General features: G+C 65.9%; 46 protein-coding genes and 1 other RNA gene (1 of these 47 only partly in view). 32 read left to right on the top strand and 15 right to left on the bottom strand.

From position 1 onward, the window contains the following. Nucleotides 1–190 precede the first annotated feature (190 nt). Complete coding sequence (locus ABIE56_RS13700) at nucleotides 191–445, bottom strand: CsbD family protein (RefSeq protein ID WP_429244338.1); 255 nt, start codon at nucleotides 443–445, stop codon at nucleotides 191–193. A 150-nt stretch (nucleotides 446–595) separates the two neighbouring features. On the opposite strand from ABIE56_RS13700, the gene ABIE56_RS13695 reads away from it, so the two are divergent. The 5 genes from ABIE56_RS13695 to ABIE56_RS13675 all read left to right on the top strand — a co-directional run bounded on the left by ABIE56_RS13695 (nucleotide 596) and on the right by ABIE56_RS13675 (nucleotide 7,041). Further along, complete coding sequence (locus ABIE56_RS13695) at nucleotides 596–3,196, top strand: TIM-barrel domain-containing protein (RefSeq protein WP_429244337.1); 2,601 nt, start codon at nucleotides 596–598, stop codon at nucleotides 3,194–3,196. Between the two features lie 133 nt (nucleotides 3,197–3,329). Next, nucleotides 3,330–4,190 carry a glycine betaine ABC transporter substrate-binding protein gene (locus tag ABIE56_RS13690; protein WP_429244336.1) on the top strand — a complete coding sequence of 287 codons (861 nt, stop codon included), beginning with the start codon at nucleotides 3,330–3,332 and terminating at the stop codon, nucleotides 4,188–4,190. A 145-nt stretch (nucleotides 4,191–4,335) separates the two neighbouring features. After that, complete coding sequence (locus ABIE56_RS13685; RefSeq protein ID WP_429244335.1) at nucleotides 4,336–5,397, top strand: ABC transporter permease; 1,062 nt, start codon at nucleotides 4,336–4,338, stop codon at nucleotides 5,395–5,397. Further along, entirely contained in the window at nucleotides 5,394–6,311 is a 918-nt protein-coding gene (locus ABIE56_RS13680) for an ABC transporter ATP-binding protein (RefSeq protein WP_429244334.1), read from the top strand. Before ABIE56_RS13685 ends, ABIE56_RS13680 begins: the two co-directional genes overlap by 4 nt. 13 nt (nucleotides 6,312–6,324) lie before the next feature. Further along, the gene (locus ABIE56_RS13675) at nucleotides 6,325–7,041 is read left to right on the top strand and encodes an ABC transporter permease (protein WP_429244333.1); all 717 of its coding nucleotides are present in this window, start codon (nucleotides 6,325–6,327) and stop codon (nucleotides 7,039–7,041) included. Between the two features lie 39 nt (nucleotides 7,042–7,080). On the opposite strand, the gene ABIE56_RS13670 is transcribed toward ABIE56_RS13675, so the two are convergent. Further along, nucleotides 7,081–9,129, bottom strand: a complete 2,049-nt coding sequence (locus ABIE56_RS13670) for a M13 family metallopeptidase (RefSeq protein WP_429244332.1) — start codon at nucleotides 9,127–9,129, stop codon at nucleotides 7,081–7,083. A gap of 367 nt (nucleotides 9,130–9,496) precedes the next feature. Here ABIE56_RS13670 and ABIE56_RS13665 point away from each other — a divergent pair, with 367 nt between their 5' ends. From ABIE56_RS13665 to ABIE56_RS13655, 3 genes are all read left to right on the top strand, one after another. Further along, entirely contained in the window at nucleotides 9,497–10,273 is a 777-nt protein-coding gene (locus ABIE56_RS13665; protein WP_429244331.1) for a TenA family transcriptional regulator, read from the top strand. Nucleotides 10,274–10,332: 59 nt separating this feature from the next. Further along, nucleotides 10,333–13,077, top strand: coding sequence for a putative bifunctional diguanylate cyclase/phosphodiesterase (locus ABIE56_RS13660; RefSeq protein ID WP_429244330.1), 2,745 nt, complete (start codon nucleotides 10,333–10,335; stop codon nucleotides 13,075–13,077). 97 nt (nucleotides 13,078–13,174) lie between these two features. Beyond that, nucleotides 13,175–13,849, top strand: coding sequence for an HAD family hydrolase (locus ABIE56_RS13655; protein WP_429244329.1), 675 nt, complete (start codon nucleotides 13,175–13,177; stop codon nucleotides 13,847–13,849). Between the two features lie 127 nt (nucleotides 13,850–13,976). On the opposite strand, the gene ABIE56_RS13650 is transcribed toward ABIE56_RS13655, so the two are convergent. The 3 genes from ABIE56_RS13650 to rsmI form a co-directional block, all read right to left on the bottom strand. Continuing rightward, nucleotides 13,977–14,348 (bottom strand): YraN family protein, encoded by a 372-nt coding sequence (locus ABIE56_RS13650; protein WP_429244328.1) that lies wholly within the window; start codon nucleotides 14,346–14,348, stop codon nucleotides 13,977–13,979. Between the two features lie 36 nt (nucleotides 14,349–14,384). Then, entirely contained in the window at nucleotides 14,385–16,199 is a 1,815-nt protein-coding gene (locus tag ABIE56_RS13645) for a penicillin-binding protein activator (RefSeq protein ID WP_429244327.1), read from the bottom strand. 85 nt (nucleotides 16,200–16,284) lie between these two features. Then, complete coding sequence (rsmI, locus tag ABIE56_RS13640) at nucleotides 16,285–17,112, bottom strand: 16S rRNA (cytidine(1402)-2'-O)-methyltransferase (protein ID WP_429244326.1); 828 nt, start codon at nucleotides 17,110–17,112, stop codon at nucleotides 16,285–16,287. Between the two features lie 73 nt (nucleotides 17,113–17,185). Here rsmI and rnpB point away from each other — a divergent pair. The 16 genes from rnpB to lpxC all read left to right on the top strand — a co-directional run bounded on the left by rnpB (nucleotide 17,186) and on the right by lpxC (nucleotide 34,743). Continuing rightward, an RNA gene (gene rnpB, locus ABIE56_RS13635) (RNase P RNA component class A) lies at nucleotides 17,186–17,551 on the top strand. Nucleotides 17,552–17,971: 420 nt separating this feature from the next. Next, nucleotides 17,972–18,418, top strand: coding sequence for a division/cell wall cluster transcriptional repressor MraZ (mraZ, locus tag ABIE56_RS13630; RefSeq protein WP_247429566.1), 447 nt, complete (start codon nucleotides 17,972–17,974; stop codon nucleotides 18,416–18,418). Between the two features lie 50 nt (nucleotides 18,419–18,468). Further along, nucleotides 18,469–19,395, top strand: a complete 927-nt coding sequence (gene rsmH / locus ABIE56_RS13625; RefSeq protein ID WP_429244342.1) for a 16S rRNA (cytosine(1402)-N(4))-methyltransferase RsmH — start codon at nucleotides 18,469–18,471, stop codon at nucleotides 19,393–19,395. Then, nucleotides 19,392–19,664, top strand: a complete 273-nt coding sequence (gene ftsL / locus ABIE56_RS13620) for a cell division protein FtsL (protein WP_429244325.1) — start codon at nucleotides 19,392–19,394, stop codon at nucleotides 19,662–19,664. The genes rsmH and ftsL overlap by 4 nt, the downstream gene beginning before the upstream one ends. Then, the gene (locus ABIE56_RS13615; protein ID WP_429244324.1) at nucleotides 19,661–21,466 is read left to right on the top strand and encodes a peptidoglycan D,D-transpeptidase FtsI family protein; all 1,806 of its coding nucleotides are present in this window, start codon (nucleotides 19,661–19,663) and stop codon (nucleotides 21,464–21,466) included. Before ftsL ends, ABIE56_RS13615 begins: the two co-directional genes overlap by 4 nt. After that, nucleotides 21,463–22,962, top strand: coding sequence for a UDP-N-acetylmuramoyl-L-alanyl-D-glutamate--2,6-diaminopimelate ligase (locus ABIE56_RS13610; protein WP_429244323.1), 1,500 nt, complete (start codon nucleotides 21,463–21,465; stop codon nucleotides 22,960–22,962). Before ABIE56_RS13615 ends, ABIE56_RS13610 begins: the two co-directional genes overlap by 4 nt. Then, nucleotides 22,959–24,326 carry a UDP-N-acetylmuramoyl-tripeptide--D-alanyl-D-alanine ligase gene (locus tag ABIE56_RS13605; RefSeq protein ID WP_429244322.1) on the top strand — a complete coding sequence of 456 codons (1,368 nt, stop codon included), beginning with the start codon at nucleotides 22,959–22,961 and terminating at the stop codon, nucleotides 24,324–24,326. Before ABIE56_RS13610 ends, ABIE56_RS13605 begins: the two co-directional genes overlap by 4 nt. Further along, a complete protein-coding gene (mraY, locus tag ABIE56_RS13600; protein ID WP_429244321.1) occupies nucleotides 24,316–25,398 on the top strand; it encodes a phospho-N-acetylmuramoyl-pentapeptide-transferase in 1,083 nt (360 codons plus the stop codon). The genes ABIE56_RS13605 and mraY overlap by 11 nt, the downstream gene beginning before the upstream one ends. 6 nt (nucleotides 25,399–25,404) lie before the next feature. Beyond that, a complete protein-coding gene (ftsW, locus tag ABIE56_RS13595; RefSeq protein WP_429244320.1) occupies nucleotides 25,405–26,625 on the top strand; it encodes a putative lipid II flippase FtsW in 1,221 nt (406 codons plus the stop codon). Then, nucleotides 26,622–27,704, top strand: a complete 1,083-nt coding sequence (gene murG / locus ABIE56_RS13590; protein WP_429244319.1) for an undecaprenyldiphospho-muramoylpentapeptide beta-N-acetylglucosaminyltransferase — start codon at nucleotides 26,622–26,624, stop codon at nucleotides 27,702–27,704. The genes ftsW and murG overlap by 4 nt, the downstream gene beginning before the upstream one ends. After that, nucleotides 27,701–29,140, top strand: a complete 1,440-nt coding sequence (gene murC, locus ABIE56_RS13585) for a UDP-N-acetylmuramate--L-alanine ligase (protein WP_429244318.1) — start codon at nucleotides 27,701–27,703, stop codon at nucleotides 29,138–29,140. Before murG ends, murC begins: the two co-directional genes overlap by 4 nt. Continuing rightward, nucleotides 29,140–30,111 (top strand): D-alanine--D-alanine ligase, encoded by a 972-nt coding sequence (locus tag ABIE56_RS13580; RefSeq protein ID WP_429244317.1) that lies wholly within the window; start codon nucleotides 29,140–29,142, stop codon nucleotides 30,109–30,111. Before murC ends, ABIE56_RS13580 begins: the two co-directional genes overlap by 1 nt. Beyond that, nucleotides 30,111–30,851: a cell division protein FtsQ/DivIB gene (locus ABIE56_RS13575; RefSeq protein WP_429244316.1), complete on the top strand. Its 741-nt coding sequence runs from the start codon at nucleotides 30,111–30,113 to the stop codon at nucleotides 30,849–30,851. The genes ABIE56_RS13580 and ABIE56_RS13575 overlap by 1 nt, the downstream gene beginning before the upstream one ends. Before the next feature lie 8 nt (nucleotides 30,852–30,859). Next, a complete protein-coding gene (ftsA, locus tag ABIE56_RS13570) occupies nucleotides 30,860–32,095 on the top strand; it encodes a cell division protein FtsA (RefSeq protein WP_429244315.1) in 1,236 nt (411 codons plus the stop codon). A 139-nt stretch (nucleotides 32,096–32,234) separates the two neighbouring features. After that, nucleotides 32,235–33,422 carry a cell division protein FtsZ gene (gene ftsZ, locus ABIE56_RS13565; RefSeq protein WP_429244314.1) on the top strand — a complete coding sequence of 396 codons (1,188 nt, stop codon included), beginning with the start codon at nucleotides 32,235–32,237 and terminating at the stop codon, nucleotides 33,420–33,422. Nucleotides 33,423–33,831: 409 nt separating this feature from the next. Further along, a complete protein-coding gene (gene lpxC, locus ABIE56_RS13560) occupies nucleotides 33,832–34,743 on the top strand; it encodes a UDP-3-O-acyl-N-acetylglucosamine deacetylase (RefSeq protein ID WP_429244313.1) in 912 nt (303 codons plus the stop codon). Nucleotides 34,744–34,812: 69 nt separating this feature from the next. On the opposite strand, the gene ABIE56_RS13555 is transcribed toward lpxC, so the two are convergent. After that, complete coding sequence (locus tag ABIE56_RS13555) at nucleotides 34,813–35,418, bottom strand: hypothetical protein (protein WP_429244312.1); 606 nt, start codon at nucleotides 35,416–35,418, stop codon at nucleotides 34,813–34,815. Between the two features lie 290 nt (nucleotides 35,419–35,708). On the opposite strand from ABIE56_RS13555, the gene ABIE56_RS13550 reads away from it, so the two are divergent. Then, nucleotides 35,709–36,500, top strand: a complete 792-nt coding sequence (locus ABIE56_RS13550) for an aspartyl protease family protein (RefSeq protein ID WP_429244311.1) — start codon at nucleotides 35,709–35,711, stop codon at nucleotides 36,498–36,500. A gap of 415 nt (nucleotides 36,501–36,915) precedes the next feature. Here ABIE56_RS13550 and ABIE56_RS13545 read toward each other — a convergent pair whose 3' ends face one another. Then, nucleotides 36,916–37,374 (bottom strand): DciA family protein, encoded by a 459-nt coding sequence (locus ABIE56_RS13545; protein WP_429244310.1) that lies wholly within the window; start codon nucleotides 37,372–37,374, stop codon nucleotides 36,916–36,918. A 31-nt stretch (nucleotides 37,375–37,405) separates the two neighbouring features. On the opposite strand from ABIE56_RS13545, the gene ABIE56_RS13540 reads away from it, so the two are divergent. Beyond that, the gene (locus ABIE56_RS13540) at nucleotides 37,406–38,320 is read left to right on the top strand and encodes a M23 family metallopeptidase (RefSeq protein ID WP_429244309.1); all 915 of its coding nucleotides are present in this window, start codon (nucleotides 37,406–37,408) and stop codon (nucleotides 38,318–38,320) included. 132 nt (nucleotides 38,321–38,452) lie between these two features. Continuing rightward, nucleotides 38,453–41,158 carry a preprotein translocase subunit SecA gene (gene secA, locus ABIE56_RS13535; RefSeq protein WP_429244308.1) on the top strand — a complete coding sequence of 902 codons (2,706 nt, stop codon included), beginning with the start codon at nucleotides 38,453–38,455 and terminating at the stop codon, nucleotides 41,156–41,158. Between the two features lie 788 nt (nucleotides 41,159–41,946). Here secA and ABIE56_RS13530 read toward each other — a convergent pair. The 7 genes from ABIE56_RS13530 to ABIE56_RS13500 all read right to left on the bottom strand — a co-directional run bounded on the left by ABIE56_RS13530 (nucleotide 41,947) and on the right by ABIE56_RS13500 (nucleotide 49,703). After that, on the bottom strand, nucleotides 41,947–42,798 hold the full coding sequence (locus tag ABIE56_RS13530) for a symmetrical bis(5'-nucleosyl)-tetraphosphatase (protein WP_429244307.1): 852 nt from the start codon (nucleotides 42,796–42,798) through the stop codon (nucleotides 41,947–41,949). A gap of 56 nt (nucleotides 42,799–42,854) precedes the next feature. After that, nucleotides 42,855–43,238, bottom strand: coding sequence for a Co2+/Mg2+ efflux protein ApaG (gene apaG, locus ABIE56_RS13525; RefSeq protein ID WP_429244306.1), 384 nt, complete (start codon nucleotides 43,236–43,238; stop codon nucleotides 42,855–42,857). 52 nt (nucleotides 43,239–43,290) lie between these two features. Then, on the bottom strand, nucleotides 43,291–44,070 hold the full coding sequence (gene rsmA / locus ABIE56_RS13520) for a 16S rRNA (adenine(1518)-N(6)/adenine(1519)-N(6))-dimethyltransferase RsmA (RefSeq protein ID WP_429244305.1): 780 nt from the start codon (nucleotides 44,068–44,070) through the stop codon (nucleotides 43,291–43,293). Continuing rightward, nucleotides 44,067–45,062 (bottom strand): 4-hydroxythreonine-4-phosphate dehydrogenase PdxA, encoded by a 996-nt coding sequence (pdxA, locus tag ABIE56_RS13515; protein ID WP_429244304.1) that lies wholly within the window; start codon nucleotides 45,060–45,062, stop codon nucleotides 44,067–44,069. The genes rsmA and pdxA overlap by 4 nt, the downstream gene beginning before the upstream one ends. A gap of 6 nt (nucleotides 45,063–45,068) precedes the next feature. Beyond that, nucleotides 45,069–46,445: a peptidylprolyl isomerase gene (locus tag ABIE56_RS13510; RefSeq protein ID WP_429244303.1), complete on the bottom strand. Its 1,377-nt coding sequence runs from the start codon at nucleotides 46,443–46,445 to the stop codon at nucleotides 45,069–45,071. A gap of 30 nt (nucleotides 46,446–46,475) precedes the next feature. Further along, the gene (locus ABIE56_RS13505; RefSeq protein WP_429244302.1) at nucleotides 46,476–48,995 is read right to left on the bottom strand and encodes an LPS-assembly protein LptD; all 2,520 of its coding nucleotides are present in this window, start codon (nucleotides 48,993–48,995) and stop codon (nucleotides 46,476–46,478) included. A 147-nt stretch (nucleotides 48,996–49,142) separates the two neighbouring features. Then, nucleotides 49,143–49,703, bottom strand: a complete 561-nt coding sequence (locus ABIE56_RS13500) for a cob(I)yrinic acid a,c-diamide adenosyltransferase (RefSeq protein WP_429244301.1) — start codon at nucleotides 49,701–49,703, stop codon at nucleotides 49,143–49,145. 70 nt (nucleotides 49,704–49,773) lie between these two features. On the opposite strand from ABIE56_RS13500, the gene ubiH reads away from it, so the two are divergent. The 3 genes from ubiH to ABIE56_RS13485 all read left to right on the top strand — a co-directional run bounded on the left by ubiH (nucleotide 49,774) and on the right by ABIE56_RS13485 (nucleotide 53,138). Then, nucleotides 49,774–50,982, top strand: a complete 1,209-nt coding sequence (ubiH, locus tag ABIE56_RS13495) for a 2-octaprenyl-6-methoxyphenyl hydroxylase (protein ID WP_429244300.1) — start codon at nucleotides 49,774–49,776, stop codon at nucleotides 50,980–50,982. Continuing rightward, nucleotides 50,979–52,190: an FAD-dependent oxidoreductase gene (locus ABIE56_RS13490; protein ID WP_429244299.1), complete on the top strand. Its 1,212-nt coding sequence runs from the start codon at nucleotides 50,979–50,981 to the stop codon at nucleotides 52,188–52,190. Before ubiH ends, ABIE56_RS13490 begins: the two co-directional genes overlap by 4 nt. A gap of 153 nt (nucleotides 52,191–52,343) precedes the next feature. Next, nucleotides 52,344–53,138: a dienelactone hydrolase family protein gene (locus tag ABIE56_RS13485; protein WP_429244298.1), complete on the top strand. Its 795-nt coding sequence runs from the start codon at nucleotides 52,344–52,346 to the stop codon at nucleotides 53,136–53,138. 135 nt (nucleotides 53,139–53,273) lie between these two features. Here the strand turns inward: ABIE56_RS13485 and ABIE56_RS13480 are convergent, their stop codons facing one another. Further along, on the bottom strand, nucleotides 53,274–54,272 hold the full coding sequence (locus ABIE56_RS13480) for a polyprenyl synthetase family protein (protein ID WP_429244297.1): 999 nt from the start codon (nucleotides 54,270–54,272) through the stop codon (nucleotides 53,274–53,276). Between the two features lie 132 nt (nucleotides 54,273–54,404). Here ABIE56_RS13480 and ABIE56_RS13475 point away from each other — a divergent pair, with 132 nt between their 5' ends. After that, complete coding sequence (locus ABIE56_RS13475) at nucleotides 54,405–55,619, top strand: MFS transporter (RefSeq protein WP_429244296.1); 1,215 nt, start codon at nucleotides 54,405–54,407, stop codon at nucleotides 55,617–55,619. A 233-nt stretch (nucleotides 55,620–55,852) separates the two neighbouring features. Further along, nucleotides 55,853–56,191: the 5' portion of a single-stranded DNA-binding protein gene (gene ssb / locus ABIE56_RS13470; RefSeq protein ID WP_429244295.1), read on the top strand. 294 nt of this gene lie beyond the right edge of the window; 339 of the gene's 633 nt are visible here — the first part of the coding sequence; its start codon is at nucleotides 55,853–55,855; the stop codon falls past the right edge of the window.

Below are 56,191 nucleotides of genomic sequence, written 5' to 3'. Positions count from 1 at the left end.
GGGGGGGGGGGGCCCCCCCCCCGCGCGCGCGCCCCCCCCCCCCCCCCCCCCCGTTTGGCTATTCCTCTTCTTAATATACTGCGGCCGGCGGGCGGGGCCGCCCCGCGGGGGCGCCCCCCCCCCCCCCCCCCCCCCCCCCCCCCCCCCGCTCCTACATATTGGGTCCGGCGTACCGGACGGCCGCGCCGGATTAGTCGCGGCGGGCCAGCAGCATGCCCACAAGGATGCCGACGCCGAAGCCGCTGAGGATGGCGCCGAGCGGGCGGTGGGCGACGGCATCGCGCACGGTCTCTACCGCATCACCCGCCTTCTGCTGCACGCGGCCGGCAACTTCGCGGACCGCACCTTCGCCTTCGAGGTCGTGGTCACCGGTGAGGGCGCCGGCGGCGCGCTGCACACGGCCACCGATGGTATTGGCGGCGCCGCGGATCTGGTCTTCGTTCATGGGCTCTCTCCCTCGTGCATGGATACAGGGGGTGACCATGCCCGGCCGTTAGTGCACGAATCGCCAAATCGACGTCAAGCCTTCACCGGCACTCCATGCGGCGACGCGTCATAATGGTCCACCTCTGGTCATGAAGGGGTGCGCCCGCCCATGGAAGCCACGCAAGACCTCCCGTCCCAGGCTGGCGCTGCCGCCTGGCCCGAGGCCACGATTGAGCGGGGACCGGTGCGCTTTACCGTGCTGACGCCCCGGCTGATACGGCTGGAATGGAGTGAGGACGGCCAGTTCCGCGATCGCCGCACCCAGGTTGTCGTGCACCGGGCGCTGGAGGTGCCGCCTTTTCATATCGACGAGGACGAGGCCACCCTGCAGGTGGATACCGGCCTGCTGCGCCTGCGCTACATCAAGGATTCGGGCCGCTTCACGCCCGATAACCTCTCCATGCTCGTCCGCGGCCCGGGCCATGAGGCCAGCTGGCACCCGGGGAATGTGCAGAAGCAGAACCTGGGTGGCACCTACCGCACCCTGGACCGCTATGAAGGCGATACCTGGACCGATGGCAGCAAGCTGCCGCTGGAAGAGGGCCTGATCGCGCGCGATGGCTGGCACGTGGTCGACGATACCGCCAGCTTCGGTATCGATGAGGCGGGATGGGTGGTGGCGCGGCCGGAAGGTGAGCGCCAGGACTGGTACTTCTTCGGCTACGGCCACGATTTCCGCGCCGCCCTGGCCGATTTTGCCGCGATCGCCGGGCCGCAGCCGATTCCGCCGCGCTTCGTGTTCGGCTACTGGTGGTCGCGTTACTGGAACTATTCCGACGAGGAACTGCGCACGCTGGGCGCGCGGTTCGAGAAGGAGCGCATTCCGCTGGATGTGCTGGTGCTGGACATGGATTGGCACACCACGCCGGGGCTCTCGCTGCGCCCGGGCCATGAACACCACGATGTGTTTGGTGAGCAATCCGGCTGGACCGGCTACACCTTCAACCGCAGCCTGTTCCCCGATCCCAGGGCATTCATGCGCTGGGCGCACGGCGAAAACCTGCGCATCACGCTCAACCTGCACCCGGCATCGGGCGTGATGCCGCACGAGGAAAAATACGAAGCGATGGCGAAGGCGCTGTCGTGGGATACCTCGACCCAGGCGCCTGTACCGTTTGAAGGCGCCTCGCAGCCGTACATGCGCGCTTTGTTCGACACCATCCTCATTCCGCTGGAAAAGCAGGGTGTGGATTTCTGGTGGCTGGACTGGCAGCAGTGGAAGGAATCGAAGGCGTTCCCGGGGTTATCGAACACCTGGTGGCTCAACCATGTGTTCTTCACCGAGATGCAGCGCGAGAGCGACCAGCGTGGCCTGATCTACCACCGCTGGGGCGGCCTGGGTAACCACCGTTATCCGATCGGCTTCTCCGGCGATAGCGTGATCAGCTGGATCTCGCTGGCGTACCAGCCGCATTTCACCGCCATGGCCTCCAATGTGTTGTACGGCTACTGGAGCCACGATATCGGCGGGCATACCTTCGACAAGGCGATACCGCGGCCGGAGCGCCATCTGGATCCGGAGCTGTATGCGCGGTGGATGCAGCTGGGCGTGTTCTCGCCCGTGCTGCGCACGCACTCGGCGAAGGAAGCCAGCCTGCACAAGGAGCCGTGGCACTTCGGGCCGCCGTATGGCGATGCGGTGTTCGCAGCGATCCGCCTGCGTTACCAGCTGGCGCCGTATATCTACGGTGCCGCGCGCGATGCGTACGATACGGGCCTGTCGATCGTGCGGCCCATGTACTACCACTGGCCGGAACACGAAGAGGCGTACACCAACCCCGGGCAGTACATGTTCGGCAACGACATCATGGTGGCGCCGGTGACGACCCAGGTGGGGCCCGATGGCACCGTGCCGTTTCCGGTATGGCTACCGCCGGGGCTGTGGTACTCGCGCGATGGCGCGGAGTCGTACGAGGGTGGTGGCATCCTGGCCCGGTCGTACAACCTCGAGGAGATCCCGATCTTCGTGCGCCCGGGCAGCGTGGTGCCGTTGTATCCCGAGGGTATGCGCAACCTGGCCACGGTGCCGGATACGCTGATCCTGCAGGTATTTCCTGGCGACGAAGGCGCCACGTCGCTGTACGACGACGATGGCAGCACGCAGGGCTACCAGCGCGGTGAATTCGCACGCACGCATGTACGCAGCCGCCGTGGCGACCGTGCGCATCATGTTCGTATTGATGCGATGGATGGCGACTACACCGGGCGGCCGACGACGCGGCGCTATGTGGTGGAGTTGCTCGACGCCGGTATACCCGAGAGCGTGGAGGTCAACGGCGAAGTGTTGCCATACAGCGATGAACCGCAACCGCGCACCTGGTTGTTCGATCCTGCATGGCTGTGCATCCGTGTTGACCTTGGTCCGCGCCTGGTGAGCCGGCCGCAGGATATCGTCGCGCGGTTCGCGCCAGAGCATTCCATGCCGAGTGGCTTGCTGCACCGCATGCGCCGCGCGCGCGATGCGGTGTTGTACCTGAAGCAGGTGTGGGGCGATATTTCCGCGCTGCCCGATGACGTGGACCTGGCGGGGCAGGCCGCGCGCGTGCTCGCCTATGCCATGGAGAACGGCGATGGCGAAGGCCGCGCCGAACGTTTCAGCCAGGCCGTGGCCGAATTCGAGGAGCGCTTCAGGAACCTGCCCGCCAGCGTCAACGCCACGCCGATCGACGATGCGTTCAAACGCACCTTCGCCGACTTGCTGGGCCGATGACCATAGCCCGCCTATGCTGACCTGTAGGAGCGTGCTCGCACGCGATGGGTGCTCGCCCCACCTCGGGCCATCGCGACCTGGGATCGCGCGCAAGCGCGCTCCTACACGGGTCTTCGCGATCGTCTGCCTGCTGGTGGCGTGGTGCGCCCACGCCCAGACGCCCATCCGCGTCGGCTCCAAAGCCGACAACGAAGGCGCTTTCCTCGGCCAGGTGATCCTGCAGGTGCTGAAGCACGAAGGCATCCCGGTGGTGGACCACACCCAGCTCGGCCCCACCTCGATCGTGCGCCGTGCGTTGCTTGGCGGCGACCTGGATGTGTACCCGGAGTACACCGGCAATGCGGCGTTCTTCTTCCACCGCGAGCACGATGCGGCGTTTCGCGATGCCGCGCAGGCGTATGCGCTCGCGGCATCGCTCGACCGGGTGAACCACGTGACGTGGCTGAAGCCGGCACCGGCGGATAATCACTGGGCGATCGGTGTGCGCAAGGATGTGGCCGAGGCGAACCAGCTGCAGTCGTTGCTGGATTTTGCGCGCTGGGCGAACCCCAACGTTCTGCTCGCGGGCTCGGCGGAATTCGTGGAGAGTGATGCAGCGTTGCCGGCGTTCCAGAAAGCGTATGGCTTCACCTTGCACGGCGAGCAGCTGCTCGTGCTTGCGGGCGGCGATACCTCCGCGACGATCAAAGCCGCGGCGGAGGGCATCTCGGGTGTGAATGCCAGCATGGTGTACTCCACCGATGGCGCGATCGCCGTGACCGGCCTGGTGGTATTGGAGGATCCGAAGCACGTGGAGATGGTGTACCAGCCTGCGCCCGTGGTGCGCGACGAGGTGCTGAAGCAGTACCCCGCCATGCGTGGCGCACTGGAGGCCGCGTTTGCGCCGTTGACCGTCGAGCGCCTGCGCGAACTGAATGCCCGCACCCAGATCAACGGCGAAGATGCCTCGAAGGTCGCCGCGGACTACCTGCGCGAACAAGGCCTGACCCGATGAGCCATCCTCCCGTAGGAGCGCGCTTGCGCGCGATAAGCCCATGCAGCGGTGATTCGGTATGACGGCTATGGCGCAGCCATCGCGCGCGAGCGCGCTCCTACACGAGCGGGGGCGGCTTCCGGTCGTTGTGCTTGGTGCCGTGGGCTTGTTCGCATCGCTGGCCATGGCCTTCCTGCACGTCGCACCTAACCGGCTGTTGAGCGGCCACCCCGCCAGCCCGCACATCGCGTTGCTTGCCGCTGCATGGATCGTCACGGTCGCGGCGGGGTTCTGGCGCGGCGGTGCGCTGTTCGCACTCCTGCTCACGCTCGGCTTGCCGTTCCTGGCGGGCCACGACGCGGCACGGTTGTTGCTGCACGCGCCGCCCACCACGCGTATCCAGCTCGGTGCCGGCTTCTGGACCATGTGGCTGGCTGCCGCCTTGCTCCTGCTGGATCGCCTTCGCCACCTGCGCCTCGCGTGGCGCGCGGCCGCGTGGCTGCTTATCGCGGTGGCGTGCGTTGCGGGCGCCATGGCTGGCGCCTTCAGCGACCTTGGGCTGGTGCGTGAGTGGCAAGCCCAGCGCGGCGCCTTCACCGATGCGCTGGCAACGCACGTCATGCTATCGCTGGTGACGCTCGGCATCGCCCTGGCGGCCGGCGCGCCGCTTGGCTATCTCGCCTGGCGTAAGCGCCGCGCCGGGGGCGCCGTGCTGGGTGTACTGGCTTTCCTGCAGACGGTGCCATCGCTTGCACTGTTCGCCCTTTTGATCGGCCCGTTCGCATGGCTTGCGCGGGCATGGCCCGCATTGGGCGCGCTTGGCTTCGGCGGCACCGGCGCGGCACCGGCGGTGTTCGCGCTGGTGCTCTACGCGCTGCTCCCGGTCGTGCGCTACACGGTGGCCGGGCTGGACGCCGTGCCCGCCGATGCGCGCGAAGCCGCGCGTGGCCTGGGCATGACCCGCGGCCAGGTGCTGCTGGGCATTCAACTTCCCCTCGGCTGGCCCGTGCTGCTCGCCGGCCTGCGCATCGTGGCCGTGCAGACGATCGGCCTGGCTGCCGTCGCCGCGCTGATCGGCGCGGGTGGCATGGGCCGCTTTGTGTTCCTGGGCATAGGGCAGGGCGCGACGGACATGGTGTTGTTGGGTACGCTGGCGATCATCGTGCTGGCGCTCGCCGCCGATCTTTTATTCCAGGGCCTGATGGCTTTTACCGGACGCCGCGCATGATCGAGTTCGACCACGTCCACAAGGCCTTCGGCGATCACGTGGTGATCGAGGACCTGTCGCTGCGGGTGGAGGACGGCGAGTTCTTCGTGCTGGTCGGGCCCTCCGGCTCCGGCAAGTCCACGTTGCTGCGCACCGTGAACCGGCTCACGCACATCGATCGTGGCCGGGTGCGGGTGGATGGAAACGACGTTGCCACGCAGCCCATTGAAACGCTGCGCCGCGGGATCGGCTATGCGATCCAGTCGGTGGGCCTCTTTCCGCACCGCACTGTCGCGGAAAACATCGCGGCGGTCCCGCACCTGCTCGGCTGGCCCCAGCAGCAGATCGACGAGCGCGTGGCCGAGTTGATCGCATGGCTGAAGCTCGACGAGCCGGGCATGGCCGGTCGCTACCCGGATACGCTTTCCGGCGGCCAGGCGCAGCGCGTCGGCGTGGCGCGCGCACTGGCAGCACGGCCAAAGATCGTGCTGATGGATGAGCCGTTCGGCGCGCTCGATCCGCTCACGCGCGAGTCATTGCAGGCCAGCGTGAAGGCGATCCAGAAAGACACCGGGACCACCATCCTGTTCGTGACCCACGATATGGATGAAGCCTTCCGCCTGGGCGATCGCGTGGCGTTGATGCTGGATGGCCGCCTGGCCCAGGTCGGCACGCCGCTTGAGCTGATCCGCTCACCGGCCGACGAGCGCGTCAATGAATTCGTGGGTGGTACGCGTGCGTACCTGCGTGAGCTGGCAGTGCGTTGCGTGCGCGATAGCATGCGCCAGGATGAACGTGCCGATGGTGACGCTATTGCACCCGAGGCCACGTTGCAGGAGGCACTGGGCCTGATGCTGGAGAAGCGCCGTGACCGGCTGGCCGTGGCTGGCGGCGGTGCGATTCTGCTGGCCGATATCGTCGCGAGGCCGCGGTGAAGCGCTCGCACTCATGAAAACCTGGCTGCCTCCGCTCATCCTGCTCGCCCTGTTGGTTGCCCTGCCGCACACCGCACCGCTCTTCCACGCGTGGCTGCCGGACCTTTCGCATCCGTTGTACTGGCGCACGTCGTTCGCCGAGCTCGCGCTTTCCCATGCCTTGCTCGTCGCCATCGCCACCGTGGTCGCTGTCGTGGTTGGCCTCTCGCTCGGTATTCTTGCCACGCGTCCGGCAGGGCGCTCATTACTGCCGACGGTGCGCGCGGTCGCGGTGATCGGGCAGACGTTTCCTCCGGTGGCGGTACTCGCGATCGCGGTGCCGTTGCTCGGTTTCGGCGCGGCGCCGACGTTGCTGGCGTTGTCGCTTTACGGCGTATTGCCGGTGCTGGGGCAGACCGTCGCCGGGCTCGACCAGGTGCCCGTCAGTGCGCTGCACGCGGCGGACGGCATGGGCTATGGGCGCTGGCGCAGGCTATGGGAAGTCGAATTGCCGTTGGCGGCGGGGCCGATCATGGCGGGCGTGCGGCTGTCGGCCACCGTGAGCGTGGGTACCGCGACGATTGGTTCGGCGGTGGGGGCGGCAACGCTCGGGGCGCCGATTGTCGAAGGGCTGGTGGGGAACAACACGGCCTACGTGGTGCAGGGGGCGTTGCTGGTCGGTGCGCTGGCGCTGACGGTGGATGGGTTGTTGGGCTTCGTCGAAAACCGCATTCGTCGGCCGCCGGGGTGAAACGAGGGGCGCGGCGTCACCACCGCGCCCCTTACGGGCTTACCAGATCTTCACTCGCTGCTTCGGGTCGAGGTACAGCTTCTGGCCCGGCTTGGGCTGGAATGCGTCGTACCACGGATCGAGGTTGCGCACGGTCTGGGCGCGGAACGTGCCCGGTGCGTGCACATCGCCGACGATCTGCTGGCGCAGGGCGGCGTCGCGGGTCTTCTCACGCCAGCTCTGGGCGAAAGCGAGGAAGAAGCGCTGATCGCCGGTGAGGCCATCGATCACCGGGGCGGGCTTGCCGCCCAGGCTGTTCTTGTAGGCCGCGTAGGCGATGGTCAGGCCCGACACATCGGCGATGTTCTCGCCCAAGGTCTGCTGGCCATTCACGTGCAGGCCGGGCAGGGCTTCGTACGCGTTGAACTGTTCGACCAGGCGCTGGCCCGCTTCCTTGAAGTGCTTCTGGTCGGCTTCGGTCCACCAGTTAGCCAGGCGGCCCTGGGCATCGAATTCGGCGCCGAGGTTATCGAAGCTGTGGCTGATCTCGTGGCCGATCACGGCGCCGATGGAGCCGTAGTTCGACGCCGGGTCGGCCTTAGGATCGAAGAACGGCGCCTCGAGGATGGCGGCCGGGAAGTTGAGCGCGTTCTGCAGCGGCAGGTTCACCGCGTTCACGGTCTGCGGGGTCATCCACCACTCGTCGCGATCCACCGGCTTGCCCAGCTTGGCCTTCTGATGGGCGTACTCGGCGAGTTCGGCGCGGATGTGGTTGCCCACCGCGTCATCCGGCTTGATCTCCAGCTTGGAGTAATCGCGCCAGGTATCCGGGTAGCCCACACCCACCTTGATGGTAGCGATCTTGGCCTTGGCCTTTTCGCGCGTGGCCGGGGTCATCCACTCCAGCTGGCCCACGCGGTCGTCGAACGCCTTCAGGATGTTCTTCACCATGTCCTGCACTTCCGCGCGCGAGGACGCCGGGAAGTACTGCTTCACATAGATCTGGCCCACGGCATCGCCCAGGTCACCGTTGACCCGGCCCACGCCACGCTTCCAGCGGTCGCGCTGCTTGGGCGTGCCGGTAAGGGTCTTGCTGTAGAAATCGAACGCCAGGTCGTCGAACTTCTTGCCGATCAGGCCGCTGGCGTTCTCGTTGATGGTGTGGAAGCGCAGCCACGCCTTCCAGGTATCCAGCGGTTCGCTGCTGACCAGGGCGCCGAATTGGGTCACCGTGTTGGGCTGCCAGACCACGAAGGTGGGCTGGTCGTTGAGGCCGGCGGCGGTGAAGTAGGCATCCCAGTCGATGCCCGGGGCCTTGGTGGCGAAGGCGGTGCGCGGCCAGGGGTTGTTGGCCTTGTGCACGTCCTCGCTATCGACGATGGATTCCTGCGCCTGGGCGATCTTGGTTTCCAGCGCCACGATGGCCTTGGCTTCGGCCGCGGCACCCTTGTCGCCGGCGGCGGCCAGGATGGCCTGCACGTAGGCGGCGTATTTGGTGCGCGCCTCGACCATGTCCTTGTCGGTCTTCAGGTAGTAATCGCGGTTGGGCATCCCCAAGCCGCCCTGCAGCAGGTAGGGCACGTTCTTCGAAGGGTCTTCCAGGCCCTGGGCCACGAACAGGCCGAGCAGGTGCTCGGTATCGAGGTGGGTGGCGTTGATCGGATCCACGTCGGCGCGTAGCTGGGCGCCCAGCGCAGTGGAAAGGTCCTTCTTGTCCTTGATGGCGGCGATCTTGTCGAGCGCAGGCTGCAGCGGTTTCAGGCCGGCCTTCTCGATCGCGGCCTCATCCATGTAGGCCTTGTAGTAATCGGCGATCAGGCGCTGGTTGGTGCCTGCCGCGGGGTTGCCTTCGCCGGCGGCCTTGATCAGGTCGGCGTTGCGCTTCTCGGCCTTCTGGAACACCACCAGGAATACGCCGGTGCTGGCGCGGTCGGCGGGGATCTGTGCCGATTTGATCCAGGTGCCGTTGGCGTATTCGTTGAAGTCATCGCCGGGCTGCACGGCCTTGTCGATGCCCTTCAGGTCGATACCGGATGGCGCTGCGGCGGCGAGGGCGCCGGTGCTGGCGAGGCCGCAGGCGATAGCCGCGGCGAGGAGGGTGGATTTCATGCGGGCTGCCCTTTTGACGAGGAACGGGACGCCACGATAAGCCCGCGCGGGCCCGGCCGCGCCCATGACGTATGGCCTAGATGCTTTCTGTCGGAGCGGGGGGGGGGGGGGGGGGGGGGGGGGGGGGGGGCCCCCCCCCCCCCCCGCCCCGGCCCCCCCCCCCCCCGCCCCCCCCCCCCCCCCCCCCCCCCCCCCCCCCCCCCCCGCTCCTACAGGGGGGCGTCCTACGAAACGGGCTTCGACAGATGTGAAGGGGCCTTATGCCCTAATGACAGTCCGGCCCCGCAACGGGCGCCGGCGGGGCGGGCCGCGGGTCGCCCGGGCCTGCCCTGACCTTTCCTTGGCAGTGATCTTTAGGGAGATCGACATGAATGCACGTTTTGAACTGACCGGCCCGCAGATGGACATCAACAGCTATCCGCTCTGGGCACAGGACATGGTGTCGTCCTGTGAGGATGCGCGGCGGGCCATCGTCAGCCACGAGATGTGGTCGCTGATGGTGGCGGCGCAACTGGACCCGGGTGCCACCCGGAACTTCATGGTGGGCGTGTGGCCGGTGATCGAGCGTTTCCCAGGCTACATGGCGCATAGCCTGCTGAAGACCCGTTTTGGCCGCAGCCCGGGTGATGACCTCGCCCGGCGCTGGCTGGTGCGCAATATCCGCGTGGAACAGAACCACGCGGAGTACTGGCTGAACTGGGCCGAATCCGCAGGGGTGTCGCGGGCCGAGGTGCTGGGCGCGGAGCCGCCCAAGGGCTCGCAGGCGCTGGCCGACTGGTGCGAGGAGGTGAGCCGCAACGATTCGCTCGCCGCCGGCATTGCCGCGACCAACTATGCCGTGGAAGGCGCGACCGGTGATTGGTCGCAAATCGTCTATGAAAGCAGTGCTTATGCGGAGAGCTTGCCGATTACGGGCCGCAAAGCCGGCCTCCGCTGGCTTCAGCTTCATGCAGCATATGACGATACCCATCCGTGGGAGGCGCTTGAGATCGTCTGCACCCTGCTGGGGACCAACCCCCCGGTGGACCAGGTGGAGCACATCAAGGAGTGCGTGCGCCGCAGCTATATCAGCATGGCTATCACGCTGGATCGCTGCATGGACGTGGTCGGCTCGTATCGCGGTTTGAACGAGGTGGCTGCATAACTCGCAAGTTGGGTCGGAAGTAGCGCACTATCACCCCCGCGATGGGAATCCAGTTACCGATGCACCGTGTTGAAGCCAACCACCTGCAACCGCTCACCAGGCGCCTGAGGCCCCTGGCGTACGCGCTTGTGGCGGGCGCGGTGCTCGTGCTGGCCCTGACCTGGGTGGCCGTGCAGACCCAGGTGACTCTCGCCGGTTTCCTCAACGGCGAGAGTCTCTGGTCCAAAGCACAGAAGCAGTCCGTGATCGATCTGGATGCGTACGCGGCCCATGGCCGCAAGGCGGATCTTGAGAGCTTTCGCAGCAACTTCGCCGTGCTTATGGCTGATCGCTGGGCGCGCGATGCGATCGCCAGCGGCGATTACGAAGGCAGTGAAGTCGAAGACGCGTTCGCGCGCGGCGGGGTCATTCCCGAAGCCATCCCCGGCATGATTTTCATCTTCGCCCATTTCAGCAACATGCCCTACGTACGCGAGGCCGTTGCCGAATGGCGCTCGGTCGATGCCAGCCTGGTGGAAATGGAAGACACCGCGGATCGCCTTGAGCACGCCTACGAAGCGGGCACCATGGATACGGCAGCGATCGACCGCGAACGTGCTCGCATCGATGACCTTAACCGCTACATCGAGCCACGTGCGAAGGCCTTCTCGCTCGATATCGCCAACGGTGCATCGTGGCTGGGCCGTGTCCTGTTTTTTACCGTGGTGGCCGTGGCCTTGCTCGCCGCGCTGCTGTGGGTCCGCTTCGCCCGGCGCATCCTCGCGGGTATCCGTGGCACCGAGGAACGCTACAGCCTGCTGTTCGATAGCGCGGCGGATGCGATCTTCATGGTGGATGAAGCCAGCGGTGCCATCCTGGATGCGAACCACCGCGCCGCGGCGTGGGTGGGGTGCCAGCGTGCCGACCTGATCGGCTTGCCGCTGGCTACGCTGTTCCTCGAAGGCTCCGCTCATTCCGGGGTGGGCCTTTTGCGTTCGGCCAACGGGAGCACTCGCCCCGTGGAGACGCAGAGCAGCCTGGTGGTGTGGGGGCAGCAACAGGTGAGCCAGGCCATCGTGCGCGATATTTCCGATCGCGTGGCCATGGAGCAGGAACGCAAGATCGCTGCCGAAGCACTGGCGAGCATCGCCGAGGGCGTGATCATTGCCGATGCCGACCGCCGCGTGACGACGACCAACGCGGCGCACCAGAAACTTACCGGCATGCCGTTGCACATGCTGCGCAACAAGCGGCTCGATGCGACCCGTACGCTGCCGGATGGCCGGCCGCTGCCGCAATCGCTATGGGATGAAATCGCCGCAGGCGACAACTGGCTGGGCGAAGTGGAAAGCCGCCGCGCCGATGGCAGTGTGTACCCGGAGCTGATGAGCATCAGCAGCATTCGCGACAAGGATGGCCGCCCGCAGCACTACGTTGCGGTCGTTTCCGACATCACCACGCGCAAGGCCGATCGCCAGCGCCTGCAGCACATGGCCACGCACGATCCGCTGACGGGCCTGGTCACCCGTTCCGAATTCGAGCGCCGCTGCGCCGAGGCGATCACCCGTGCGGCGCATGCCCGCGGTGCCTGCGTGGTGCTGTTCGTCGACCTGGATGCGTTCAAGGTCGTGAATGACAGTTACAGCCACGCCACGGGCGATGCGTTGCTGATCCGCGTGGCCGAGCGCATCCGTTCGCTGCTCTCGCCGCATGACGTGGCCGGGCGCATTGGCGGCGATGAGTTCACCATCCTGCTTTCCGACCTGCGCTCGCGCGAGGAAGCGCTGGTGCTGGCCGAGGCGTTGCTGGCCGCGCTGTCGCGCCCGTTCGATCTGGGCGATTACGAACTGTTCGTCTCGGCCAGCATCGGCATTGCCGGTTACCCGCTGGATGGCAATGATGCCGTGACGCTTATCGCCAATGCGGATGCGGCGATGTACGTGGCCAAGATGGAAGAGCGCAATGCCCTGCGCTTCTACACACCCAAGATGCACGCCGACGCACGGCGCCGCCTGAAGCTGGCGGCCGAACTGCGCCAGGCGTTGCAGCGTAATGAGTTCCACCTGGTGTACCAGCCCAGCGTGGAGATGAAGACCGGCCGCATCCTGGCGGTGGAAGCGTTGATCCGCTGGCAGCACCCCGAGCGCGGGCTGGTGCCGCCGGATGAATTCATCCCCATCGCGGAAAGCCTCGGCCTGATCCGCCAGATCGACCAGTGGGTATTGCAGCGTGCGTGCGAGCAGTTGCGCTTGTGGGACGAGGCGCGCCTGCCGCAGCTGCGCATGGCGGTGAATGTCTCGGCGGGTTCATTTAGCCACCCGGATTTTCTTGCGGGCGTGGGCCAGGCCTTGCTGGCCAGCGGCATCCCGCCGAAGCGCCTGCTGGTGGAACTCACCGAGAGCGCCATCCTGCGCATGGGCGAGGACACCGAGCGGGCCATGCTGGCGCTGCATAACCTGGGCGTGGCCGTGGCCATCGATGATTTCGGCACGGGCTACTCGTCGCTGGCGTACCTGAAACTGCCCGCGGTGGCGTACCTGAAGATCGATCGCAGCTTCGTCACGGGCCTGCCGGCGAGCGGCAACGATGTGGCGATTACCGAGGCCATGGTGGCCATTGCCCGCAGCCTGGGCCTGCATACGATTGCGGAAGGTATTGAGACCGAATCGCAACACGATTTCCTGCTGCGCGCCGGTTGCCAGGAAGGCCAGGGCTACCTCTATTCCCGCCCGGTGTCGCCTGAAGATATCGCGCGCCTGCTGGCGCCCAGGCCCGGTGCCACCTCCGGCAAGCACCTGAGCCTGGTGCCCCCGCGCCGCGCCTGACACCCCCGGGTGGGCTTGTACAAGACGTTTCCAGGCCCTGTGATTCACGCTATGGGTCCCCATATATCGGCCCAACGTCCCCGTGCAAGGATCCCCCGTGTCCACCCACGATTCCATCGTCTTCCTGTTCGATGTCGATAACACCTTGATCGACAACGACCGTTTCAGCGCCGACCTCGCCGCGCAGCTCGAAAGCCGCTTTGGTAAAGAGGGCCACGAGCGCTACAACGCCATCGATAAAGAGATCCGCGCGCAGGTGGGCTACGCGGATTACCTGGGTTCGCTGCAGCGCCTGCGCGGCCAGCAGAGCAGCCCCGATTTCATGCAGATGAGTTTCTTCCTGCTCGATTACCCGTTCGACGAGCGCCGCTTCGCGGGTGCACTCGAGGCGATCGATCACCTGCGTACGCTGGGCCGCCCCGTGATCATGTCCGATGGCGATACCGTGTTCCAGCCGCGCAAGATCCGCCGCGCCGGCTTGTGGGATGCGTTCCGCGGCGATGTGCTGATCTACGTGCACAAGGAAGACATGCTCGATGACATGCAGAAGGCGTACCCCGCCGATCACTACGTGATGGTGGATGACAAGCCGCGCATCCTGGTGGCGCTGAAGAAGCTGATGGGCGACCGCGTTACCACGGTGTGGGTGAAGCAGGGCCATTACGCCGCTGCAGCGGGCAAGGAACTGGAAGAGACGCCGCCGGATATCACCATCAACGGCGTCGGTGAGCTGGCGGCGCTGGGCCGCGAGGCGTTCCTGGCCGCGGCGTAAGCGGGCCTGATCTTCGTCGGGCCGGCTGCCGCCGGATCGCGTGCCAGCACGCTCCTACAGAACGCCGTTCCGTGAAAGCGTGCAGGCTGTTGTTGTAGGAGCGAGCTTGCTCGCGATCCGGCGTACCTCAGGCATCAAACGCCCCGCGCACCCATTCCACCGTATCGCCTTCGAACGCCATCACATCGAACCGGCAGGGCCGGCCGGTATCCCACGGATGCGCGGCGAACCACACGTGCGCGGCGCTGATCAGGCGCTGCTGCTTCGTTTTGGTGATGGAAGCGAGCGCGCCGCCGTAACCGCCGCTGCGCCGGTAACGCACCTCGACGAACACGAGGACCTCGCGTTCGAGCATCACCAGGTCGATTTCGCCGAAGCGGCAGAGGAATTTGGCGCGCACGAAGCGCAGCCCATGGTCTTCCAGATACAAGCGCGCCGCGTCTTCGTAACGATCACCGATGACGCGGCGCGAGAGGGTAGAGCAGGTTTTACCGTGCACGCGGACTCCTTTTCCGCGCCGGGGCAGGGGAGGGATTTAACCGCCGCCGCCGCTTTCCACGGTCGGCGCGGTCGCCGGCGCTTCGAGTTCAAGGCTACCGGCGACCGGATGGGCCACGCCGTCAGCGAAACGCGCCCAAATGAGTACGCGCCGAACCCGGCCGAACTCATCCGCGACCAACTGGCCGGTGGCGCCCGGCAGGTAGCTGCCGGCATGGCCACGCATCCAGTCGATGTACGGCACCAGGCCCCACGCATCCATGCCGAAGGCAAACAGGCGCGCGGCGACGCCGCGCGTGGCCGGCAGGGCCGCGGCCAGGTCCGCACGGTGCGGCAGGCCCGGCTGTGCATCGAACAGCCACGGCGCATCGCAGAACTCCACGCCTTCCAGGTCGCGATCCGAGGTCGGATCATCGCCACCGGAGTAAACGTGCGAGGTGGCGAACACCGGCAGGTTGTTCTTCGCCAGGCGCAGCTGCGGCAACAGCAGGCGGGCCTGCTGCGGCTTCATGCTGATGAACACGCCGCTGGTCGTGGCGTCCTCATCGGTGGGCGTGCCCAGCGCGGAAAGCTGCGAGGCGAAATCGATGCTGTTGGCATCGAGCGTGACCTGGTTGGCCAGCGTGCCGCCGCGTGCCTGCCATTCGGCCTTGAAGGCGTTGCCGGCGCGGCGGGCGAAATCATCGGTGGAAACGATGACCGTGGCCGTCTTCATGCCCTTGTCGGCCATGTGGTCGGCCACCTGCGCGCCTTCGGTCTCCGGCACCAGGCCGAATTCATTGGCACCGGCGGGCGGCAGGTTCTTCGTATCGCTGGGGTAGTTCAGCGTGAGCATCGGCGCAGGCAGGGCGCCCTTGGCGAAGATGGCGCTGACGCCCTCGCGGTTGAGCGGGCCGACCACGAACTTCGCGCCTTCGGCGACCGCCTTGTCGTACGCCGCCACGGCGTGTGCCGCATCGTTGCCGGCGTCGTACACCACCACTTCGGGGCGCGGCGCATTGGCGTGGGCAGAATCGACGTAATGGGTGAAGAAGCCATCGCGGATGGCGGCACCGGCGCCGGCCAGCGGGCCGGTGAGCGGCAGCAGAAGCGCGACCTTGCCCGGCACCTTGTAGCCTTCGCGCACGCCCTGGTCGCCGGTGACGGTGCCGACGGCCTGATCAAGCACGGCAGGCCCGCTCCTCACGTTGCCGAGCTGGGACTGGGCTTCGATGACCCACGGCTTCATCGGATCGTTCGCAGCAAGGTCGTTGCTGCGGGCGGTAAGTTCGCTGCCACCGATGCCGGTGAGCAAGGTGAGGATCTCGCGGCGGTTCTGCTCGCGATCGATCCCGCGCAGTTGGCCATCCAGCTCCACGCGGGTCTGCGCGGCGCTCCAGGGATCACCCGCGGCGGCTTGCGCGCGGGCGCGAAGTTCGGCAAGGCGCTGGTCGATCTGCGGCGAAACGCGTGCCGCCGGCTTGCCGGTGAGCGAGAGCGCGGTCTTCGCATCGTTGTTCTTCAGGGCGATCTCGGCACGCAAGGCATCGAAGCGCAGGGCGTCCTCGCCTTCCAGGTGCGAGCGGCGCACATCGGCGATCGCCGGCGCGGCGCGATCGAGCGCGCCCTCCTGGCGGTAGGCTTCGCCGGCCAGCAGCTTGTAGTAGTCGCGGTGGTCGGGATCCTGCTGGGCCAGGGCCAGGTAGGCCTGCGCCGCCTGGTCGAACTGGCCCTTGGTGTACATGGCCTGCGCGGCCTGCGTGGCTTCGCCGGAGGGGCTGTGGGCCTCGGGGCGCGAGGCGCCCGGCGTCACGCAGCCGGCGAGGGCGGCGCTGGTGAGGACACACAGGGCTGTGGTGCGGATCGATCGCATCGCAAGTTCCTTGGGGCGCAGTGGCGCCGCGCTGGCGCCGAAACGAGGGGATCATAGCCCATCGCTTCGCGAGGCCGGTGTGAGGCTATGCGCCGTAGAGCGCCTTGCGCGGTGCGCCGGTAATGGCGGCCGCCATCTTCGCCGCCTTGGCCGGCGGCAGCTCCTCTTTAAGGATGCCGAACACGCGCAGCCCCTCGGCCAGTTTCTCGTCCTCGCCCGCTTCACGCCCCGCGACCATCACCACGAACTCGCCTTTCTGCTGGTTCGCATCAGCAGCCACGGTGCCGACGAGCTCGCCGAGGGGCGCGCCCAACACGGTTTCGAACATCTTGGTGAGCTCGCGGGCGACGACGGCCTCGCGATCGGCGCCGAACACATCGCGCATGTCCTCAAGGCATTCGAGGATGCGGTGGGACGACTCATAGAAGATAAGCGTGCGCGATTCGCCGGCCAGTTCGGCCAGGCGGGCTTTCCGCGCACCGCTTTTTGCCGCGAGGAAGCCTTCGAAGATGAAGCGATTGCTGGGCAGGCCGGCCACCGAGAGCGCGGCGACGACCGCGCTGGCGCCGGGCACGGGGCTCACTTTCAGGCCCGCCTGGCGGGCGGCACGGACCAGTCGGAAGCCCGGGTCGCTGATCAGCGGGGTGCCTGCATCGGAGACCAGGGCCACGTCATCGCCGTGGCGCATGCGCTCGACCAGGCCATCGACCGCGGTGCGCTCGTTGTGGTCGTGCAGGGCCACGAGCGGCGTATCGATGCCTAGGTGCTGGAGGAGCGGGCGGGTGTGCCGGGTGTCCTCGGCGGCGATGACCGCCACCTGGCGCAGCGTGGCTACCGCCCGCGCGCTGATGTCATCGCGGTTGCCGATGGGCGTGGCGACGACGTGCAGGATGCCGGTGCGGGAGGTGGGCATAGGCGGGGCCAGGTGCGTTAGCGAGCGCGGATTGTAGCGTCGTAGGGGCGCAGAAGCCTGTATGATGGGCGGTGGAGTCGGCCGGGCAGTCGCGTCGCGCCTTGTGCGCGTCGAGGAAAGTCCGGGCTCCATAGGGCAGGGTGCCAGGTAACGCCTGGGCAGCGTGAGCTGACGGCCAGTGCAACAGAGAGCAGACCGCCGATGGCCCCGCAAGGGGATCAGGTAAGGGTGAAAGGGTGCGGTAAGAGCGCACCGCGTACGGGGCTAACGTCGTACGGCACGGTAAACCCCATCCGGAGCAAGACCAAATAAGGGGACTATGACGCGGCCCGTGTCGTCCCCGGGTAGGTTGCTAGAGCCTGGCGGTGACGCCAGGCCGAGAAGAATGACTGCTACGCCGCAAGGCGCACAGAACCCGGCTTACAGGCCGACTCCATCTTCTTCTGGCGCGTGCGGTGCCCCCGGGCACCGTGCTTCTTGTAGGAGCGCGCTTGCGCGCGATGGGGATTGCGGCAAGCACCCATCGCGCGCAAGCGCGCTCCTACAGGTTTGCGGCCGACGTTCGTGGCCGTGTGCGCCAGGCCATGGGTTCTTGCGATGAACCCTTCCCGCGTGAATGTAAATTCAGTCACGAAGCCTGATTCCGCCCTCAGGCGCCGCCTGACGCTATGCGTCACTTCACAAAAAATCCCTGCGATTCAACCACCTTCCGGTGATTGCTCAGAAATGGCTGGAATTAGTGATGAACAGGAGCTTTCTCCCTGATTCACAAGGAAAAATTCCTTGACAGTCTCAGTACCCGAGACTATCGTGGGCCCCAGTGTGAAATCGTGGGATTTGGTGGGGCGGGCATCCAGACATGTTCCAAGGCGAAACAGCCATCACGGTCGACGACAAAGGTCGTCTGACGATTCCGACCTCGTATCGGGATCAGGTGGCTGACGTCTGCAAGAACCGTCTGGTCGTGACCTACAACCCCTTCGAAACCGGCTGCCTGTGGATCTTTCCTTACGAGGAATGGGAGCGGGTACGCGATGACGTCAACAAGCTTCCTTCCGTAAAAGCCGTACACCGCAACCTGCAGATGAAGCTGGTAGGCGCCGCCGCCATCGTCGAGCCCGACGGTGCGGCACGCATCCTCCTGCCGGCAAGCCAACGTGCGGCGGCGGGTATTGAGAAAAAAGCCGTGCTGCTCGGCATGGGTAGCAAGTTCGAGCTTTGGAGCGAACAGGCCCACCTCGCGAAGATCCGCCAGACGATCACCGAGGATGAAATCAGCGACGACATGGCGGATCTGCGGTTGTAACGAACATTCATAAGAACAGGTTGTAAGTGGAACGGGAGCGGGATGTGGCGATGGCGGGGCGCGATGTGCACATCCCGGTGATGCTCGACGAAGTGGTGGAGGGCCTCGCCGTGCGCGAGAACGGGCGCTACCTGGATGGGACATTCGGCCGCGGCGGTCACGCCCGGGCCGTGCTTTCCCGTCTTTCGCCCGAAGGCCGCCTGTTCCTGATGGACCGCGACCCCACCGCTATCGCCGTGGCCGAGGGTGGCCTTGCCACCGATCCGCGCGTTTCGCTGCGCCACGATAATTTCGCCACCATGGGTGAATGGGCCGCGCTTGCCGAAGCGGGCCTGGACGGCATCCTGCTCGATCTGGGCGTGTCGTCGCCGCAGCTCGATGACGCCAGCCGCGGTTTCAGCTTCATGGCCGATGCCCCGCTCGATATGCGCATGGATACCACCCGCGGCATCAGCGCGGCCGATTTCCTGCGCGATGCGGAAGAAGCCGAGATTGCCGATGTGCTGTGGACCTTTGGCGAAGAGCGCTTCAGCCGCCGCATCGCCAAGGTGATTGTCGAGCGCCGCGCCACCGCGCCGATCACCCGCACCGGCGAGCTCGCCGAGCTGGTCGCGCGTTGCGTCGGCCGCCGCGAGCCGGGCAAGAACCCCGCCACGCGCACCTTCCAGGCGCTGCGCATCCGCGTGAACGAAGAACTCAGCTCGGTGGAGCGTGGCCTCGATGCGGCGCTCGAACTGCTCAACGTGGGTGGCCGCCTGGCGGTCATCAGCTTCCATTCGCTGGAAGACCGCATGGTGAAGCAGTTCATCCGCTCGCACGAAGGCCGCGTGCAGGGCAGCCGCCGTGCGCCGCCGAAAGAAGCGCCGGCCGCGCGCCTGAAGCCGGTGGGCAAGGCGATCTTCGCCTCCGATGCCGAAGTGGCCGCGAACCCGCGTTCGCGCTCCGCCGTGCTGCGCATCGCGGAGAAGCTTGCATGAGGACGTTTGGCGCCATCTGCCTCTCGCTGCTGCTGCTTGCCGTGATCGGCAGCGCTATCGGCGTGGTGTGGACGCGCCACGAGAGCCGCGTGCTCTTCGTCGAACTCTCGCGCCTGCAGACCCAGAAAGACGACCTTGGCGTGGAATACGGCCGCCTTGAGCTGGAGCAGGCGACCTACGCCGAGCCCAGCCGCATTGATGGCGATGCGCGCGAGAAGCTCGGCATGTTCCCGCCGAAGCCGCAGGATATCCAGTTGGTGCGCCGATGAGGGCGCGCCCGGGCAAGCTCGTCGTACCCAGCCGCCGCCGCGGCCAGGGCCCGAGCCCGCGCAAGCGCATGACCGTGATGGTGGCGGTGCTGTGCGTGGCCGCCTCGGGCCTGCTCGTGCGCGCGTTCGACCTGCAGGTGGTGCGCAAGCAGTTCTACCAGGACCAGGGCGATGCGCGCTTCCTGCGCGAAATGCCCATCGCCGTTTCGCGCGGCACCATCTTCGATCGCAACGGCGAGCCGCTTGCCGTGTCCACGCCGGTCGCCTCGATCTGGGCGAACCCGCCGGAACTGCTTGAGAACGCCGACCGCATCCCGGATCTGGCGAAGGCGCTGCATGTCGATGCCGAGGACCTGAAGTCCAAGATCGAGCAGCGCGCCGACAAGGAATTCATGTACATCACCCGCCAGATGCGTCCGGAAGACGCGCAGGCGATCATGGACCTGAAGATCCCGGGCATTAACTCGCAGCGCGAGTACCGCCGCTATTACCCCTCGGGCGCGGTGAACAGCCACATCCTGGGTTTCACCAATATCGATGACCACGGCCAGGAAGGCCTGGAACTGGCGTTCGATGCGTGGCTGGCCGGCAAGCCGGGCGCCAAGCGCGTGATCCGCGACCGCAAGGGCCACGTCGTGGAAGACGTGGAGCTGGTGCGTGAGCCGCAGCCGGGCCGCGACATCACGCTCTCGATCGATCGCCGCATCCAGTACCTGGCCTACAGCGCGCTGAAGGATGCGCTGGAAAAGAACAAGGCCGATTCCGGCAGCATCGTGGTGATGGACGTGCATACCGGCGAAGTGCTGGGCATGGCCAATCTGCCGTCGTTCAACCCGAATGCCGTGCGCGGCAGCGGCCCGAACGAGCGGCGCAACCGCGCGGTGACGGACGTGGTCGAACCGGGTTCGACCATGAAGGCGTTCACCATGGCCGCCGCGTTGACGAGTGGCAAGTACACGCCGACGGCACCGCTCATCGAAACCTCGCCGGGCACCTGGGTGGTCGGCGGCAAGCCGGTGCACGATACCCACAACTGGGGCACGCTCACGCCCACCGGCGTGATCACCAAGTCGTCCAACGTCGGCGCGGCCAAGATCGGCATGTCGCTCGATACCGATTTCCTCTACGGCATGTACAAGTCGTTCGGCCTGGGCAACAGCACGGGCAGCGGCTTCCCGGGCGAAGCCTCGGGCTACCTGCCGGTGGGCCGCACCTGGAAGCCGATCGAAAAGTCGCGCCTGGCCTACGGCTACAACCTCAACGTCACGCCGCTGCAGCTGGCCGCGGGGTATGCCGCCATCGCCAACGCGGGTGCGTATCGCGCGCCCAGCTTCATCAAGGGCGCGGATAACCCGCCCAACCAGGTCATCACGCCGGAAGTGGCGCACAACATCGTCGCCATGCTGGAGACCGTGCTGGCCCCGGGTGGCACGGGCTTCGGCTTTGCCTCGGTCGCCAACTACAGCGTCGCCGGCAAGACCGGTACCTCGAAGAAGAATTCCGTGGGCGGCTATACCGCCCGCAACTACGTTTCCCTGTTCGCCGGCATGATCCCGGCAAGCGCGCCGCGCATTGTGACGGTCGTGGTTATCAACGACCCGCAAGGCGCCCATTACTACGGCGGCTCGGTCGCCGGCCCCGCGTTTGCCAATGTCATGACCGGCGCTGTCCGCCTCCTCGATATCCCACCCGACAACGTCGGCCGCTGGTACGCCGGCGGCCCGAGCCAGGGTGGGATGATCGGCACGACCAATGCGCCACCCGCCTCCGACGATAGTGCGGCGGAAGAGGTGGTGCCATGAGTAGCATGAACCTCAACGAACTTCTTCATGGTTTCGCCGACGCCCAGGGTGCCGGCGAAATCGTCGTTTGCGGCCTGGCGCTGGACTCGCGCGACATCGCCGCAGGCAACGCCTTCGTGGCGCTGCGCGGCACCAAGGGCCATGGCATGGATTTCGCGGCGAAGGCCGTGGAAAACGGCGCGGCCGTGATCCTTGCCGAAGCCCCGTTCGATGCCGCCGACCCGGGTGTGCCCGTCGTCACGGTAAAGAACCTGCGCGAGCACACCGGCGCCATCGCTGCCCGCTTCCATGGCGAGCCGACGAAGGCGCTGGAGGTGATCGGCATTACCGGCACCAACGGCAAGACCTCCACGGTGCAGTTGCTGGCGCAGGCGCTCGCGTTCCTGCACAAGAAGCCGGCCACCGTCGGCACGCTGGGTGCGGGCATGCACGGCGCCATCGTGGAAGGTGAGCGCACCACGCCCGATGCGATCAGCATGCAGGGCCTGTTCGCGGATTTCCGCGAAGCGGGCGCTACCCACGTGGCCATGGAAGTGTCCTCGCACGCGCTGGAGCAGGGCCGGGTGAACGCGGTCGCCTTCGATGTGGCGGTGTTCACCAACCTCACCCGCGACCACCTTGATTACCACGGCACGATGGAAGCCTACGGCGCGGCCAAGGCGAAGCTGTTCGCCTTCGACGGCCTGCGCGCGGCAGTGATCAATGTCGATGACGCGTTCGGTGTGAAGCTGGCCAAGGGCCTGCCCGAAGGCGTGCAGAAGCTGCGCACCTCGATGGCCCACGACGCCACGGAAAAGGACGCCGAAGTCCGCGCCGATATCGTGGTCACCTCGGCCAAGGGTCTTTCGTTCAACCTGAGCACGCCCTGGGGCATGCGCACGGTGCGCAGCGCGCTGCTAGGCCGCTTCAACGTGGCCAACCTGCTGGCCGTGGCTGCGGTGCTGGGCGCGTTGGGCGAGCCGTTCGAGCGCATCCACGCGGCGCTGGAAGCCCTGCAGCCGGTGAATGGCCGCATGAGCCGCCTGGGCGGTGACGGCAAGAAGCCGCTGGTGGTGGTCGATTATTCGCATACCCCCGATGCGCTGAAGCAGGCGCTGCTGGCGCTGCGTTCGCACACCAAGGGCAAGCTCATCTGCGTGTTTGGCGCCGGTGGCGACCGTGATGCGGGCAAGCGCCCGATCATGGCCGGGATCGCCGAGCGCCTGGCCGATGTGGTGATCGTGACCGACGATAACCCGCGCACGGAAAGCGGTGACGACATCGTCGCGCAGATCGTGTCGGGTTTCGTGCACCCGGAAACGGTGGCCGTGGAGCGTGACCGCGCCAAGGCCATCGCGCTGGCGCTGCAGGGTGCCAAGGCCGATGACGTGGTGCTGATCGCCGGCAAGGGCCACGAGACGTACCAGGAAGGCCCGGATGGCAAGCTGCCGTTCGATGACCTGGCCGTGGCGCAGGGCCTCATGGCCGCACCGGCAGCGAAGGGGGCACGCGCATGATGCGTCTCTCCGCCGTTGCCCTGTGGACCCGCGGCCGCCTGCAGGGCGCCGATGCCGAGGTCACCGGCTTTGCCATCGATACGCGCAAGCTGAAGCAGGGCGACCTGTTTGTCGCGCTGCCGGGCGAGCATGTCGATGGGCATGACTATGTTGCCGCCGCCGCGGAAAAGGGCGCGGTCGCCGCGCTGGTCACCCGCCCGGTGGCCGTCGATATCCCGCAGGTGATCGTGAACGATACGCAGCTGGCGCTGGGCGACCTGGCCAGTTCCGTGCGCGCGCAGAACAACAAGGTTCGGGTGATCGGCATCACCGGTTCCAACGGCAAGACGACGGTGAAGACGCTGACCACGTCGATCCTGTCGCGCCATGGCCGCACGCACGTGAACGCCGGCAACTTCAACAACGAACTGGGCATGCCGCTCACGCTGCTGGCCATGCCGGAAGACACCGAATACGCCGTGCTTGAAATGGGCGCGGGCAAGCCGGGTGATATCGATTACCTGGCTGCCATCGCGCGGCCCGATATCGGCCTCGTGAATTCCATCGCCGCCGCGCATCTTGAGCGCATGGGCACGATCGAAGGCGTCGCCGAAACCAAGGGCGCGCTGTACCAGTCGCTGCCCGCCGATGGCGTCGCCATCATCAACGCGGATGACGAGCGTTTCGCCGGTTTCTTCGCGGGCCTGGCCGGCTCGCGCCGCGTGTTGCGCTACGCCCTGGAACACCGCGCGGATATCGGCGCTGACATCATCGAAGAGCGCATCGACGGTACCCACTTCGTGCTTTCCACGCCGCACGGCGATGGTGATGTGCACCTGCCGCTGGCCGGCCGCCACAACGTGGCCAACGCGCTGGCCGCCGCCGCCATCGCGACCGCGCTGGATGTGCCGGTGGAAACGATCGTGGAAGGCCTGGAGCAGGTGCCGCATGTCGCCGGCCGCCTGAACCTGGAGCCGATGCAGGGTGGCTGGACGCTGATCGACGATAGCTACAACGCGAACCCGGGTTCGGCCGCGGCTGCCATCGATACGCTGGCGCTGGCCCGTGGTGAGCGCTGGCTGATCCTGGGCGACATGGCCGAACTCGGCACCGATACGCTGAAGCTGCACGCGGGCATTGGCAAGCTGGCCCACCAGCGCGGTATCGAGCGGCTGCTCGCCACCGGCGTGAAGAGCGCCGCCGCCGTCGATGCCTTCGGCGCCGGCGCACAGCATTTCGCCACGCAGGAAGACCTCATCGAGGCGGCGTGCGCGCAGATCCACGAGGGCGTCACTGTCCTGGTGAAGGGTTCGCGATCCTCCGGCATGGAGCGGGTGGTCGCGGCGATGAAGAAGTACGCTGAAGGAGCATCCCATGCTGCTTGAACTGGCGGAATGGATGGCTCGGCACTTCACGTCGCTGCATCTTTTCCAATACATCACCTTCCGCGCGATCATGGCGGCGCTTACCGCGCTTTCCGTATCGCTGTTGCTCGGCCCTGCGCTGATCCGCAAGCTGGCCGCGCTGAAGGCCGGCCAGGTGGTGCGCAGCGATGGCCCGCAGACCCATCTTTCCAAGGCCGGCACGCCGACCATGGGCGGCACGCTCATCCTGTTCGCGATCGGCATTGCCACGCTGCTGTGGGCCGATTTGAACAACCGCTACATCTGGGTCGTGCTGCTGGTGACCCTGGCATTCGGCGCCATCGGTTTCTACGACGATTACCGCAAGCTGGTGCTCAAGGACAGCCGCGGGCTGGCCAGCCGCTGGAAGTATTTCTGGCAATCGGTGTTCGGGCTTGCCGCTGCCCTGTTCCTGTACCACACGCACCAGCTGCCGGCCGAGACCGCGTTGTACGTGCCGCTGTTCAAGCAGGTGGCGCTGCCGCTGGGCCTGATGTTCGTTGTGATCGGCTACTTCATCATCGTGGGCTTCTCCAACGCAGTGAACCTCACCGATGGGCTGGATGGCCTGGCGATCATGCCGAGCGTGCTGGTCTCCGGCGCGCTGGGCATCTTTGCCTACCTGGCCGGCAACAAGCTGTTCTCCGAGTACCTCGGCATCCCGTCGATTCCGGGTGCGGGCGAGCTGGCGGTGTTCTGCAGCGCGCTGGCGGGTGCCGGCCTCGGCTTCCTTTGGTTCAACACGTACCCGGCACAGGTGTTCATGGGTGACGTGGGTGCGCTGGCCATTGGCGCCGCGCTCGGCTGCGTGGCGCTGATCGTGCGCCAGGAAATCGTGCTGCTGGTGATGGGCGGCGTGTTCGTGATGGAAACCGCCTCGGTGATGTTGCAGGTGGGCAGCTTCAAGCTGCGCGGCAAGCGGATCTTCCGCATGGCGCCCATCCACCACCATTTCGAATTGAAGGGCTGGCCCGAACCGCGGGTCATCGTGCGTTTCTGGATCATCAGCGTGGTGCTGGTGCTCATTGGTCTTGCTACGTTGAAGGTGCGCTAAGCAATCATGTTCGGCTTCGGTAACAAGCAGGCACAGCGCCGCCAGGGCCCGCGGGGGAGTTTCGACATCCCGCTGCTCGTGGCTGCGCTCGCGCTCGCGGCCATCGGCGTGGTCATGGTCACGTCGAGCTCCATTGCCGTGGCCGATGGTTCGCACGTGGGCGCCTTCTACTTCCTGAAGAAGCACATCGGCTTCCTCGTGGGCGGCTGCATCCTGGCTGGCGTGGCCATGCGCACGGAACTGAAGCTGATCGAGAAGCACAGCACGCTGCTGCTCCTGCTCGGCGTGGTCGGCCTGTTGCTGGTATTCGTCCCGGGCTTCGGCATGCGCATCAACGGCGCGCGCCGCTGGATCAACCTGTTCGTCACCAGCTTCCAGCCGGTCGAGGCCATGAAGCTGATCCTGGTCGCTTACCTGTCCAGCTACCTCGTGCGCCACCGCGAAGGCGTGCAATACGAACTGTTCGGCGTGGTGAAGCCGATCGGCGTGGCCGGCTTCATCGTGTTGCTGCTGCTGGCCCAGCCCGACTTCGGCTCGGCGGCGCTCGTGGTCGCCACCACGGTGGGCATGGTGTGGCTGGCGGGCGCGCGTATGCGCAACCTGCTGCTGCTGGGCCTGCCGCTGGTGCCGCTGCTGATCTACGCGGCCACCGCCGAGGATTACCGCATCAAGCGCCTCACCTCGTTCCTGGATCCGTGGAAGGATCCGTACAACGATGGTTTCCAGCTGACCCAGGCGCTGATCGCCGTGGGTCGCGGTGAGTGGGTGGGCGTGGGCCTGGGTTCGAGCGTGCAGAAGCTGTTTTACCTGCCCGAGGCGCACACCGACTTCATCCTGGCCGTGCTCGCCGAAGAGCTGGGCCTGGCCGGTATCGCCACGGTGATCGGGCTGTACATCGTGCTGGTGGGCCGTGGCCTGTACATCGGCCTGAAGGGCGTGGAACTCGGCCATCGCTTCTCCGGCTACGTGGCCTACGGCATCTCGTTGATGCTCGGCTTCCAGGCCATGGTCTCGATCGGCGTGAACCTGGGTGTGTTGCCGACCAAGGGCCTGACCCTGCCGCTGATCAGTTCGGGCGGTTCGTCGGTGCTGATGACCTGCTGCATGGTCGGCGTGCTGCTGCGCGCCACCTTTGAAATCAATCGCGCCGAGGATGCCCGCCAGACGGCGGTGCGTAACCCGGCTGCCGCCGTGCCCGTTGCCAACGCCATTGGGGGGATCGCATGAGCGGCCCCGTGTTGATCATGGCCGGCGGTACCGGTGGCCACATTTTCCCCGGCCTGGCCGTGGCCGATGAACTGCGCGCGCAGGGCGTGCCGGTGGCATGGCTGGGTGCCGAGGGCGGCATGGAAACCCGCGTGGTGCCGGCGCACGATATTGAACTGCACACCGTGAAGGTGGGTGGCCTGCGTGGCAAGGGCCTGAAGACCCGCGTGCTGGCACCGCTGATGCTGGTGCGCGCGCTGTTCGATTCGCTGGCGCTGCTGCGCACGCTGCGCCCGCGTTGCGTGCTCTCCATGGGCGGTTATGTCGCTGGCCCCGCCGGGGTCGCCGCGCGCCTGGCCGGCATTCCGCTGGTGGTGCACGAACAGAATGCCGTGGCCGGCTTCACCAACCGCAAGCTGGCTGGCTTCGCGAAGCGCGTACTCACCGGCTTCCCGAACGTGCTGCCTGGTGCGGAGTGGGTGGGTAACCCGGTGCGCGCCGCGATCGCCGCGCTGCCCGCGCCGGCCGTGCGTTTCCATCACCGCCAGGGTGCGCCGCGCCTGCTGGTGCTGGGTGGCAGCCTGGGTGCGCGCACGCTGAACACCAGTGTGCCGAAGGCGCTGGCCCTGCTGGCGGCGCACGACGTGCGTCCCGACGTGGTGCACCAGACCGGCGAGCGCGGCCTGCAGGAAGCCGTGGATGCGTATACCGCCGCGGGCGTCGCTGCCAACGTCGTGCCTTTCATCGAAGACATGGCCGGCGCGTACGAGTGGACCGATGTGGTGCTGTGCCGCGCTGGTGCGCTCACCGTGGCCGAACTGTGCGCCGCCGGCCTCGAAGCCGTGCTGGTGCCGTTCCCGCACGCGGTGGATGACCACCAGACGGCGAATGCCCGCGCCATGGTCGATGTGGGCGGCGCGCGCATCATCACCGACGCCTCGCTCAACGACGCCGAATCGCCGCGCGTGCTCGCGCAGCTGCTTGTCGATCTGTTCGCCGACCGCGAGCAGATCCTTTCCGCCGCGAACGCTTCGCGTTCGCTTGCTAAACCCGACGCTGCATCAACGATTGCCCGTCACTGCATGGAGGTTTCCGCATGACGCCCGGTCGTTTGCGCGCCCACGATGATTTCATGACCTCGTTCCGCCGCGTCCATTTCATTGGCGTGGGTGGCGTGGGCATGAGCGGTATTGCCGAAGTACTGGCGAACCTGGGCTACAGCGTGTCCGGTTCCGACCGCGCGCCGTCGCCCACCACGGAGCGCCTGGCCAAGCTGGGCGTGGATGTGCGCATTGGCCACGAGGCCACCAACATCGATGGCGCCGACGTGGTGGTGATCTCCAGCGCCATCCGCCAGGACAACCCCGAACTCGTGGCCGCCCGCGCCTCGCGCATCCCCACGGTACCGCGCGCCGAGATGCTGGGCGAGCTGATGCGTTTCCGCCGTGGCATCGCCATTGCCGGTACGCATGGCAAGACCACCACCACCAGCCTCGTCGCCAGCGTGCTGGCCGAGGCCGACTACGACCCGACGTTCGTGATCGGCGGCCAGCTCAACGCGGCCGGCGCGAACGCGCGGCTTGGCACCGGCCAGTACCTGGTCGCCGAGGCCGATGAGTCCGATGGCTCCTTCCTGATGTTGTCGCCGGTGCTCGCCGTCGTGACCAATATCGATGCGGACCACCTGGAGAACTACAACGGCGACTTCGCCCAGGTGAAGAAGGCCTTTGGCGATTTCCTGCACCGCCTGCCGTTCTACGGCATGGCTGTGCTGTGCATCGATGACGAGGAGACCGCAAAGCTGGCGCAGGACACCTCGCGCCGCATGCTCACCTACGGCATCGACAACCCGGCCGCCGATGTGAAGGCCTCGAACGTGCGCCAGGTCGGTTTCCAGATGCAGTTCGACCTGCACCTGCCGGGCCTGACCGACGCGGTGGATGTGACCCTGAACCTGCCGGGCCGGCACAACGTGCAGAACGCACTGGCCGCGGCGGCGGTGGGCTGGCAGCTCGGCGTGGAGCCTTCCGCCATCGCGCACGCGCTTGCCGCGTTCGAAGGCGTGGGCCGCCGTTTCCATCGCCGTGGCGAGATCGCGCTGGACCAGGGTTCCGCCCTGCTGGTGGACGATTACGGCCACCACCCGCGTGAACTCGCGGCCGTGTTCGCCGCCGCCCGTGGTGGCTGGCCGGATCGCCGCCTGGTCGTGGCGTTCCAGCCGCACCGTTACAGCCGCACGCGTGACCTGTTGGACGACTTCGCCAATGTGCTCGCCGAAACCGATGTGCTGGTGCTGACCGAGGTGTACCCGGCCGGCGAATCACCGATCGCGGGCGCCGATGGCAAAGCGCTGGCTCGCGCCATCCGCGCGCGCGGCAAGACCGACCCGGTGCTGGTGGACCACCCGCGCGACCTGCGCGCCACGCTTTCCGCGCTGGCCCGCGATAACGACCTGATCCTGCTGCTCGGTGCCGGTGATATCGGCGCCGCGGCGGTTGAGCTTGGCAACAGCGGCAACCTGAGGACTTCGAAGTAATGAGCAACACCCGCTTCCCGCGCCGTGTCACCGATGCCGCCGATTTCGGCCGCGTCGCCGTGGTCATGGGCGGCAACTCGGCCGAGCGCGAGGTATCGCTGAACTCCGGCAAGGGCGTGCTCGATGCGCTGAAGGGCGCGGGCGTGGACGCACACGCGATCGATGGCATCCCGGCGCTGCTCGATGCCGTTCGCTCGGGCCACTTCGCCCGTGTGTTCAACATCCTGCACGGTGCTGGTGGCGAGAACGGCGAACTGCAGGGTGCCCTGCAGTCGCTCGGCGTTCCGTATACCGGTTCGGGCGTGCTCGGTTCGGCGCTGTCGCTGGACAAAGTGCGCGCCAAGCAGGTGTGGATCGCGCTGGGCCTGCCCACCCCGAAGTTCAAGGCGCTGCCGCGCGGTGCCGATGTGCACGCCGCGGCACGCGAGATCGGTTTCCCGCTGATCGTGAAGCCGGCCTGGGAAGGTTCGAGCGTGGGCATCAGCCGCGTGTTCAACGAAGCGGATCTCGACGCCGCGGTTGAGCTCGCGCGCCGTTACCCCGGCGACCTGCTGATGGAAACGCTGATCGAAGGCGATGCGAATGAAGGTGGCGAGTTCACCGTCGGCGTCGTAGGCCGCGAAGTGCTGCCCACTATCAAGATCGTGCCGGCCGGCGAGTATTACGATTACAACGCCAAGTACATCTCGGACGAAACGCAGTACCTCTGCCCCGGCCTTTCCGGCACGGCGGAAGAGGAGATGCGTGCGCTCGCGATCAAGGCGTTCGATGCGCTCGATTGCTTCGGTTGGGGCCGCGTGGATATCATGCGCGACCGCCACGGCAAGAACTGGCTGCTCGAGGTGAACACCGCCCCGGGCATGACCTCGCATTCGCTGGTGCCCAAAGCCGCCGCCGTTGCCGGCCTGGATTACCCTGGCCTGTGCTGGCGCGTACTGGAAACCTCCATGGAACGGGAGGCCGTGAAGTAATGAAGGGAGCCGCCGCCACGCGGATCGTCGCATGGGCTATCGCCATCACCTTGGTGGCGTTGCCTGTCGTGGGCGTGATGCAGGGCTGGTTCGCGTCGGGCCGTTGGCCGGTGACCCAGCTGAAGGTGGAGGCGGAGTTCGCCCATGTGAGCGCCGAACAGATCCGTAGCGCCGCGATCCCCCACCTTGGCAAGGGCTTCTTTGCCACGGACCTGGAAAGCGTGCGCAAGGCGATCGGCGGGCTGCCATGGGTGGAATCGGTCGAGGTGCGCAAGCGCTGGCCCGATACGCTGCTGGTGCGCATCTACGAACGCCAGCCGTTCGCACGCTGGAACGAAGATCGCCTCATCAGCCGCCAGGGCCAGGTGTTCGATGCACCGGGTGCTGACCAGATGGGCGACCTGCCGCGGCTTTCGGGCCCGGATTCACGCCTGGCCGAAGTGGTGAGCTTCTACGCGCAGGTGCGCAAGGCGTTCGAGGGCAGGGCAGGTATGTCCGTGACCGGCGTATCGCTTACCCAGCGCGGCAGCTGGAGCGTGATCACCGATAGCGGCGCCGAGATCGTGATCGGCGACCGCGAACAGGCCGATCGCCGCCTCGCTCGCTTCCTTGATGTGTACCCGCAACTCATTGCAGGTCATCGTGGCGGTTTCGCCTACGCCGACCTGCGTTACACCAACGGATTCGCTATCCGGTGGCCGCCATCGGACAACACGGCCACACCCAAGGTCGGAACCTGAGCTAGAACATGAGAAACAAGAACGACAAACAGCTCGTCGTCGGCCTCGATATCGGTACCTCGAAGGTCGTAGCGATCGTGGGCGAATACGAGCCGGGTGAACCGATCGAAGTGATCGGTATCGGCACCCATGTATCGCGCGGCATGAAGCGCGGCTCGGTGGTGGATATCGAATCCACGGTGCACTCCATCCAGCGCGCCGTGGAAGAGGCCGAGCTGATGGCCGGCTGTGACATCCGCTCGGTGTATGCCTCCATTTCGGGTAGCCACCTGGAAACCCGCAACTCGCACGGCACCGCGGCCATCCGCGACCGCGAGGTGATGGCGGGCGACCTGGAGCAGGTGCTGGAAGCCGCGAGTGCCGTGGCGATCCCGGCCGACCGCAAGGTGCTTTACAAGGAATCGCAGGAATACCGTATCGACGGCCAGGATGGCATCCGCCACCCGGTGGGCATGAGCGGCGTGCGCCTGGAGGCCAGCGTGCACCTCGTGACCGGCGCGGCCAGCGCGGTGCAGAACATCTCCAAGTGCATCCAGCGCTGCGGCCTGTCGGTCGATGAGCTGGTGCCGGCGGCGGTGGCCAGCGCGAAGTCGGTGCTGACCGAAGACGAACTCGAACTGGGCGTGTGCCTGGTGGATATCGGCGCAGGCACGACCGATATCGCGATCTACACGCAGGGCGCGATCCGCTACACCAAGTCGCTGCCGGTGGGCGGCGACCAGGTGACGAACGACATCGCGTATGGCGTGCACACACCTACCGCTCACGCGGAAGAGATCAAAATCAAATACGCGTGTGCGCTGGCCCAGCTTGCCCACGCGGAAGAGACCATCCAGGTGCCGAGCGTGGGCGATCGCCCGCCGCGTCGCCTGGCCCGCCAGGCGCTCGCCCAGTCGGTGCAGGCGCGCTACGAGGAAATCTTCGAGATGGTGCAGGATGAACTGCGCCGCTCGGGTTACGAGAGCCTCGTCGCCGCCGGCATCGTGCTTACCGGTGGCGCCGCGCGCATGGAAGGTGCGCTGGAACTGGCGGAAGAGATTTTCCACAAGATGGTTCGTGTCGGCGTGCCACAGCACGTCTCCGGCCTGGGCGATGTCGTATCCAGTGAACTGCACTCCACGGGCGTGGGCCTGCTGCTGCACGGCGCGCGCGCCACAGGCGGCGCGCGGCACAGCAATTCGCCGGTGGGCAATGTGGGCAGCGTCGTAGAGAAGTTCCGTAGCTGGTTTACCAAGAACTTCTAAAGCAACACAGGATTTTCGATCGGTGCCCGATGGAAGGGGGGTGCCGGGGCAAGCGGAAGGCCCGAAACCCATGGTCGGCAGGAGTTGCCGCCCACGGGACATAAACCAAAAAAACTAAAAGTTCTGCGGAGGACGGGAAATGTTTGAACTGATCGAAAAACTGGCACCGAATGCGGTCATCAAGGTCATCGGCGTGGGTGGTGGCGGCGGTAACGCCGTGGCCCACATGGTGAACTCCAACATCGAAGGCGTCGAATTCGTCGTCGCCAATACTGACGCACAGGCCATGAAGACCTGCGGCGGCCGTACCCACCTGCAGCTCGGTGGCAACGTCACCAAGGGCCTGGGCGCGGGCGCCAACCCCGAAGTGGGCCGCCAGGCCGCACTGGAAGATCGTGAGCGCATCGAGGAAATGCTCGAAGGCGCCGATATGGTGTTCATCACCTGCGGCATGGGTGGCGGCACCGGTACCGGCGCCGCGCCGGTAGTGGCACAGCTGGCGAAAGAGAAGGGCATCCTCACGGTCGCCGTGGTGACCAAGCCGTTCCCGTTCGAAGGCCGCCGCCGCATGCAGGTTGCCCTGAAGGGTATCGAGGACCTCTCGCAGCACGTGGATTCGCTGATCACCGTGCCGAACGAGAAGCTGCTCTCGGTGCTGGGCCGCGAAGTCACGCTGCTGAATGCCTTCAAGGCTGCCAACGACGTACTGCTCGGCGCCGTGCAGGGTATTGCCGACCTGATCACGGCCCCGGGCCTGATCAACGTCGACTTTGCCGACGTGCGCACCGTGATGAGCGAAATGGGCATGGCGATGATGGGCTCGGGCACCGCCCGCGGTGATGACCGCGCGCAGGCTGCCGCCGAATCCGCCATCAACAACCCGCTGCTGGAAGATGTGAACCTGGCTGGCGCCTGCGGCATCCTGGTGAACGTTACCGCCGGTCCGAACCTGACCATGCGCGAGTTCGACGAGATCGGCCGCGTGATCCACGATTTCGCTTCGGAAGATGCGACCGTGGTGATCGGCACCTCGCTCGACCCGGACATGCAGGACGACGTGCGCGTGACCGTGGTTGCCACCGGCCTGAACCGTGGCGTGGCTGCCAAGCAGCCGGTCCGCCAGCCGGTCCAGCAGCAGGTCGAAATGCGCCAGCGTCCGCGCCCGGTCGTGCTGCGTACCGGTACCGGCAACGAAGTGGTCGATTACGCCCACAGCGAGCCGGTGGCTTCGGTGCGTAGCGAGCCCGCCCCGGCCCCGGCGAAGAACAGTGAACCGGCGATCGATTATCTCGATATCCCGGCTTTCCTGCGTCGCCAGGCTGACTAAGCGGCACTAACGCACTGAACCAGGCACGTTAAGGAAGACGTGGGGACGGCCCGGCACGATGCCGGGCTGCCCGGGTACCCCGCCGCCGTTCCCGTCCGGGGCGGCGGGGTACCTTCGTGCCGCCGACGGGAGGCCGCCCCATGTGGGCCGGTCCGGGAACTTATGCATGGCGTACACGGTCCTGTTATCAGCCCGTTACGGGCGGGGGTGTCCGCTGTATCGCCTAACCGGTCAACCACCTGGCCTGCCAGCCGTTTGGTCTCTGTCCAGATGAGAACGGATCTCAGCTATTTCTGAAGGCTTGGTGAAAGCAATGCTGAACTGTACCAACCGGTTTATTTATTCCGAGGTTAAGACTGTGTTAGCATCTTCGCCACACCTGGCTGCTGCCACCAAGGTTTGACCCATCATGATCAAGCAGCGCACTCTTAAGAACGTCATTCGCGCCACCGGCGTCGGCCTCCACACGGGCGACAAGGTGTACATGACGCTCCGCCCCGCCGCCCCTAATACGGGCATCGTGTTCCGCCGCACTGACCTCAACCCGCCGGTTGAGCTGAAGTCGCGTCCGGAGAACGTGGGCGATACCCGTCTTTCCACCACGCTTATCAATGGCGAGGTCCGCGTGTCCACGGTCGAGCATCTGCTCTCGGCGATGGCGGGCCTGGGCATTGATAATGCGTACGTCGACCTGTCGGCCCCCGAAGTGCCGATCATGGATGGCAGCGCCGGCCCGTTCGTGTTCCTGATCCAGTCCGCTGGCATCGAGGAGCAGGAGGCCCCGAAGCGCTTCATCCGGATCAAGAAGCCGGTGGTGGTTCGCGATGGCGACAAGTGGGCGAAGCTCGAGCCGTTCGATGGCTTCAAGGTGGGCTTCTCGGTCGAGTTCGATCACCCGCTCTTTAATAAGCGTAATTCGCAGGCCGAGATGGATTTCTCGACCACGTCGTTCGTCAAGGAAGTCAGCCGCGCCCGCACCTTCGGTTTCATGCGTGATATCGAGGCCCTGCGCGAGCGTAACCTGACCCTGGGCGGTTCGATGGATAACGCGGTGGTGCTGGATGACTACCGGGTGCTGAACGAGGATGGCCTGCGTTACGACAATGAGTTCGTGAAGCACAAGATCCTCGACGCCATCGGCGATATCTACATGCTCGGCCACAGCCTGATCGGCGCTTACTCGGCGCACAAGTCGGGTCATGAGCTGAACAACAAGCTGCTCCGCCAGCTGATGGCGGATGCCACGGCATGGGAAGAGGTGAGCTTCAAGGATCCGGCCAAGGCCCCGATCTCGTACGCCCACCCGGCGGCAGCGGTCTAAGCCTTCCAGGCTCCCACAAAAAAACCCGCCTCGGCGGGTTTTTTTGTGCGTGTCGGAAAAGATCCGGGTCTACTTGCCAGCCATCGTGGGACCGGGGCCCGAGGTACGTATCGACATCCCCGAGGGCGCCCTTCCTGCCAGTTGGTCCGCGGATCGCTGCGCTTCGTCGGCGTGGCGTACTGCCCGCTGGGTTCCGGCGATGAGTTCATCGCGTGCACCTTGGTAGCTTTTCCCGAGCGCCCGCCCTCCGCAGCCGCCGGCATCGATGCCTACGCCGCAATCTAGGGTGCGCAACGCATCCGCACGGGCGATCGCAGCGGTGAGCTCTGCGACTTGCCCGCGAATGTCGTCAGCGATGCGCGTAACTTCTCCCTGACCGAATGCAATGTTTCCACGCATGGCATCGGCTTCGCCCAGTAGCCGTTGGTTCTGGCCGCCTCGTGCGTGCATTCCCGCGCTTCTCATTCGTGCCTCCGCCTCAACGGCTGATCGCATGTTTGCCACCACTGCGTCCAGGCGGACTTCGTTACGTTCGAGCGGCGCGAGCATCGGGCGTGCCTCGACGAGCCGCAGGGCCACATCGTGAAATGTGACTAAGGAGTCCGGAGCGGCATGCAATATGCCGATTGCCGCGGATGCCATGGTGAACGCAACAATTATTTGGACGTACTTCATGCGAGTAACCGCCTCTCCGACAATTCCTGCGATCGAAAGCGCAAACCAGATCTCAGTCCCGATGCTTCTGACTACCGAACGATCATTAACCACGCCAGATGCATTGACAACCAATCGTCGTCACGCGACATTCGCCAGTGCGGGGCGACGAAGGTGCTTCGCCTCCGTTAGAGGACGAGTCAGCGCGCTGCGTTGCATCCGAGAGCGGATTCATTCAAGGGGATTGAATGGAACAGGGGACGTTTGCCACGGCAGTCTGCCGTGGCTGCAGAGGTGTCTTGTGCGTCGCGATGGCGTTTGTGCTGTCGGGCTGTATGCCCGGTGCATCGGCTCGTCGTGTGCAGCCCGTGGCAACAATCCCCCTCACCGTTGATCACACCGGGCTGCCGTCATTCGATGCGACAGTGAATGGCCAGGGCGTACGTCTATTCCTGGATACCGGTGGCTATAAGCCCCTCGCCTTGAAGCAAGACGTCATCCATCGCATTGGAATCGCCTATGACGCGGCTTCGGCTTCCGCGTCCGACGCACAGGGACATGCGTACGTCGCACGCTCGTTCGACCTGCACGACTTCAAGGCCGGATCGCTGTCGCTCGCTCCGTTACGTGGTGCAGACCTCCCCGATCTCGGGACGCACGCTTACCCGCAAGATGGTTACCTCGGTTACGGCGTACTGAAGAACTATGTGCTAGTGATTGACTACGCTGGCGGAAAGGTTTCCCTGTATACGCCTGCCGATGGCCGCGCAGTGCTCGAGCAGCAGTGCGGCGAACACACATTCGATGTGACGGTAAAAAACGCAATCATTCAGACGACGATCGCGACAGATAGAGGTGATCGTACGTTTCAGTTTGATACCGGTGCGAACCGAAACATCGTCCGACCGGTTTCAGGCGCAGCCGCTGAGCAGGCTTCCGTGACGTTCGAGCGATTCCGGCTCGGGTCCGTCGATCTGGGTGCGACGCCATTCGGTGTTATTCCGTACCGCGCTCCGGACGTAGACGGCGTCCTGGGGCGAGATTTCTTCGCCGCGCACCGCGTTTGTCTCGACCTTGGGGCCGGAAAGGGCGCGTTCCGCTGACCCCTTCTCGCCACACTTATTACGCGCTTCCCGGGAACAGGTGATCCGCAGTCTGGCGATAACGCGCATCATCATCATCATCATCGCCCATCGCGCCGAGACCATCGCATCGGCCGACCGGGTCATCGAGCTCGGCGCACCAACGCCGGCCTAGGGAGCGGTCCGGGTTCGTCATTCGTGCACGCGGCGGACGCCATGGCGGGGGCGATTGATGATGGGGCAGCCACCGCGTTGGCCTACGTAGCCCTGAGTAACGTCTTGACCGGTTATGCCTGGAACCCGAGTGACCCCCGTCACAACTGTGAACTTTACGTGCACTTTAGGTGTTCCCAACGTACATGCGTGCTATAAAGTCCGCCCACCACGGTTCCGGTGGTGCTTACGCAAACGGCAAGGGCCACGCGTAAGTAGCGGATTACTCAGGCTTATCGGCCACGGAGGCCAAATCAAGGAAGAGATCCCGCAACGTGGGATCGGAAAGTGACGCCGCGGCAGCCCGCAGATGACGGGCCGCGCCGGCGGAAAGCGGTTTAAGCGGGTCAGGCCCTGGCGGCTCGACCGGCAGGGGGGCCACTTTCACGGCAACCGAGTAGGCCTTGGCGCCCATGGCGTTCGCGGCTTCAAGGATCTGCGCCTGGTACAGGCGCACCCGCGAAGCCCAGGCAGACGAGGGCGCAAGGAAGACGAGCCGGCCATTGCGAAGGTCCGCAAAGCGGACGTGGTCTCGCAACGGCACGGGAAGCGTCGCGCGCAGCTGGCGGTCCAGCGTGTCGAGCTCGCGAGCCCTATGGGCAAGCTTGGCGACAGGCCCGACATCCGCGATGGATTTCAGTCCACGCGTACGAGGGCGAGAGTGCTGGGACGGCGGTGGCATAGACCGACTGAACTTATTCGATGAAGAACGTATGCAGATCATACTCGTACCACGCGGCCATAAAGGCCCTAAAACGCTAGACCTGGCCTGCCGGCGCATGCGCTGCAAGCTCACGGTCATGGCGGTGGCCGGTGCCATCGGCATCGCCGGCATGGGCGCTGCCCTTGCCCTGGCCATCGCTGCCCCCCGGCACACGGCGGCTGCGGCCCCGGCCGATGCCGATGCACGCATCGCCAGGATCCAGGCCGATGCCCAGCGCGATATCGACGCCCTCGCGGTCAAGCTCGGCCAGCTCCAGGCCCAGTCGGTGCGCCTCAACGCTCTTGGCGAACGCCTGACCCAGGTCGGCAAGCTCGATGATGGCGAGTTCAATTTCGACGAAGATCCCGGCCAGGGCGGCCCCGAGCTCACCACTGGCAAGGATGAAGGCGCCATGGCGCCCGCCGCGCTCAACCAGGGTATCGACGACCTGGCCGGTCAGTTCGATGTGCAGCAGGCCCAGCTCCAGGCCCTGAACGACCTGCTGCTCGATCGTAAGATCGAATCCAGCCTGCGCCCCACCGGCATGCCGGTGAACGGCTACATCTCCTCGTTCTTCGGTGGCCGCCCCGATCCATTCAGCGGCCACAGCGCGCGCCATACCGGTATCGATATCGCCGCCCCCAAGGGCACCCCGGTCACCGCGGTGGCCGAGGGCATGGTCACCTTTGCCGGCCAGCGCAACGGCTACGGCGATGTGATCGAGATCGACCACGGCAATGGCTACATGACCCGTTACGCCCATAACAGCAAGCTGGTGGCCACGGTGGGCCAGCGTGTGCACGTGGGCGATGTGATCGCCCAGGCCGGCTCCACCGGCCGCTCAACCGGCTCCCACGTCCATTTCGAGGTCTGGTACCACGATCGCGTGGTGAACCCGCTGGCGTTCGTTCGCAGCCACCACTGAGACAGCCTTGAACGGCGGCAAGCCGCCGCCATTAAAAGGCAAGTTGAGGGGCGCCCGTAGTATGATCGTCCCTTCGTGCCGGTCGGGTTTACCCGCACGGCAGTCCTCTTTTGCTTCAGATCCGGATGATCGATGTTCAATCGTGCCCTGACGAGTATTTTCGGCAGCCGTAACGACCGCGTGCTGCGTGACCTCTCCAAGACGGTCAAACGCATCAACGCCCTCGAGCCGGAGTTCGAAAAGCTTTCCGACGATGCCCTGCGCGCCAAGACGGACGAGTTCCGCCAGCGCCTGGCCGCCGGTGAAACCCTGGACAAGCTGCTGCCCGAAGCCTTCGCGGTCACCCGCGAGGGCGCCAAGCGCGTGCTCGGCATGCGCCACTACGACGTGCAGATGATCGGCGGCATGGTTCTCCATGGCGGCCGTATCGCCGAAATGCGCACGGGCGAGGGCAAGACCCTGGTCGGTACGCTGCCGGTGTACCTGAACGCGCTGGAAGGCAAGGGCACCCACGTCGTCACCGTGAACGACTACCTGGCGCGCCGCGACTCGGCGCAGATGGGCAAGCTCTACAACTTCCTGGGCCTGACGGTGGGCGTGGTGTACCCGGGCATGGACCACGCCGACAAGCGTGGCGCCTACGCCGCCGATATCACCTACGGCACCAACAACGAGTTCGGCTTCGATTACCTGCGCGACAACATGGCGCTCAGCCGCGACCAGCGCTACCAGCGCGGCCTGCACTACGCCATCGTCGACGAAGTGGATTCGATCCTTATCGACGAAGCCCGTACTCCGCTCATCATCTCCGGCCCGGCCGAGGATTCCCCGCAGCTGTACATCGCGGTGAACAAGGTCGTGCCGCACCTGACTCGCCAGGAAACCGAAGAGGGTTCCGGCGATTACTTCGTGGATGAAAAGCAGAAGCAGGTGCACATGTCCGAAGAGGGCATGGAGCACGCCGAGCAGCTGCTGCGCCAGGCGGGCGTTATCGAGCCGGATACGGGTCTGTACGATTCGAAGAACCTGGCCGTCGTCCACCACATGAACGCGGCGCTGCGCGCCAACGCCATCTACCAGCGCGATGTGGATTACATCGTGCGCGATGGCGAAGTCATCATCGTGGATGAGTTCACCGGCCGTACGCTGGCGGGCCGCCGCTGGTCCGATGGCCTGCACCAGGCGGTGGAAGCGAAGGAAGGCGTGCCCATCCAGCGCGAAAACCAGACCATGGCAACGGTGACGTTCCAGAATCTGTTCCGCATGTACAAGAAGCTGGCCGGCATGACCGGTACGGCGGATACCGAAGCCTACGAATTCCAGTCGGTGTACGGCCTTGAAGTGGTGGTCATCCCCACCCACAAGCCGATGGTCCGCAAGGACAACCCGGACATGGTGTTCCTGGGCCCGGATGCGAAGTTCAAGGCGGTGATCGCCGACATCAAGGAATGCTTCGAGAAGGGCCAGCCGGTGCTCGTGGGTACCGCGTCCATCGATGTCTCCGAACTGGTGTCGGGCCTGCTGAAGAAGGAACGCATCCCGCACGAAGTGTTGAACGCCAAGCAGCATGAGCGCGAAGCGCACATCGTTGCCCAGGCGGGCGCGCCGTCGGCCGTAACCATCGCCACCAACATGGCTGGCCGCGGTACCGATATCGTGCTGGGCGGCAGCCTGGAAGCCGCGCTTGCCGCGCTGCCGGCCGAAGCCACCGATGCCGATCGCGAAAAGCTCCGAACCGAATGGAAGAAGCGCCATGAGCAGGTGCTCGCTTCGGGCGGCCTGCACATCATCGGTACCGAGCGCCATGAATCGCGCCGTATCGATAACCAGCTGCGTGGCCGTTCGGGCCGCCAGGGCGATCCGGGTTCCTCGCGCTTCTACCTGTCGCTGCAGGACAGCCTCATGCGCATCTTCGGCGGCGAGCGTATCGGCCGCTGGATGCAGATGTTCGGCATGAAGGAAGACGAGGCGCTGGAAGATCGCCTGATCACGCGCCAGATCGAAAAGGTGCAGCGCAAGGTCGAGCAGCACAACTTCGATATCCGCAAGAACCTGCTCGATTTCGATGACGTCGCGAACGATCAGCGCAAGGTGATCTACGCGCAGCGCGATGAGCTGCTCGATGCGGAAGATATTTCCGACATGGTGGGCGATATCCGCGCCGACGTGATCGAAGGCCTGGTGCGCCGTTTCGTGCCGGCCGACAGCATCGATGACCAGTGGGATATCCCCGGCCTGGATCGTGAGCTGGCCAGCGAGCTGAACCTGCGCCTGGACGTGGCTCACTGGCTGGAAGGCCAGAAGGATGCCGACGCCGAGGCCATCTTCGAGCACGTGCGCACGGCGGTGGACCAGATGTTCGCCGAGAAGGAAGTGCAGGTCGGTGCCGAGACCATGCGTTCGCTGGAGAAGCACGTGATGCTCTCCGTGGTGGATAACGCGTGGAAGGAGCACCTGGCGAGCATGGATTACCTGCGCCAGGGCATCTACCTGCGTGGTTACGCGCAGAAGCAGCCGAAGCAGGAGTTCAAGCGCGAGTCGTTCGAGTTGTTCTCGGAAATGCTCGATCGCATCAAGACCGAAGTGGTGCAGATGCTTGCCCGCATTCGTATCCGCAGCGAGGAAGAAGTGGCGGCGATGGAAGCGGAGCAGCAGCGCGCGGCGGAAGCCCAGCGCCTGCAGTTCCAGCACGCTGATGCGCAGGCACTGGGCAACAATGCGGTGGCTGAGCAGGCGGTACCGACCACGGTGGCGGAAGGCCCCAAGGTGGGCCGCAACGATCCGTGCCCCTGCGGCTCGGGCAAGAAGTACAAGCACTGCCACGGTCAGCTGACCTGATAAAAAAACCCGGCGAAAGCCGGGTTTTTTTTGGTTCATCGTGGATTTCCGGGGTGCTGCAGGGGCGTGCGTCGCCCCTGCAGCGGGTCATTCGCGTTCGCGAATGCATGTACTTAGCGGCTTACGCCGCTTGGCGCGTGGTCGGTTGAGGAAGCTGCGGGTGGTCAGGTCCTTGGGTCCGCCAGTCGCGGACCTGCGGACCGGGCCGTAGGCACCTCATCGCTAACCGCGAATCGCCCGGCGGCCCTCCGCTCATGTCGGCCCCAAGGGCCTGCCCACCCGCGCACCCCACATCGAGGTTTGTGGTCGGAGAGCCACAAGCGTGCGATCCACCACCTGTAGGAGCGCGCTTGCGCGCGATAGCCCACGGAGCGATGACGCCGCCGAGCTACATCGCTCTCTCGCGATCGGCGCAAGGCACGAACGACGGGGCGGCAATGGCAACGCTGGACGCCTGGATTGTCGCGTGAGAGAAGCCTACGGCCCGGTCCGCAGGTCCGCGACTGGCGGACCTAGGGGCCTGCCCGCCGCCGACGGCGACGCCCTCCCAGCCTAAGGCGGCGCTAGCCGCTAAACACATGCATTCGCGAATGCGAATGACCCGACGAAGGGGCCGGATGAAGCGCGGGCCCCCGGAAATCCGCGATGAACCTTTTTTTTGGCGCTGTAAAGAAAAGTACGGCCGAAGCCCAATTTGTAAAGAAAAGTCAGTCGCCGTACAAAAAAAACATCGGCCCCTGACTTTTGAACAGTTTTCTTTCGTCTTCGGTTTCGCTGAACCGCTCTCGCTAGTCCCCGCCGCCCTTCGGCTTCTGCCTGTGCGGCTCGGCCTGCACGGTGATGTACTGCGGCTCTTCCTGGTCGATGCGCATGGCCGTGAGCTGGCCGCCCCACACGCAGCCGGTGTCGATGGCGTAGACGCCCAGGCCCGCGAAGCGGCCCAGGGCCGACCAGTGGCCGCACACGATCTTCGTCTCGCGCTTGCGCATGCCCGGTACTTCGAACCAGGGATACATCCCCGGCTTCTGCGTGCCCGGCGTGCCTTTGCCCTCGAAATCGATCCGGCCGTTCACATCGCAATAGCGCATGCGGGTGAGCGTGTTGATGGTGGCGCGGTGGCGTTCCACACCTTGCAGGCGGTTCGTCCACGCCGCCGGGCGGTTGCCGAAGAGGTTCTTCAGCAGGCGCTGGTGGCGGTTGCTGCCCAGCTCGCGCTCCACTTCCATGGCCGCGCGCTGTGCCTGGCGCAGTGTCCAGATCGGCGCCATGCCCGCGTGGATCATGGTCCAGCCGAGCGCCTCGTCGTGATGCAGCAACTTCTGCATGCGCAGCCACTCAAGCAGCACGGGCGCATCGTCCGCGAACAGCACCTCGCGCAGCTCGGGGTTCACCCGCTGCTGCGCATCCTCACGGCGCTGGCCGATTGCCAGCAACGACAGATCGTGGTTGCCGAGCGTGATGATGGCGCGCTCGCCCAACGAATGGATGAGCCGCAGCGTGGCGAGCGATTCGCCGCCGCGATTCACCAGGTCGCCGCAGAACCACAGCTGGTCGGCTGCCGGATCGAAGCGGATTTTCTCGAGCAGGCGCTGGAGTTCGGGGTAGCAACCCTGCACATCGCCGATCGCGTACACGGCCATCAGGTTGCTCGCTTCATGTCGCCGCACCGGGCATTTGCGCTATCCATGCGTGAATCCTAGTGGAGCGTACGGGGAATGGAGAGGACAAACGCGGGGATCGGCGTATCGAAGTGCGTACCATCATCGGCCACCATGCGGTAGCTGCCCGCCATGGTGCCCACGGCGGTCTCCAGCACGGCGCCCGAGGTGTACTCGTAGGTGTCGCCCGGGCGCATCCACGGCTGCTCGCCCACCACGCCATCGCCGCGCACTTCTTCCACCTTGCCGTTCGCATCCGTGATGACCCAGTGCCGCGCAAGCAGTTGCGCGCCTGTCACACCGGCGTTGCGCAGCGTGATCGTATAGGCGAACACGTAGCGGTTATCACCGGGGTGCGACTGGTCGGGAACGAAGCGGGTTTCGACCTCCACGTCGATCGTGTAGGGGGTTTTCGAGTTCATGCAGGGATTGTGTGGGACGCGGAGGGGGTGGGCAAGTATGCCCGTATCTTGTTCAGGTCGCGTTCGCGAGCTTCACGAAATCCCCCGGCGCGAGCGTTTCCGCGCGGGCTTTTGGATCAATACCGAGCTCACGGATCGTGGCCTCATCGACCAGGCCCTTCAACGTATTGGATAAAGTCTTACGCCGCATGGCGAAAGCCGCCTTCACCACGGCGTGGATCTTCGCCGGGTCGCCCTTCGGCAACTGATCGGGCGGCAGGGGGACCATTCTCACGACCGCCGAATCCACCTTCGGGGGCGGACGGAAGGCGCCGGGCGGAACGGTGAACAGCGGGGTGACCTTGCAGGCCAGCTGCAGCATGACGCTGAGGCGGCCGTAGACCTTGCTGCCGGGCTCTGCGGCCATGCGGTCCACCACTTCCTTCTGCAGCATGAAGTGCATGTCCTGGATGGCCGCCGCGTGTTCCACGCAGTGGAACAGGATGGGGCTGGAAATGTAGTAGGGCAGGTTGCCTGCGATGCGCAGGCGCTCGGCGCCCAGTTCCTTCGCCAGCGCGCTGAAATCCACCTTCAGCACATCGGAATGCACGATGCGCAGGTCACCGATGGGCGCGGCGCGCGCCTGCAGGCCGGGGATAAGGTCGGTATCGAGCTCGATGGCGGTCAGCTTCTTCGCCACCGCCAGTAACGGCAGGGTCATGGCGCCTTCACCCGGGCCAATCTCGACGACGGTATCGCCATCCTTGGGGGCGATCGACGACACGATGCGATCGATATAGCGCTTATCGTGCAGGAAATGCTGGCCGAAGCTCTTTTTGGGGCGTGCGTTCATACGGTGGCCCGCTGGCGGGCAAGCTCAATGGCAAGGCGCGTGGCGGCGAACAGGCTGGCCGGATCGGCGCGGCCGGTGCCGGCCAGGTCGAGCGCGGTACCGTGATCGACGGACGTGCGGATGAAGGGGAGGCCGAGGGTCACGTTGACTGTGCGGTCGAACGCTTCGCTCTTGAGTACCGGCAGGGCCTGGTCGTGGTACATGGCCAGCACCGCGTCGTAGCGCGGGCGCATGGCCGGCACGAAGGCCGTATCGGCGGGCAGGGGGCCGATCAGGTCCATGCCGCCGGCGCGCAGGCGCTCGAGCAGCGGGATGATCGTGTCGATTTCTTCGCGGCCCAGGTGGCCGTCTTCGCCCGCGTGTGGGTTAAGGCCAAGCACGGCAATGCGTGGCGAAGCCACCCCGAAGTGCCCGCGCAGCGCAGCGTGGACAATGCGCAGGGTGCGCTCAAGCAGGGCCGGCGTGATCGCGGCCGGCACCGCGGAAAGCGGCAGGTGGGTGGTGGCCAGGGTCACGCGCAGCTCGGGGCTGGCGAGCATCATCACCACCTCGGCGCCCGCGCGTTCGGCGAAGAACTCGGTATGGCCGCTGAAGGGGATCCCGGCGTCGTTGATGGTGGCTTTCTGCACGGGGCCCGTGACGACCGCATCGAACGTACCATCGAGGCAGCCATCCGCGGCCGTGCCGAGCATGTCGAGCACGTGCCGGGCGTTGGCAGGATCGGGCTGGCCGTAGCGCACGGGCGCGCCCAGTGGCACATGGCGTACGCGAAGGTGGCCTGCCGGGCGGTGCGTGATGCGGGTGCCGTCGTCGTCGGCCAGGTGCAGGGCGAGGTCGCAACGGGCGGCCGCCCCGGCGAGCAGCTCGCGGTCGGTAATAGCGACGATATCGGCGGCCAGGTCGCTGGCCGCCAGGCGTGCGAGCAGTTCGGGGCCGACCCCGGCGGGCTCACCGGCGGTAACGGCGAGCCGCGGCAGGGTCGTCGCGTTCATGCAGCTTTATTTCGGCTGGAGGGCCGAAGCCTGCTTGTCGTCCGGGTCGCGCAGTTCCGGCACGCGGATATCGACGAACGAGGACGAGCGCATTTCACGCAGGTAGCTCTCGTAGGCCTCATCCGCCTTGCGGTTACCAATGGCCTGGCGGGCCTGGTTGCGCTGCGATTCGTCAGTGACATCGCTCTGGCGGGTGCCCAGCAGCTGCATGACGATCCAGCCGGCATCGGTCTGGAACGGTTTGGAGACCTCGTTTTCCTTCAGGCCATCGAGCTGGCTGGAAATCGCCTGGCCCCATGCATCCTTCTGGAACCAGCCCATGTCGCCGCCGGCGTTGGCCGTGGTGGTGTCCTTGGAGTCATCCTTCGCCAGCTTGGCGAAGTCTTCCTTCTTGTCGGCGACCTTGGTGTAGATCTCTTCCGCCTTCTTCTCCGCCTGTTCCGGCGTGACGATTTCGGACGGTTTGATGAGGATCTGACGCGCGTGGTACTCGGTGACCACCTGGCGGCCCGGCTGGCGGGTTTCCACCAGCTTCAGGATGTGGAAACCGGTGGGGCCGCGCAGGGCCGCGGTGGTTTCACCGGCCTTGAGCGAGCCCACGGCATCGGCGAAGGCCGGCGGCACTTCGTCGAGTCGGCGCCAGCCCAGGTCACCGCCATCGAGCGCGTCGGGGGCATCGGAATACTGGATGGCGACCGCGTTGAAATCCTTGCCGGCCTTGATCTCGGCGATGGCCTTGTCCGCCTTGGCCTGGGCCGCGGCAATATCGCTGGCGCCGCCCTCGGCCGGGGTGCTGACCTGGATATGGGCCAGGTGCACTTCGCCCGCCTTGTAGGTGGGGCTGGCCAGCAGGTTGTTCACTTCGGCATCCGTGACCGTGACCTGGTCGCGCACGACGCTTTCATGCAGCTTCTGGGTGAGCAACTGGTCGGAGATCTGCTGGCGGAAGCCCTGCCAGCTCATGCCATCCTGCGTGACCGCGGCCTGCAGCTGCTCCGCCGACATCTTGTTCTGCTGGGCCACGTTGCCCACGGCCGCGTCGATATCCTGGTCGGTGACGTGGATATTCTGGTCGTTGGCGCGCGACACCTGCAGCTTCATGAGGATGAGGCGATCGAGCACCTGGCGGGCGAGCACATCCTGCGGGGGCAGCTGGCCCGGGTTCGCGGCGTACTGCTTCTGGATGGCGGCCATGGCCGCATTCAGTTCGCTCTGGAGGATGATGTCGTCCTCCACCACGGCCACGATGCGGTCAAGCGAGCCATTGCCCATGGCGGCGCCACCGCCGGCAGGCTGCGCCTGGGGCATGAGCTGCGCGTGAGCGGTGGGCACGGCCGCCACGATGGCGGCAGCGAGCAGGGAATAAGCGAGGATCTGCTTCATCTAATAGGGAGCCCGGGGCGCCTGCCCCACTTATTGATAGCCAAGGATAGCACGCCGCAGGTACTCGCCCGACTGGGGGTTCAGCGAGCCTAGGCCCTTGAATTCCAGTTCAAACATGATCGCGTTATTGGTCCGCCGGGTGTAATCCATGACGTAATGGCGGCCAAGGATGCGGAAGGCGACGCAGCAGCTGTCGTATTCGACGCCGGCGGCCGCTTCCAGGGTCCGGTGGGAGAACGTGAACGTGGTGAAGCTGGCACCGTTGTCGAGTGTGACCGGCACGATATCGCGGCGGGCGAAGACCCACCGCGCCAGTGCACGCCAGCGCTCTGACACGGGGTAGACCACGGAGGTATCGAATTGTTCCATCACGTTCCGGCGGTACCGGTACGAGAAGTTGAGGATGCCATCGCCTTTGATCCGGCGCTGGAACGCGACGGTGGCCAGGTCCGTGTCATGGCCCTGGAAGTAGGTGAGCCCCGTATCCGGGTCGAGGTACGGGCTCTGCTTCTTGTTCGGGTTCCACTGGTAGGAGCTGTTCACGCGCCACTTGTCGTTGAGCTGGATGGCGAACTGGGCGACGTAATCCGATCCGCTGTAGTCGGTGGCCGGCACGCCCGGCATCTGCACCTTCTGATCGCTCAGGTAGCGGATCTGACCCACGCCCGCCGAGACACGCTCCACGCCGTTATCGTCGAGCAGGCGCGTGGTGAGCGCCGCGGTGACGTTATTGGCATCCATCTGGCGATCGGCGCCGGCAAAACGGTTGGTCGTGAACAGCTGCCAGAAGTCGAACGACATTTCATTGGTGTCGAACGTCGGCAGCTTGTCCTGGTTGCGGTAAGGCACGTACAGGTAATACACGCGCGGCTCGAGCGTCTGCGTGTAATCCGTGCCGAACAGGTGCGTGGCGCGGTCGAAGATCAGGCCCGTGTCGTAGCTCGCGATCGGCAGGGCGCGCGAGGGCGTACGATCGGGGAAGTTCGACTTGAAGTAGTCGTTTTCGATCTGGTACCCGGTGTACCGGTACTCCAGGCGCGGCCGGGCGAACCAGAACGGGCCGCCAAAGTCGGCCGAGATGTACGGGGCCAGGTCGAGGCGGTTGCCATCAGGCTGCACGCCGGGGACACGGTCCGACTTGCGGAAGGCCACGGCTTCGGAATCGATACCCACATCGAGCCACGAATTGAGCGGGATTTCCGAGTTGAACGTGGCACGCGGCCAGCGCTTATAGGGCTCCACGTAATTCGGCAGGCCCGGATCCATGTTCTGGTAATCGTCGACGCCCAGCGAAGCGCTCCAGTACTTGCCGCCCTTGGAGACATAGACGCTGGAGGTGAGGATGCCGACCGACGAGCTGTAAAGGTCGTTGCCGAAGTCGCGGAAGTATTCGTTATCCGAGGCGCGGTTGATGTTCACGCCCAGGTTGAAGCCATCGCCCAGGTTGGTCGAATTCTGGATCTTGGCCAGCCAGCGCTGCTTGGAACCATCGCGATCGCCGTACTGCACGAACTCCGGATCTTCCGGGCCGCGGTCGTGGCCCAGGTACGTGATATCGAACGTACCGTTGGAGCGCGGCTGCAGGTAGCGGAACTCCACGCCCAGCATCGCGCCGCGCTCGGTGTAATAGCTGGGCGTGATGGTCGCATCGTAATTCGGTGCGAGGTTCAGGTAATACGGCAGCGTCAGGTACGTGCCCGAATGGCTGGACGAACCAAACGTCGGATACAGGAAGCCGCTCTTGCGCCGGTCATCCAGCGGGAACGTGAAGTAGGGCAGGTACATGAACGGCACGCCCTTGAAGCGCATGGTGCCGTTCCAGGCGGTGCCTACGCCGGTGTCCTTGTTTAGCTCCACGGTCTTGGCGCGGAATTCCCACTGGTGCTTGCCCACATCGCACGTGGAGTACGTGGCCATGCGCATGCGGCCGTGGGTCGGGTCGGTGACCTTGGCATGGTCGGCCACGCCGTTGCCGCGCGACTGCAGCAGCTGGTAGGTGACGTGGTCGGCATCGCCCTGGTTCGGCGTGGTGGTGCCGGTCATGCGGTCGGCGCGCAGCAGCATGCCCGCTTCCTGGTAGCGCACGTTGCCTTTCGCATCGTAGGCCGTGGAATCGGCGTTGTAGGTGACATCCTCGGCCTGCAACACCTGGTCCGCACGCTGCAGGCGAACGCCGCCGGTCATGTGGTAGAGGTTCGGCTCGGGGCTTTCGACCTTCACGCCCTCGGTGCCGTTGATGTTCGACACGGTATCGGTCACAGCCGTATCGCGCAGCGTGGTGTCCTTCGTGATCGTAGGATCGTAGAAGTCCAGCATGGCGTTGGGGCTGCACAGTAGGTAGCTGACCGGGCGCGGCGCACAGATGAACGAGCCGAGCTTGCAGGTCTCGACTTCGGATGCCGGGTGGCCGGCGGAAACCGCAGGCGCAGGTGTGGTCGCGGCGGCTGGCGTGGACTGGGCCTGGGCTTGCCAGGCAGTGCCGGAGACGACGAGGGCGACGGCGGTCGCCAGCAGGCGGCGTTTAGGCAGGATGCTGTTGCGGGGCGTCACGGGCGGGGTCTTGTCCGTTCGAAAGGCGGCCAACTTAGCAGAATCACCGCCTGCATCGCACGATGGCACTCCACGCATAAGCTCCAACCCCTGGCGAGGGCACGGCGGCGATCGCCGGGCCAGTGCCCTTGAGCTTACACCGCCAGCTCAGCCGCGCGGGCGCCGCTCGTGTTGCCACAACACCTCGCCGTGGCCGCTGCGCCGCGCCAGCACGCGCGCGAGCACGAACAACAAGTCTGAAAGACGGTTCAGGTAACGCTGCGCCTCGGGGCGTACTTCCTCCACGCGGCCCAGTGCCACGACCTCGCGCTCGGCGCGGCGGCACACGGTGCGCGCGAGGTGGCAGGTGGAGGCCGCCATGCCCCCGCCAGGAAGGATGAAGTCCTTCAGCGCGGGCAGGTCGGCGTTGAAGGCATCGAGCACGGCCTCGAGCCGGTCGATATCCTTACCCTGCACCATGGCCATGCCCGGGATGCACAGTTCGCCACCCAGGTCGAACAGCTCGTGCTGCACCTGGACCAGCACCTCGCGGATATCGTCGCCCACGCCATCGCTGGCGATGACCATGCCCAGCGTGCTGTTGAGCTCATCGACCGTGCCGTAGGCGGCTACCCGCAAGGAATCCTTACCGGTGCGGCTGCCATCGCCCAGGCCGGTGCTGCCGTCATCGCCGGTACGCGTGTAAATCTTCGAGAGTCGGTTACCCATTCGCCGATTCTAGCGTGCGGCGGCCCGCCGCACCCACGGCACCTGCACGCCACGGCGCTATCATCCGTGGATGAGCCCTGCATCCCCCATCCTCATCGTCGGCGGCGGCCTGGTTGGCGCCAGCCTTGCCATTGCCCTGGATACCGCCGGCATCCCCGCCATGCTGGTGGAAGCCGCCGCGCCCCGCGTCGGCGACCAGCCCAGCTACGACGAACGTAACCTGGCGCTGGCCCGGGCCACCGTGAACGGGCTGGCCGCGATCGGCGTGTGGGACCTGGCACGCCAGCGGGCCACGCCCATCACGCATATTCATACGAGCCGCGCCGGCGACTTTGGCAGCGTGCGGATGGATGCCGCCGCCGAAGGCGTGGATGCGCTGGGCTGGACCTTGCCCGCGCGCGAGCTGGGTGAGGCCCTGTTGAACCGCCTGGCGAAATGCCGCCTGCTGGTTCGCCGCGCACCGGCCCGGGTGGCGCATATCGAGCCGGTCGAGGGGGGATGGCGGGCGACGATCACGGGCCCGGATGGCACGGAACACGTGACGACACCGCTGCTGGTGGGCGCCGATGGCACCACCTCGGGTATCCGCTCGCAACTGGGCATCGGTACCCGCGAGCACGATTACCGGCAGGCGCTGTTTGTCAGCACCATGACGCCGGAGCGCGACCCGCGGGGCCGCGCCTTCGAACGCTTCACCGACGATGGCCCGGTGGCGGTGCTGCCGCTGGCGGAGCGCCGGATCGGCCTGGTGCTGACCGTGGCGGCCGGGCAGGCTGATGCGGTGGCCGCGATGGACGATGCCGCATTTGCCGCGCTGGCGCAGGAGCGCTTCGGCTGGCGGCTGGGGCGGCTGGCCCGTCCCGGAAAGCGGGTGCCATATCCGATCCGGCGCGTTGCCGCGGAAGCGCTCACCGGCCCCCGCGCGGTGCTGGTAGGGAACGCCGCGCAGACCGTGCACCCGATTGGCGCCCAGGGTTTCAACCTTGGCCTGCGCGATGCGCTCACCCTGGCAGAGCTGGTTGCGGCAGGTGGCGATCCGGGTGCCGCGGCGCTGCTGACGGAATACGAACGTCGCCGTACCCCCGATCGCGAAGGCACGATGGCGATGAGCCACGGCCTGGTCCGGCTGGCCTGCCTTGACCAGCCGCTGTTGGGGCCGTTGCGCTCGCTGGCCATGCTGGCCCTGGACCGCGTCCCGCCGCTGCGCCACGCGTTGAGCCGGCGCGGCATGGGCTTCCGTGCCAACGCACCGTTTGCCGTGCGGGAGAAGACGCCGTGAGCGATACCTGGAACACGGACACGCCGCGGCGTCGCGGTGCCCTGCTGGATGTGGCAATCGTTGGCGGTGGCATGGTGGGTGCGGCCGCCGCGTTGGCGCTCGCCCGCGCCGGCTTCAGCGTCGCCCTGGTCGATGCACGCGAGCCGGCGGCCTGGGCCGCGGCACATGACGTGGATCTGCGCGTGGTTGGCCTCGCCTCTTCGTCCATCCAGCTGCTGGATCAGCTCGGGGTGTGGCAGCGCATACGCGAAGGGCGTGCCTCGCCGTACGAGCGCATGGTGGTGTGGGATGCCGAGAACGGCGCAACCCTGCATTTCGATGCCGCCGATGAAGGCCGCGACGTGCTCGGCTACATCGTCGAGAACAACCTGGTGCAGGCCGTGCTCTGGCACGCGCTGGATGACGCCGGCGTGCGCCGTGTGGTGCCTGCCGAGGTCACCGGTTACAGCATGCGCGAGGATCGCGCGCAGCTGGAGCTGGCCGATGGCCAGGTGCTCGCCGCAAAGCTGGTTGTGGCTGCGGATGGTGCGGAATCGCCGCTGCGGGCCATGGTGGGGATCGGCACGCACGGGCGCGACTATGCGCAGCGTGGCGTCGTGGCACATGTAGGCACGGCGCGCTCACACGAACGTACCGCGTGGCAACGTTTTCTGCCCGGCGGCCCGCTGGCTTTCCTGCCGCTGGCTGATGGGCGCAGTTCCATCGTGTGGTCGTTGCCTGAGCCCGAGGCACAGCGCGTGCTGGCGCTGGATGACGACGGGTTCCGCGCGGCGCTGGGCATCGCCAGCGATTTCCGCCTGGGCCCGATCGAGAGCGTGACCCGCCGCGCGGCGTTCCCCTTGCGCCTGAAGCTGGCCGATCGCTACGAAGTAGGGCGGCTGGTGTTGCTGGGTGATGCGGCGCACGCGGTACACCCGTTGGCCGGCCAGGGAGTGAACCTGGGCCTGCGCGACGTGGCGGAACTGCGCGATACGCTTGTTGACGCGCGCGCCGCTGGCCGTGATTTCGCCGCCACGCACGTGCTGCGCCGTTACGCGCGCCGCCGCCGCAGCGCCGATGAACTGGATGCCCGCTCGTTCGATGCGCTGGCCCGCATCTATGGCTGGAGCGCATCGCCCCTGGTCACCGCCCGCGGCCTGGGCGTACGCCTGCTCGATCGCCTTTCCCCCCTGAAGCGCAAGCTCTCCCAGCACGCCGCCGGGCTCTAGCCCGGTCGCCGGCCCTTGTAGGAGCACGCTTGCGCGCGATGGGTGCTCGCGGCAGCGTGTATCGCGCGCAAGCGCGCTCCTGCAGGTGCGGCCACCAGCGTTTCGTGCGGCTAAGCGGTTATGCTTCGCCGCATCCAACCAGGGAGAACGCCGATGCGCCGTACGTTGCTTGCCTTGTCACTCCTCGTCATGGGCGCCGCGGGTAGCGCCCATGCGGGCATGGTCGCCAAGCCGGTCCAGTGGACCGAGGGCGGCGTGACCTACAAGAGCTTCCTCGTCTACGACGATGCCGTGAAGACGAAGCGCCCCGGCCTGGTCATGGTCCCGAACTGGTACGGCATCAATGACATGGCCGTCGCCAAGGCCAAGGAAATTGCCGGCAAGGATTACGTGATCCTGCTGACGGATATGTACGGCGGCGATACGCGCCCGAAGAGCGCCGATGAAGCGGGCGCTGCAGTGAAGCCGCTCTACGGCGATCGCAAGCTCATGCGCACGCGTGTGACCCGGGCCTTCGATGAGCTGAAGGCGCAGGAAAAGAACGCCCCCATCGACCCGGCGCACCTCGCCGCGATCGGTTTCTGCTTTGGCGGTTCGGCCGTGCTCGACCTCGCTCGTACCGGCGCCGATGTGGCGGCGGTGGTGACCTTCCACGGCCTGCTTTCCGATGACTCGAAGCTTGGCTCGAAGATCCAGCCGAATACGCACGTGCTAGCGCTCAACGGCGCCGACGATGCCAACGTGCCGCCTGAGCAGCGCACGGCCTTCGAAGCAGAGATGCGAGCCGACAAGATCGACTGGGCATCGGTCGATTACGGCAACGCGGTGCATTGCTTCACGGAGAAGGAAGCCACCGATACCACGGGCAATTGCCGCTACGACGCCAAGGTGGCCACGCGCGCCTACGCCGCGATGAAAGCCTGGCTGGCCGAAGCTTTCAAAAAGTAATGTAGGAGCGCGCTTGCGCGCGATAAACCCATGTAGGAGCGCGCTTGCGCGCGATAAGCCAACGCAGCGATGAAGCGGCTGCCTATCGCGCGCAAGCGCGCTCCTACAGGGTGCCGTCGAACGTCGGCGGGCTAATCAGAACCGGCGTTCGACCGAATAATCCGCCAGCGTCGCCAGCGCATCGCGGAACGCGGATGCCGGCAATACGGCCAGTGCTTCGCGCGCGGCCAAGGCATGCGATACCGCCTTCTCGTGCACGCGATCGAGCGCACCCGAATCGCGGATGGCCGCGATGATGCGATCCAGCGAATCCAGCCCACCGTGTTCGATGGCGTGGCGCAGCGACTTCAACTGGTCGGGATCCGCCGTCTGCATGGCATAGATAAGCGGCAGGGTTGGCTTACCTTCGGCGAGGTCATCGCCGATGTTCTTGCCCAGCGTATCGGCATCGGAGACGTAATCGAGCAGGTCATCCGCGATCTGGAATGCGTAACCCAGCTCCATGCCGTAGCGGCGCAGTGCCGCCACCTGGTCATCGGGCAGGCCACCCAGCACGCCGCCCAGCTCGGTTGCGGCAGCGAACAGCACCGCGGTCTTGCGTTCGATCACGGCCAGGTAGGCCGCCTCGTCCACATCCGCATTGCCGATATTCAACAGCTGCAGCACTTCGCCTTCGGCAATGGTGTTGGTGGTGTTCGCCAGGATGCGCATGATCCGCATGTCATCCAGTTCCACCATCAGCTGGAATGAACGCGAATAAAGGAAATCGCCTACCAGCACGCTGGCGGCATTACCCCACAGCGCATTGGCGGTTTTCCGCCCGCGGCGCATATCCGACTCATCCACCACATCGTCGTGGAGCAGGGTGGAGGTGTGGATGAATTCGATAATGGCAGCGAGCTTGGCGTGTTCAATGCCCTGGTAACCCGCGGTGCGGGCCGCCAGTACGTGCAGCATGGGCCGCAGCCGCTTGCCGCCACCGGCGATGATGTGTTCGGCGATCTGGTTGATCAGCACCACATCGGACGACAGCCGGTGCCGGATGAGTGCATCCACCTCCCGCATGTCGTCAGCGGCCAAGGCGCGGACGCTGGCGAAATCAATAGGGGTCTGGCTTTCGGCAATGGATGGCATGGGCCCGTCATGGATGCGGCAAATCAGCCCACATTATGAAGGATGCGGCGGTGCTTTGAATCGTCATGATGCCGCGATCCGTATAATCACGCCCGGCATCGGCCCCGGTGCCGCCCTTGGATCGAACCGTCGGTGAGCCAGCTCAGCCCCCTGGAACGTCGCAGCGCCCTGACCCTGGCCCTGGTGATCAGCCTTCGGCTGTTCGGCCTGTTCCTGATCCTCCCGGTTTTTTCCGTGTATGCCCGGGCCATGCCCGATGCCACGCCCTTGTGGGTAGGGCTGGCCCTTGGCGTGTACGGCATGGGCCAGATGCTTCTCCAGGTGCCGCTGGGCATGCTTTCGGACCGGATCGGCCGCAAGCCGGCCATTACGCTGGGCCTGCTGGTATTCGCGGCAGGCGGCCTGGTGGCGGCGACATCGCATACCCTCATGGGCATCGTGCTGGGCCGCGCCCTGCAGGGCATGGGCGCCGTCGCGGGTGCCGGCACGGCCCTCGCGGCCGACCTCACCGCGGATGCGAACCGCAGCAAGGTCATGGGCATCATCGGCGTTTCCATCGGCCTTTCGTTCCTGCTGGCGCTCATCCTGGGGCCGCCGCTGGAATCGGTCGCCGGCCTGGGCGGCCTGTTTGGGCTCACCTCGCTGCTGGCGCTCGTGGCCATGCTGCTGTTGTGGTGGCTGGTACCCACGCCCGTGCGGGCCGAACGGCCGGCCACCGGCACGTTCCGCGACATCCTTGCCATGCTGCGTGACCGCAGCATGCTGGTGCTCAACGGCTCGGTGTTCTTCCTGCACGCGCTGCTGACGGCCAGCTTCGTGGGGCTGCCCATCCTGCTGACCGATACCTTTGATGTGCCGGTGGCCCGGCACTGGACGCTCTACCTGCCGGTGATGGTGATCGCGGCGTTGGTCATGGGCGCCTTCATGCCGCGCATGCGCGATACCGCCCGTAGCGCCCGCATGGTGGTGGGCTGCGTGGTAGCGTTGGGCCTGGCGATGGCCGGCATGGCCCTGGCCACGACCCACGAATGGCTGCTGGGCTCCGCCGCGGCCGTGTTCTTCTCCGCCTTCAACCTGCTCGAGGCCGCGCTGCCCAGCCTCGTCTCGCGGATCGCGCCGGCCCACCTTCGCGGCGCGGCCATGGGCGCCTATTCCACCAGCCAGTTCTTCGGCGCCTTCGTCGGTGGTGCCGTGGGCGGCGTGGCCCTTGGCGCCCTTGGCCTGCACGGCGTGTTCGGCGCCGCCGCCGCCCTCACCCTGGCCTGGCTCCCCCTGGTCCTGTGGAACATGCCGGCCCTTGCAGGAGCGCGCCCGCGCGCGATCGGCGATGCCGCAGCATCGGACTGAGCGGTGCACATGGATCGCGCACAAGCGCGCTCCTACGGGGCATCGCAGGCGATGCGACGCCCGACCGACAGGATCGCGGGCGGTGAGACGCAGGCCTACATAATGTCGCGGCTGCGGCCCCTTGCTACGGCATTGCCGAAGGCCGCACCATCGCCCACACTATCCGGTCCGCTCTTCCGGTGGCCCCCTGGCTGCCTGGTGCGAAGGGCGCATCACGTACTCGAGGAAAATCAATGGCACGCGGCATCAACAAGGTCATCATCGTCGGCAACCTCGGCGCGGATCCGGAAACCCGGTACACCGGTAGCGGCACGGCGATCACCAGCCTGCGCATCGCTACATCGGAGGCCTGGAACGACAAGCAGAGCGGCGAGAAGCAGGAACGCACCGAGTGGCACCGCGTGAAGCTGTTCGGCAAGCTCGCTGAAATCGCCGGCGAATACCTGAAGAAGGGCCGTCAGGTCTATATCGAAGGCTCGCTGCGTACCGATAAGTACACCGATAAGGATGGCGTCGAGCGCTACAGCACCGACATCATCGCGAACGAAATGCAGATGCTCGGCGGCCAGGGT

This window comes from Luteibacter sp. 621, assembly GCF_050435445.1.
Taxonomy (GTDB): domain Bacteria; phylum Pseudomonadota; class Gammaproteobacteria; order Xanthomonadales; family Rhodanobacteraceae; genus Luteibacter.
The sequence above is the reverse complement of the archived record's forward strand: the minus strand, read 5'-3'. Positions and strand labels throughout refer to the sequence as shown.

Bases quoted from the DNA above. Each gene is read 5' to 3' on its own strand.
- murG (WP_429244319.1), top strand. From the start codon at position 26,622: ATGAGCGGCCCCGTGTTGATCATGGCCGGCGGTACCGGTGGCCACATT.
- ABIE56_RS13645 (WP_429244327.1), bottom strand. From the start codon at position 16,199: ATGCGATCGATCCGCACCACAGCCCTGTGTGTCCTCACCAGCGCCGCC.
- rsmA (WP_429244305.1), bottom strand. From the start codon at position 44,070: ATGAACGCACGCCCCAAAAAGAGCTTCGGCCAGCATTTCCTGCACGAT.
- ABIE56_RS13485 (WP_429244298.1), top strand. From the start codon at position 52,344: ATGCGCCGTACGTTGCTTGCCTTGTCACTCCTCGTCATGGGCGCCGCG.
- ABIE56_RS13675 (WP_429244333.1), top strand. From the start codon at position 6,325: ATGAAAACCTGGCTGCCTCCGCTCATCCTGCTCGCCCTGTTGGTTGCC.
- ABIE56_RS13680 (WP_429244334.1), top strand. From the start codon at position 5,394: ATGATCGAGTTCGACCACGTCCACAAGGCCTTCGGCGATCACGTGGTG.
- lpxC (WP_429244313.1), top strand. From the start codon at position 33,832: ATGATCAAGCAGCGCACTCTTAAGAACGTCATTCGCGCCACCGGCGTC.
- ABIE56_RS13530 (WP_429244307.1), bottom strand. From the start codon at position 42,798: ATGGCCGTGTACGCGATCGGCGATGTGCAGGGTTGCTACCCCGAACTC.
- rsmH (WP_429244342.1), top strand. From the start codon at position 18,469: ATGGCGGGGCGCGATGTGCACATCCCGGTGATGCTCGACGAAGTGGTG.
- ftsW (WP_429244320.1), top strand. From the start codon at position 25,405: ATGTTCGGCTTCGGTAACAAGCAGGCACAGCGCCGCCAGGGCCCGCGG.
- pdxA (WP_429244304.1), bottom strand. From the start codon at position 45,062: ATGAACGCGACGACCCTGCCGCGGCTCGCCGTTACCGCCGGTGAGCCC.
- ABIE56_RS13660 (WP_429244330.1), top strand. From the start codon at position 10,333: ATGCACCGTGTTGAAGCCAACCACCTGCAACCGCTCACCAGGCGCCTG.
- rsmI (WP_429244326.1), bottom strand. From the start codon at position 17,112: ATGCCCACCTCCCGCACCGGCATCCTGCACGTCGTCGCCACGCCCATC.
- ABIE56_RS13555 (WP_429244312.1), bottom strand. From the start codon at position 35,418: ATGAAGTACGTCCAAATAATTGTTGCGTTCACCATGGCATCCGCGGCA.
- ftsA (WP_429244315.1), top strand. From the start codon at position 30,860: ATGAGAAACAAGAACGACAAACAGCTCGTCGTCGGCCTCGATATCGGT.
- ABIE56_RS13575 (WP_429244316.1), top strand. From the start codon at position 30,111: ATGAAGGGAGCCGCCGCCACGCGGATCGTCGCATGGGCTATCGCCATC.
- ABIE56_RS13580 (WP_429244317.1), top strand. From the start codon at position 29,140: ATGAGCAACACCCGCTTCCCGCGCCGTGTCACCGATGCCGCCGATTTC.
- mraZ (WP_247429566.1), top strand. From the start codon at position 17,972: ATGTTCCAAGGCGAAACAGCCATCACGGTCGACGACAAAGGTCGTCTG.
- ABIE56_RS13550 (WP_429244311.1), top strand. From the start codon at position 35,709: ATGGCGTTTGTGCTGTCGGGCTGTATGCCCGGTGCATCGGCTCGTCGT.
- ABIE56_RS13670 (WP_429244332.1), bottom strand. From the start codon at position 9,129: ATGAAATCCACCCTCCTCGCCGCGGCTATCGCCTGCGGCCTCGCCAGC.
- ABIE56_RS13545 (WP_429244310.1), bottom strand. From the start codon at position 37,374: ATGCCACCGCCGTCCCAGCACTCTCGCCCTCGTACGCGTGGACTGAAA.
- ABIE56_RS13605 (WP_429244322.1), top strand. From the start codon at position 22,959: ATGATGCGTCTCTCCGCCGTTGCCCTGTGGACCCGCGGCCGCCTGCAG.
- ABIE56_RS13665 (WP_429244331.1), top strand. From the start codon at position 9,497: ATGAATGCACGTTTTGAACTGACCGGCCCGCAGATGGACATCAACAGC.
- mraY (WP_429244321.1), top strand. From the start codon at position 24,316: ATGCTGCTTGAACTGGCGGAATGGATGGCTCGGCACTTCACGTCGCTG.
- apaG (WP_429244306.1), bottom strand. From the start codon at position 43,238: ATGAACTCGAAAACCCCCTACACGATCGACGTGGAGGTCGAAACCCGC.
- ABIE56_RS13615 (WP_429244324.1), top strand. From the start codon at position 19,661: ATGAGGGCGCGCCCGGGCAAGCTCGTCGTACCCAGCCGCCGCCGCGGC.
- ABIE56_RS13510 (WP_429244303.1), bottom strand. From the start codon at position 46,445: ATGAAGCAGATCCTCGCTTATTCCCTGCTCGCTGCCGCCATCGTGGCG.
- ABIE56_RS13610 (WP_429244323.1), top strand. From the start codon at position 21,463: ATGAGTAGCATGAACCTCAACGAACTTCTTCATGGTTTCGCCGACGCC.
- ubiH (WP_429244300.1), top strand. From the start codon at position 49,774: ATGAGCCCTGCATCCCCCATCCTCATCGTCGGCGGCGGCCTGGTTGGC.
- secA (WP_429244308.1), top strand. From the start codon at position 38,453: ATGTTCAATCGTGCCCTGACGAGTATTTTCGGCAGCCGTAACGACCGC.
- ABIE56_RS13540 (WP_429244309.1), top strand. From the start codon at position 37,406: ATGCAGATCATACTCGTACCACGCGGCCATAAAGGCCCTAAAACGCTA.
- ABIE56_RS13480 (WP_429244297.1), bottom strand. From the start codon at position 54,272: ATGCCATCCATTGCCGAAAGCCAGACCCCTATTGATTTCGCCAGCGTC.
- ftsZ (WP_429244314.1), top strand. From the start codon at position 32,235: ATGTTTGAACTGATCGAAAAACTGGCACCGAATGCGGTCATCAAGGTC.
- ftsL (WP_429244325.1), top strand. From the start codon at position 19,392: ATGAGGACGTTTGGCGCCATCTGCCTCTCGCTGCTGCTGCTTGCCGTG.
- murC (WP_429244318.1), top strand. From the start codon at position 27,701: ATGACGCCCGGTCGTTTGCGCGCCCACGATGATTTCATGACCTCGTTC.
- ABIE56_RS13695 (WP_429244337.1), top strand. From the start codon at position 596: ATGGAAGCCACGCAAGACCTCCCGTCCCAGGCTGGCGCTGCCGCCTGG.
- ABIE56_RS13500 (WP_429244301.1), bottom strand. From the start codon at position 49,703: ATGGGTAACCGACTCTCGAAGATTTACACGCGTACCGGCGATGACGGC.
- ABIE56_RS13700 (WP_429244338.1), bottom strand. From the start codon at position 445: ATGAACGAAGACCAGATCCGCGGCGCCGCCAATACCATCGGTGGCCGT.